The following is a 57,303-nucleotide window of genomic DNA, read 5'->3' as shown; positions in this document are numbered from 1 at the left end:
GCGAGGAGCGGGCGCGCTTCTGGGGCATGAACGGCGCGAGCCGCGAGCTGGTCCAGGAGATCTACGAGGACGTCGACCGCCGCGACACGCACCACGCGTTCCTCGTGCACCGCGAGGGAGCGCCGGTGGCGCTCTTCCAGACCTACGACTGCGCCGCCGACCGGGTCAGCGAGTGCTACGAGGTGCAGGCCGGGGACACCGGCGTGCACCTGCTGATCGGCCCCACCGACGGACCGGCCGAACGCGGCTTCAGCGCGGCCCTGATGACCGCCTTCATGGCGTACGTCTTCGCCGACGGCCGCACGGTCCGTGTCGTCGCGGAGCCGGACGCCCGCAACGAGAAGGCCATCGCGCGCCTGGAGCGGACCGGTTTCGTGCTGGGTCCCGAGGTGGAACTCCCCGAGATCGACCTGCCCGAGGTGTACCTCCCCGCGAAGCCGGCCCGGCTCGCGTTCCTCGCCGCGCCGCGGCCCCGGCCGGGGTCGGCCAACGCACGGGCACGCGCGACGAATTGACCGCTCGCGTCCCGGCGCGGGAAGCTGACCCCCACTCACACAGCTGGGGGGAAATTGACCAGCCGGAACTTGCACATCGGCCCCGACTCCACGCCCGACCGGTACCGGCTGCTCCGGTCCATCGGGCGCGGCGGTGAGGCCGTCCTGTACCTCGCGGAGATAGAGCTGGCGGGCGGGGCCGAACCCGTGGTCGTCAAGGTGCTCGACTCGAAGACGACCCTGACGCCGGACCTCTTCGAGCGGATCAGCCAGAAGTGGAACGAGCAGGCGGAGCTGCTGCGCTTCGTGCACCGGCCGGGGGTGGTCGGGGTCCGCGAGCACTTCCAGGGCCCGCCGATCCACCGGCCCGGGGAGTCGGGGACGCTCACCGGGCGCGCCCTGGTCCTCGTCATGAACCACGTCGACGGGCTGGACCTGCGGGACTGGCGGGCCGAGCGGGCCGTCACCACCCACGCCGAACGGCGCGAGGTGATGCGGACCCTGGAACAGCTCGCGGACGTCCTGGACTGGCTGCACTCGGGGCGGGCCACTCCGTCCGGGCGGACCGTCATCCACGGCGACCTCTCGCCCGGCAACGTGATGGTCGACGAGCACGGGCAGGCCACCCTGGTGGACTTCGGGCTCAGCAAGCTGACCGCCGACCACCAGACGGCCGAGGTCTGGTTCACCCCCGGGTACGCCGCCCCCGAGGTCTTCGACGGCAAGCGGACGCCGGGCACCGACCGGTACGCCTTCGGGGCGATCGCCTACTTCCTGCTCAGCGGGCAGTCCCCGCCCACGACCCCGGAGCAGCTGGCCCGGGCCATGGCGGCGCTGCCGCAGATCGCGGTGCTGGACGAGGAGGCGCGGGCCCGGATCGTCGCGCTGCACTCCGCCGACCCGGGTGAGCGGCCGGTCAGCCTGGCCGGGTGGATGAAGGATCTGCGGCACGCGGTGGTCTCCACGACCACCTCGGTCTCGCGGCCGGTCTCGGTCCAGGACGCGGTGCCGGTGCCGCGGGCTCCGTTCATCCCGCCGCGGCCCGCGACCCCGCCGCCGGTGGCGGCTTCGGTCGGTCCCGGTCCCGTCGAGCAGCCTCCGGTCGCTGCCACCCCGCCCCCGCCCGCGTACACGCCGATGCGGGCCCCGGATCCGCTGCCCGGGTACACCCCGACGCAGGCTCCGGACACCGCCGCCGGGTACACCCCGACGCAGGGCCCCGACACCGCGGCCGGGTACGCCCCGGCGCAGGCCCCGCCCGACGTGGTCACGCACGGCCTGGGCGCCGTCGCGCCCCCGGGCCCGGTGACGCCGGTGCCCGCACCCCCGCCACCCCGCAAGCGCAAGCGGACCGGACGGATCCTGGGGGCGGTGGGCGGGGTGCTCGTCATCGCCGTCCTCGCGGTGATCGGCGTACAACTGCTCGGTGACAAGGACAAGGGCAAGGGGACGGCCGGCCGGGACGGGGGCGCGGCCACGACCGGCGCGTCCGCCGCGGCCGACGGCTCCGCCGCGCAGCCGACGCCCTCGCCCACGCCGAGCGCGTCGCGGACGCCGGACGCCACGGCGCAGCCCACCGGTTCCGCCTCGCTGCCGCCCTCGGGGGTCGCTCCGGGGGTGAACGCGGCCGATCTGACCGTCATGACCCCGGTCGACGGGCTCGGTGGCTTCACCGTCTCGGCGGCGAAGATCAACACCAAGCAGTACGGGGCCGCGTTCGTCGCCGACACGGGGTGCAGCAACGACGTGACCACCGAGTTCGACCTCAACCGGGAGTGGAAGCAGCTGGAGTTCACGGCCGGCATCGACGACGGGTCCACCGTCGAGAAGGGGCGGGTCACCATCTCGCTCGACGGTCAGCCCGCGGCCTTCTCCGAACTGGTGGAACTGGGCAAGCCCGTCGCCCGCACCATCGACGTGACCGGCGCCCTGCGGCTGCGGCTCAAGGTGGACCGCATGTGCGGCGAGGACGTCGTCGTCATCGCCAGCCCGCTGCTCAAGCGGTAACGCGACGGAACACGCCGACGGCCCCGCACCGGAGATCCGGTGCGGGGCCGTCGCGCGCCGCGCGGGGCGCGAGCGCCCGCGGTGACTACTCCGAGACGCCCAGGCGTTCCAGGATCAGTTCCTTGACGCGTGCCGCGTCCGCCTGGCCGCGCGTGGTCTTCATGACCGCGCCGACCAGCGCGCCGACGGCGGCGACCTTGCCGCCGCGGATCTTGTCCGCGATGGCCGCGTTGCCCGCGATGGCCTCGTCGACGGCCGCGCCGAGCGCGCCGTCGTCCGAGACGACCTTGAGGCCGCGCTTCTCGACGACCTCGTCCGGGGTGCCCTCGCCCGCGAGGACGCCCTCGATGACCTGGCGGGCGAGCTTGTCGTTCAGCTCGCCGCCCGCGACGAGCGCCGCGACCCGGGCGACCTGCGCCGGGGTGATCGGCAGTTCGTCGACGACGACGCCCTGCTCGTTGGCGTTGCGGGCCAGCTCGCCCATCCACCACTTGCGCGCGGCGGCCGCGTCGGCGCCCGCCTCCGTGGTGGCGACGATGGCGTCCACCGCGCCGGCGTTGAGGATCGACTGCATGTCGTGCTCGGTGACCCCCCACTCCTCGCGCAGCCGGTTGCGACGCGCGCGGGGCATCTCGGGCAGGCCGGCGCGCAGTTCCTCGACCCAGGCGCGGGCCGGGGCTACGGGTACGAGGTCGGGCTCCGGGAAGTACCGGTAGTCCTCGGCGTTGTCCTTGATGCGGCCGGAGGTGGTGGAGCCGTCCTCCTCGTGGAAGTGACGCGTCTCCTGGAGGATCGAGCCGCCCGACGAGAGCACCGCCGCGTGGCGCTGGATCTCGAAGCGGGCCGCGCGCTCGACGCTGCGCAGCGAGTTGACGTTCTTCGTCTCGCTGCGCGTGCCGAACTCGGACTCGGGGGTGGGGCGCAGCGACAGGTTCACGTCGCAGCGCATCTGGCCCTTGTCCATGCGGGCCTCGGAGACGCCGAGCGCCTTGATGACCTCGCGCAGCTCGGCGACGTACGCCTTGGCGACCTCGGGGGCGCGGGCGCCCGCTCCCTCGATCGGCTTGGTGACGATCTCGATGAGCGGGATGCCGGCGCGGTTGTAGTCCAGCAGGGAGTGGGACGCGCCGTGGATGCGGCCGGTGGCGCCGCCGACGTGCAGCGACTTGCCGGTGTCCTCCTCCATGTGGGCGCGCTCGATCTCCACGCGGAAGATCTCGCCGTCCTCCAGCTGGACGTCGAGGAAGCCGTTGAAGGCGATCGGCTCGTCGTACTGGGAGGTCTGGAAGTTCTTCGGCATGTCCGGATAGAAGTAGTTCTTCCGGGCGAAGCGGCACCACTCGGCGATCTCGCAGTTCAGCGCGAGACCGATCTTGACGGCCGACTCGATGCCGATCGCGTTGACGACCGGGAGCGCGCCGGGCAGGCCGAGGCAGGTGGGGCAGGTCTGCGCGTTGGGCTCGGCGCCCAGCTCGGTGGAGCAGCCGCAGAACATCTTGGTGCGGGTGCCCAGTTCGACGTGGACCTCGAGGCCCATGACGGGGTCGTACGACGCGAGGGCGTCCTCGTACGACAGGAGTTCGGTGACGGTCACGGTGAAACTTTCCCTCTCAGCCGAGCAGGACGTCGTCGTCGCCCAGGCGCTTCAGCTCGCGGTACAGGATCGCGAGACCGGTGATGATGGCGGCGGCGGACACGACGGCGTCGACGAGCTTCAGCGTGTCGTTCTCGGCACGGGCCTTGCGGGCCTGCTTGACCACGCTCAGCGCGCCGAACGCGGTCGTACCGATCGACAGGTAGGTACCGGACTTGGACTTCTTGAAGCCCTTGGCCTTCGTCAGTGCACTCACAGGGACGGAGCCTCCTCAAGCAGCGGGTGACCCCAGCGCGCGACGAAGGCGGCCTCGACGGCCGCACCGACCGTGTAGAGGCGGTCGTCCTTCATGGCGGGGGCGATGATCTGCAGACCGACCGGGAGACCGTCCTCCGGTGCCAGGCCGCAGGGCAGCGACATGGCGGAGTTGCCGGCCAGGTTGGTCGGGATGGTGCACAGGTCCGCGAGGTACATCGCGAGCGGGTCGTCGGTGCGCTCGCCGATCGCGAAGGCGGTGGTGGGCGTGGTCGGGGAGACGATCACGTCCACCTGCTCGAAGGACTTCTCGAAGTCCTGGGTGATGAGCGTGCGGACCTTCTGGGCCGAGCCGTAGTACGCGTCGTAGTAGCCGGAGCTGAGCGCGTACGTACCGAGGATGATGCGGCGCTTGACCTCGTCGCCGAAGCCGGCTTCGCGGGTCAGGGCCGTGACGTCCTCGGCGGAGCGGGTGCCGTCGTCGCCGACGCGCAGGCCGTAGCGCATGGCGTCGAAGCGGGCCAGGTTCGAGGAGGCCTCGGACGGCGCGATCAGGTAGTACGCGGCCATCGCGAGGTCGAAGGACGGGCAGTCCAGCTCCACGATCTGCGCGCCCAGCTCCTTGAGGAGCTCGACGGACTCGTTGAAGCGCTGGACGACACCGGGCTGGTAGCCCTCGCCGGCGAACTGCTTGACCACGCCGACGCGCATGCCGGCGACGGAGCCGTTGCGGGCCGCCTCGACGACCGGCGGGACCGGGGCGTCGATGGAGGTGGAGTCCAGCGGGTCGTGCCCGGCGATGACCTCGTGCAGGAGGGCCGCGTCCAGGACGGTGCGGGCGCAGGGCCCGCCCTGGTCCAGGGACGAGGAGAAGGCCACCATGCCGTAGCGGGAGACCGCGCCGTAGGTGGGCTTGACGCCGACGGTGCCGGTGACGGCGGCGGGCTGGCGGATGGAGCCGCCGGTGTCCGTGCCGATGGCGAGCGGGGCCTCGAAGGCGGCCAGCGCGGCGGCGGAGCCGCCGCCGGAGCCGCCGGGGATGCGGGTGAGGTCCCACGGGTTGCCGGTCGGGCCGTAGGCGCTGTTCTCGGTGGAGGACCCCATGGCGAACTCGTCCATGTTGGTCTTGCCGAGGATGACGACGTCGGCTTCCTTCAGCTTGCGCGTCAGGGTGGCGTCGTAGGGCGGGATCCAGCCTTCGAGGATCTTCGAACCGACGGTGGTCGGGACCCCGACGGTCGTGAAGATGTCCTTGAGGGCGAGCGGTACGCCGGCCAGCGGGCCCAGCGTCTCGCCGCGCTCGCGCTTGGCGTCGACGGCACGGGCCTGGGCGAGGGCGCCCTCGCGGTCGACGTGCAGGAAGGCGTGGACCTTCTCGTCGACGGCGTCGATCCGGGCGAGGTGCGCCTCGGTGACCTGGACGGCCGTGAGCTCGCCGGAGGCGATCTTCTCGGCGGTCTCGGCGGCCGTGAGCCTGATGATGTTGATGTCCGACATGATGATTAGTCCTCCCCCAGGATCTGCGGCACCTTGAAACGCTGCTGCTCCTGAGCGGGGGCGCCGGAGAGCGCCTGCGCGGGGGTGAGCGACGGACGGACCTCGTCCGCGCGCATGACGTTCGTCAGCGGGAGCGGGTGGGAGGTCGGCGGGACGTCTTGGTCGGCGACCTCGGAAACGCGGGCGACCGCGCCGATGATGTCGTCGAGCTGTCCGGCGAAGTGGTCGAGCTCTTCGCTTTTCAGCTCCAGACGTGCCAGCCGAGCGAGGTGGGCGACCTCCTCGCGCGTGATGCCAGGCATGCAGCGATCCTCTGGGGTGGTGTATCGGTTCGGGTATCGCCCCCAATCCTATGGGGCGCGGCCCCGGACCCACGAAACGGTTCCGTCCCCGGGGGGCACATCCAACCCCCGGGGGGGCATACCCAGCCCTGGGGGCAAATCCAGCCCCGCCGGCGTTTGAGGCGCCGCCGGAGGCACCCGGGCGCCGCCCGGACCCGCGCCTCAAGCGCCGGCGGGGCTCAAAGACGCCCTCAAACGCCGGGCGGGCTGGATGTGGCCCCGCATGTCCGCGGCCGCGGGCCGGGGCCCGGGCTCGGGGCCAAGGCCCCGGGGCAGCGGGCCAAGCACGACCCGGGCCTACGGGGTCGGGGATTCCGGGGTGGTGGCTGCGGCGGCGGCCAGTTCCGCGGTGATGTCGGCGGGGCGCCGCCAGCCCCGTTCGCCGCGCGCCAGCAGCCAGGCCGTGGCCTCGGCGGGCGGCATGGCGGCCGCCACGAGCCACCCCTGCACCGCGTCGCAGCCCAGGTCCCGCAGCCGCTCCCACGTCTCGTCGTCCTCGACGCCCTCGGCGACCACCAGCAGGCCGAGCGAGTGCGCGAGGTCGACCGTGCAGCGGACGATCTCCGCGTCCTGCGCGTCGACCGCCAGCCGGGCCACGAAGGACCGGTCGATCTTCAGCTCGCTGACGGGCAGCCGCCGCAGGTGGACCAGGGACGAGTAGCCCGTCCCGAAGTCGTCGAGAGACATCTTCACGCCGTGCCCGGTCAGCCCGGCCATGGTGTCGGCGGCCCGCTGCGGGTCCTCCAGCAGGACGTGTTCCGTTATTTCGAGCTGCAGCCCGCTCGCCGGCACCCCGTGCCGGGCGAGCCGCGCGGCCACGGCCCCGGCGAACCCCGGGGTGTGCACGTCGCGCGGCGAGACGTTGACGGCGACCGGCACCTTCAGCCCCTGGGCCCGCCAGCGCGCCACCTGGGCCAGCGCCGTCTCCAGGACGTACTCCGTCAGGTGCGGCATCAGCCCGGAGGTCTCCGCGATGGCGATGAACTCGTCCGGTGAGACCCGCCCGCGCTCCGGGTGCACCCAGCGCACCAGCGCCTCCAGCCCGGCGACCTGCCCGTCGAAACGGACCTTGGGCTGGTAGTGCAGTTCCACCTCGCCCGCGTCGAGGGCCCGCCGCAGGTCGCCGAGGAGGCCGAGCCGGTCGGGGGTGTTGCTGTCCCGCTTGGACTCGTAGACCTCGACTCCGGTGCGGTCCCGCTTCGCCTGGTACATCGCCACGTCGGCCCGCCGCAGCAGCCCTTCGGCGTCGAGGGCGTGGTCGGGGAAGACGGCGAGGCCCGCGCTGGCCTCCAGGACGAGGGTGAGCCCGTCGAGGTCGAGGGGCGAGCTGAGTTCGGCGACGAGGTGGCGGGCGACCCGCTGGGCGCTGGTGGTGGAGTCGGCGACGGGCAGCAGGACGGCGAACTCGTCACCGCCGAGCCGGGCCGCCTCGGCGTCCCGGGGCAGGGCCTGGCGCAGCCGGTCGGCGATCTGGAGGAGCAGCCGGTCGCCGGCGAGGTGGCCCAGCGTGTCGTTGACGGCGCGGAAGCGGTCGAGGTCGATGAGGACCAGGGCGGAGCGGGTGCCGATACGTTCAGCCTCGTCCAGGGCCCGCCGGGCGCGCTCCAGCAGCCACTGCCGGTTGGGCAGTCCGGTGAGCGGATCGCGCAGCTGTTCCTCGGCGCGGGCCCGGGCGATCCACAGGGTGGAGTCGAGGGCGATCAGCGGCACGGCGAACAGGGGCAGCAGGACGGGCAGGGTGACGGCGACCACGCAGATCAGCGGGGCGATGCCGAGCAGGGCGGCGGCGACTAACGCCTGCCGGATGAGGGCGGCGCGGGCGACGGTGGGCAGCCCGGAGCCGGGCGGGGACAGGGCGAACCACAGCAGGACCCGGGTGACCAGGAGGTACGCGACGGCGACGAGGGTGATCACGGGGATCGCCCCGGGGCCCCAGCCGGTGGGCTGCCAGGGCACTTCGACGCTGGGCGCCTGCCCGAAGGCGGCGAGTACGAGCGCTCCCGCGCCGATGCCGAGGATGTCGGCGCAGCCGTGCAGCAGGCCCTGGCGCCAGCGGTGTCTGCGGGCGGCGCCGACCAGGGAGACCACGGCGAGCGAGACGAGTCCGGCCGGGACCCAGCCGTAGAGGATGAGCACGCCGAGGGTGAGGGCGGCGCCGGAACCGGTGCCGCCCCACCAGCGGTCGCGGCCGAGCGCGACGAGGTGGCCGACGATGATGCCGGTGAGCAGGGCGAGGCCCCAGCCCGCGGCGCCGCCCGGGAAGAGGGCGTGCCGCTCGCTCAGGGCGCGGGCGATCCCGGCGGTGAGGACGCCGAGGGAGAGGCCGACGAGGGCGAACGGCAGCGCCACGCGCCGGCCCCGGTCCCGCGCGCCCGCCACGCCGCCGGGGCCGGCCGCGGCCCCGGTGTCGAGGGGGCGGGCCGGCAGGGTGCGGGTGCTCCGTACGCCGTACCGGGCGGCCTGGACGGGGTGCTCGGGCGGGGCCGGCCACTCCGGGCGCACGGGGCGCTCGGGGCGGGGCGTGCGCTCCGTGCGGGAAGGGCGTCCGTCGCGGCGGGCGTGGCCCGCGCGGTTGCCCCGTGCGGCGGTGCGGGCCGCCCGGTCCGCACGCTCGCCGCGGTCACGCTCCTTGCGGTCCGCCCGCGCGCTGCGGTCCGTCCGGTCCGTCCGGTCGCTCCGGTCCGTCCGCAGCGACGGCAGCTCCCCGCCCGTCCCGCCGAAATCCGGTGGCGGGTCGGCGCTTTCGATGGGTTTCATGCCCGTCCCTCTCACAGCCGGCGATGCCGTTGCCTCGTGATGGCCCCGTTGTCATGCCATCACGGCTGGATTCGCGTCCCGCAACCGTGCACGACAGGCGCACCCCTCAACAGTAGGACGCGAGTGGCTCCGAAGGGCAGCGGTCGGCGGCGGTTGCCCGAATACGACCCAGCCATCCTCATCAGTACGGTATCCGCCGAACGGGTGAGACCGGACCATGACGGACGGGTCACCCTTGCGATGATCCGACAGGTCAACGCCCTGCCGCTAGGCGGGTACCGGCCGTTCGCGACCGTCTCGCGCGCCCGGCGTGCGCCCGCCCGTACGGCCGCACGCCACGCAACCGTTCGGCTTCGCCCCCGACCGCGCTCCCCTCCTCGAACGGCCCCCGCTCCTTCGTTACTCCGATCCGGCGTCGGCGTCCAGGGGGGCGGCGTCCGCGGCGGCGGGCTCCGCCGGCGGCAGGGCTGCCGCGCGGGCCGCCTCGGGCCCCTCGTCCAGCAGTACGGCGAAGCCCGCGTCGTCGAGGACCGGGAGCTTCAACTGGATGGCCTTGTCGTACTTGGAACCGGGGTTGTCGCCGACGACGACGAAGGAGGTCTTCTTCGAGACGGAGCCGGTCACCTTGGCGCCCCTGCTCTGCAGGGCGTCCTTGGCGCCGTCGCGCGTGTGGCTCGCCAGCGTGCCGGTGACGACGACGGTGAGGCCCTCCAGCGGGCGCGGGCCCTGTTCGTCGGCGGAGGCCTCCTCCTCCAGCCGCACCCCGGCGGCCCGCCACTTGCGCAGGATCTCCTGGTGCCAGTCGACGGCGAACCATTCCTTGAGGGCGGCGGCGATGATGGGGCCGACCCCTTCGGTGGCGGCCAGTTCCTCTTCCGTCGCCGCCTCGATGCGGTCGATGGAGCGGAACTCGCGGGCCAGCGTGGCCGCCGCGACGGGTCCCACGTGCCGGATGGAGAGGCCGTTGATGAAGCGGGCCAGCGGCCGGTTCTTGGCCGCCGCCACGTGCTCCAGCAGGGCCAGGGCGTTCTTCTTGGGCTCGCCCTTCTGGTTGGCGAAGACCGTGACGATCTTCTCCTCGCCGGTCTTGGGGTCGCGCTTGGGCAGCCCGCTGTCCGCGTCCAGGACGTACGCCTTGATGGGGAGCAGCTCTTCGATGGTGAGGTCGAAGAGGTCGCCCTCGTCGAGCAGCGGGGCGACGGCCGGTTCGAGCGGTCTGGTGAGCGCGGCGGCGGCGACCTTGCCGAAGTTCTCGATGTCCAGGCACTCCCGGCCCGCGAGGTAGAAGAGCCGCTCGCGCAACTGGGCGGGGCACGTCTGCGCGTTGGGACACCGGACGTCGATGTCGCCTTCCTTCATCGGGCGCAGCGGGGTCCCGCACTCGGGGCAGTCGGCGGGCATCACGAACTCGCGCTCGCTGCCGTCGCGCAGGTCCACCACCGGACCGAGGATCTCGGGGATGACGTCGCCCGCCTTGCGCAGGACCACGGTGTCCCCGATGAGGACGCCCTTGGCCTTGACCACCTGCTGGTTGTGCAGGGTGGCGAACTCGACCTCGGACCCGGCCACGGTGACCGGCTCGACCTGGGCGTAGGGGGTGACCCGGCCGGTCCGGCCGACGCCGACCTTGATGTCGATCAGCTTGCTGTTGACCTCTTCGGGGGCGTACTTCCAGGCGATCGCCCAGCGCGGGGCGCGCGCGGTGGAGCCGAGCCGGCCCTGGAGCGGGATCTCGTCGAGCTTGACGACGACCCCGTCGATCTCGTGGGCGACCGAGTGCCGGTTCGCGCCGAAGTGGGCGATGAACTCCCGCACTTCCGCCAGGGAGGTGACGACCTTGTTGTGCTCCGCGGTGGGCAGGCCCCACTCGCGGAGCAGTTCGTAGGCGTGCGAGAGCCGGTCGATGTCGAAGCCCTCGCGGGCGCCGATGCCGTGGACCACCATGTGGAGCGGGCGGGTCGCGGTGACCTTGGGGTCCTTCTGGCGCAGCGAACCGGCGGCCGCGTTGCGGGGGTTGGCGAAGGGCTTGTCGCCCGCCTCGACGAGGCGGGCGTTCAGCTCCTCGAACTTCTCCATCGGGAAGTAGACCTCGCCGCGGATCTCGACGAGCGACGGGATGCGCTCCCCGGCCAGCCGGTCGGGGATCTCGGCGATGGTGCGGACGTTGGGCGTGATGTCCTCGCCGGTGCGGCCGTCGCCGCGGGTGGCGGCGCGGGTCAGCCGGCCGTTCTCGTAGGTGAGGTTGACGGCGAGGCCGTCCACCTTGAGCTCGCACAGGTAGTGGTAGTCGGAGGTGTTGACGTCCCGGGCCACCCGCTCGGCCCAGGCCGCCAGTTCCTCGTCGTCGAAGGCGTTGTCGAGGGAGAGCAGCCGCTCGCGGTGCTGGACGGAGGCGAAGTCCGTGACGTAGGCCCCCGCCACCTTCTGGGTGGGCGAGTCGGGGGTGCGCAGCTGCGGGTACTGCTCCTCCAGGGCCTCCAGCGAGCGCAGCAGGCGGTCGAACTCGGCGTCGGTGACGACCGGCTGGTCGTTCACGTAGTACCGGAAGCGGTGCTCCTCGATCTGCTCGGCGAGCAGCTGGTGCTGCTCCAGGACCGCCGCCGGAGCGTCGGCCGCCGCCGCCGCGCCCGTGCCGGCCGCCGCCGTGCCGTCACCGTGCTTCTGTTCGGCTGCCATGCCGTGTCCTCCCGTGGGCCCGTCTCTACGTCACTCAGGGTTGTCGGCGAGCGACCTCGCCGCCTTGACGCAGTGCGCCATCGCCGCGCGGGCGTAGGCGGGCGAAGCACCCGCCAGACCGCACGACGGGGTGACCACGACGGACTCCGCGAGGGTCCCCGGAGTCAGCCCCAGCCTGCGCCAAAGCTTCCTGACACCCATGACGCTACCGCCCGGGTCCGACAACGGGCCGTCGGTGCCCGCCACCACTCCGGCGAAGAGTTTCATGCCGTCCTCGACGGCCTCGCCGATGGTGTCGTCCTCGCGCTCGGTGAGCAGAGAGAAATCGAACGACACGCCCGTCACGCCGGCCCGGCGCAGCAGCGCGAAGGGCACGTCGGGCGCGCAGGAGTGCACGATCGTGTCCCCGTCGTGGACGGCGAACAGGTCCCGCAGCGCCCCTTCGGCCACCTGCCGGTCGACGGCGCGGTAGGTGCGGTACTCGCTGGCCGTACGGACGTGCCCGCGCAGGACCGCGGTCAGCGAGGGCTCGTCGACCTGGAGCACGATGTCGGCGCCGGGGATCCGCTTGCGGACGTCCGCCAGGTGCTCGCGCAGCCCTTCGGCGAGCGAACCGGCCAGGTCGCGGCAGGCGCCCGGATCCCGCAGGACTGCCTCGCCGCCGTGCAGTTCCAGCGCCGCGGCGAGCGTCCACGGCCCGACCACCTGCACCTTGAGCTTGCCCTGGTACCCCTGGGTGAACTCCTCCAGTGCGTCGAGGTCCTCGCCGAGCCAGGAGCGGGCCCGCTTGGTGTCGCGGCCGGGCCGGTCGCTGAGCCGCCAGCCGCTGGGCTCGACGTGCGCGTACATGTCGACGAGCAGGCCCAGGGAGCGGCCGGTCATGTCGGCGCCGGGCCCGCGGGCGGGCAACTCGGCGAGGTAGGGGAAGTCCTCGAAGGAGCCGGTGACGGTCTTGGCGGCCTCGCGGGCGTCGCCGCCGGGCAGGGAGCCGACCCCCGTCGCCCCGGGCGCCGTCATCGTCCCGGCCGCACGGAGAGGTCGGTGACCTCGGCGTCGCGCGGGAGGTCTAGGGCCATCACGAGGGTGGTGGCCACCGACTCGGGGTCGATCCAGTCGGCCGCGTCGTAGCTCTCGCCCTCCTGGGAGCGGACCTTGGCCTGCATCGGGGTGGCGGTGCGTCCCGGGTACACGGAGGTGACGCGGACGCCGTTCGGCTTCTCCTCGGCGCGCAGTGCGTCGGCCAGCGCGCGCAGTCCGTGCTTGGAGGCGGCGTACGCGCCCCACTCGGCGTGCGCGGTGAGTCCGGCGCCGGAGTTCACGAAGAGGACGTGCCCGCGGGAGGCGCGCAGCGAGGGCAGCGTGAGGCGGGTCAGCTCGGCGGGGGCGATCAGGTTGAGGTTGAGCTGCTGGTGCCAGGTCTTGGGCCGCAGCTCGCCGACCGGGCCGAGGTCGACGACCCCGGCGATGTGCAGCAGGGAATCCAACCGGTCGGGCAGCGCCTGCTGGCCGAAGGCCCAGGAGATCCGGTCGGGGTCGGCGAGGTCGGCGACGAGCGCGCGGGAGCCGGGGAAGCGCGCGGTCAGCTCCTTGCCGCGGCCGGCGTCGCGGGCGATGAGGACGAGGTCGTCGCCGCGTGCGTGCAGGCGGCGCGCGACGGCGGCGCCGATGCCGGACCCGGCGCCGGTGATCAGGTGAGTAGCCATACCGCCCATGCTCGCACCCCGTGCGCCCCTCCCGGGCCGCCCGCCCCGGCCCGCCCGGGGATGCCCGGCGCGTCCGGTCCGGGCCGCCCGGCGGCGTCCCGTCAGAGGCCGGCGGCCTCGCGCAGCGCCGCGGCGGTCTTCGCGGCATCGTAGCCGGGCGCGACGCCGTCGAGCAGGACGACCTCGCCCGGCATGTGGCGGGTGCGCAGCGGGAGGATCTCCTGGTAGGCGGGCGAGGCGTACCAGGCCCGGGCGCGTTCGACGTCGGGGAAGCCGATGAGGACCACGGCGCCGGGGAAGGGGCCCTCCAAGACCTCCGGGGTGGTGCCGTGGACGAGGAACTCGCCACCGAAGGGGTCCATCGTGGCCTGGATCTCCTCGATGTACCGCAGGATCTCGTCGTTCATCGTCTCGGGGCGTATGTGGGCGATCGCGTAGGCGGTCATGGCGGCCTCTTTTTCCGTGGCGGGAGCGGCTGTCGGCTCCGATCCTGCCCGGCCGGACGCACGCCGTCGATGACCTACGGGGTCATGCCGCGGCGGCGGGCCGGAAGGTGCGCCGGTAGGCGATCGGGGAGACCCCGAGGGCCGTCCGCATGTGCTGGCGCAGGGAGTTGGCCGAGCCGAAGCCGGCCCGGTGGGCCACGAGGTCGACCGGGAGGTCGCTGGACTCCAGCAGCTGGCGGGCCAGTTCGAGGCACTGGGCGGTGAGCCACTGGACGGGCGTGACCCCCACCTCGTCGCGGAAGCGCCGGGTGAAGGTGCGCAGGCTCATGCGCGCGTGCGCGGCCAGTTCGGTCAGCGAGAGGGGGGTGTGGAGCCGTTCCAGCGCCCAGGCGCGGGTCGCTGTGGTGGTCGCGACGGTGGCCTCGGGGACGGGGCGGTCGATGTACTGGGCCTGTCCGCCGTCGCGCCAGGGCGGGACCACGCAGAGCCGGGCGGCCCGGTTGGCGACGGCGCTGCCGTGGTCGCGGCGCACGAGGTGCAGGCAGAGGTCCACCCCGGCGGCGACCCCGGCGGAGGTGAGGACGTCGCCGTCGTCGACGAAGAGCACGTCCTCGTCGAGGAGGATGCGGGGGAAGGCGCGCTGGAACGCGGGGGCGTGCGCCCAGTGGGTGGTGGCGGGCCGGCCGTCGAGCAGCCCGGCCGCGGCCAGGACGTAGGAGCCGGTGCAGATGGACACCAGCCGGGTGCCGGGCCGGATGCCGGCGATGGCCTCGGCGAGGGCGGGCGGCAGGGCCGCTCCCCGGGCCAGGTCGTCCATGGCGTGCGTGGGCGGGACGATCACGGTGTCGGCGGCGACCAGCGCCTCGGGGCCGGCGCCGACGCCGATCGTGAAGCCCGCGTCGCTGGTCACGGGGGCCCCATCGGCGGTGCAGACGGTGACCTCGTAGAGGGGGCGGCCATCGTCGTCGAACGCGTTCCCGAAGACGCGGGAGGGGATGCCCAGCTCGAAGGGGGGCACGCCTTCGAGGGCGAGTACGGCGATACGGTGCATGGCCGGATTCTGTCACATGGTGGCCGAACGGCCAGCACCGCGCGGGGCCCGCGGCCGTCAGGCTGGTGCTGTCAGCGGGTCCGGACACGCCGGGCCCGGCGGATGGAACAGAAGGAGCAGTCATGCGCGCGGTCGTCGTCAAGGAGTGGGGCGGACCCGAGGTCCTCGTCGAAACCGAGGTCGAGCGCCCGGAGCCCGGCCCGGCCGAGATCCTCGTCAAGGTGCACGCGGCCGGGGTGAACCCGGTCGACTGGAAGACCCGCGCCACCGGCGGCCTGATCGCCTGGGACGCGGTCCCGGCGGTCGGCTGGGACGTCTCCGGCACGGTCGCGGCCGTCGGGCCCGGCGTGACCCTCTTCCGCGTGGGCGACGAGGTCTTCGGCATGCCGCGCTTCCCGCGGCAGGCGAGCGCGTACGCCGAGTACGTCACGGCTCCGGCCCGGCACTTCGCCCGCAAGCCCGCGAACGTCGACCACGTGGGCGCGGCAGCGCTGCCGCTGGCGGCCCTGACGGCCTACCAGGCCCTGGTGGACACGGCCGGCGTCCGGGAGGGCCGGCGGGTGCTGATCCACGCCGCGGCGGGCGGCGTGGGCCACCTCGCGGTGCAGATCGCCAAGGCCTACGGGGCGTACGTCATCGGCACCGCCAGCGCGGGCAAGCACGAGCTGCTGCGCTCCCTGGGCGCGGACGAGGTGATCGACTACCACGCGGCCGACTTCGCGGAGGCGGCCGGGGACGTCGACATCGTCCTGGACAGCGTGGGCGGCGACTACGGGCAGCGCTCGCTGGCCGTCCTGAAGCCGGGCGGGCACCTGGTGACCCTGCCCGGCCCCGACGACGTACCGGCGGACGCGCCCGGCGTGCACACGGGCTGGCTGCTGGTCGAGCCGGACCACGCGGGGCTGGCCGCGATCGCCGCGCTGGTGGAGGCGGGCAGTCTGCGCGCGGAGATCGACACGGTGCTGCCGCTGGCCGAGGCCGCGCGCGCCCACGAGATCGGCGAGCGCGGCCGGACCACCGGCAAGATCGTCCTGACGGTGGTCTAGGAGGCGGGCGCGGGGCGGTGCGGCCGCGCGGCCGGGCCTCAGACGGCCGCGGCGGCCTTCTCGGTCGTGGCGATGGTGGCGGAGCCGACGACGCGGGTGCCGTCGTAGAGCACGATCGCCTGGCCCGGGGCCACGCCGCGGACCGGCTCCGCGAAGCGCACGCGCAGTTCGCCGTCCACCACCTCGGCGAAGACCTCGGTCTCGCCGCCGTGGGCGCGCAGCTGGGCGGTGTAGGTGCCCGGGGCGGCGGCCGTGGAGCCGCACCAGCGGGGGCGGATCGCGGTGAGGGCGCCGACGTCGAGGGCCTCGACGGGGCCGACGGTGACCGTGTTGTTCACCGGCGAGATGTCCAGGACGTAGCGCGGCTTGCCGTCGGCCGCCGGGTGGCCGATGCGCAGGCCCTTGCGCTGGCCGATGGTGAAGCCGAAGGCGCCCTCGTGGGTGCCGAGCTTCGCGCCGGACTCGTCCACGATGTCGCCCTCGGCCTTGCCGAGGCGGCCCGCCAGGAAGCCCTGGGTGTCGCCGTCGGCGATGAAGCAGATGTCGTGGCTGTCGGGCTTCTTCGCGACGGCGAGACCGCGCGCCTCGGCCTCGGCCCGGATCTCCTCCTTGGTGGTGAGGGTGTCACCGAGCGGGAAGAGGGCGTGGGCGAGCTGCTTCTCGTCGAGGACGCCGAGGACGTAGGACTGGTCCTTGGCCATGTCGGAGGCGCGGTGCAGCTCGCGGCTGCCGTCCTCGTTCAGCACGACGGTGGCGTAGTGGCCGGTGCAGACGGCGTCGAAGCCGAGGGCGAGGGCCTTGTCGAGCAGCGCCGCGAACTTGATCTTCTCGTTGCAGCGCAGGCACGGGTTGGGGGTGCGCCCGGCCTCGTACTCGGCGATGAAGTCCTCGACGACGTCCTCGCGGAAACGCTCCGCCAGGTCCCACACGTAGAAGGGGATGCCGATGACGTCCGCGGCGCGGCGGGCGTCGCGGGAGTCCTCGATCGTGCAGCAGCCGCGGGCGCCGGTGCGGAAGGACTGCGGGTTCGCGGAGAGCGCGAGGTGGACACCGGTCACCTCGTGCCCGGCTTCGGCCGCGCGGGCGGCGGCGACGGCGGAATCCACGCCGCCGGACATGGCGGCCAGGACGCGAAGGGGGCGGGTGCTCGGCAGGTTCTCAGTCATAGCACCGTCCAGGGTACGGGGAACCGGGCCGGGTGACCGCGCGTTATCGGTGCGGGGGGTGGTTCGGATGGGTTCCAGAGGGCGCCGGGCGGTACTGCTGGGAGGGCTCGGGCTGGTCGCGGCCGGTGCGGTGGCGGGCCGGGAGGAGATCGAGCGGGCCTGGTGGCTGCTCCCGGGTGTGAGCAAGCCGCGCGAGGAGGGTGCGCTGGATCACGCGGGCGCGAGCTGGTCCGCCGCGTCGCCGGCGAACTGGCGCCTCGCCGACCGCCCGGCCGACCACCGCATCGACCGGATCGTGGTCCATGTGACCCAGGGCGGTTTCGCCTCGTCGGTGGAGGCCTTCCAGAACCCGTGGCACAAGGCGTCCGCCCACTACATAGTCCGCCAGGACGGGCACGTGGAGCAGATGGTCCGCGAGCTGGACGTCGCCTTCCACGCGGGCAGCCGCTCCATGAACGAGCGCAGCGTCGGCATCGAGCACGAGGGCTTCGTCACGCGCCCGCAGGACTTCACGGACGCGATGTACGCCGCCTCGGCGCGGCTGGCCGCCGACGTCTGCCGCCGGTACGGGATACCCGCCGACCGCGAGCACGTCCTCGGCCACTCGGAGGTCCCGGGCGCCGACCACACGGACCCCGGGCCGCACTGGGACTGGACCCGCTACCTGCGCCTGGTCGGCGAACTGCTGCGCTGATCCGTCCTCCGCCGGGGCCGGAGCGTCCGCCGCGGGTGAAACCGTCCGGCGCGGCCCTAGCGTCCGGCTCAGCTGAGGCCGGCGGTGCGGGCGCGGTCGACCGCGGGGCCGATGGCGGCCGCGACGGCGGCGACGTCCTCCTTGGTGGAGGTGTGGCCGAGGGAGAAGCGCAGGGTGCCGCGGGCCAGGTCCGGGTCCGTGCCGGTGGCCAGCAGCACGTGGCTCGGCTGGGCCACGCCCGCGGTGCAGGCGGAACCGGTGGAGCACTCGATGCCCTGGGCGTCCAGGAGGAGGAGCAGGGAGTCGCCCTCGCAGCCGGGGAAGCTGAAGTGGGCGTTCGCCGGGAGGCGGTCGTCCGGGTCACCGCCCAGGACGGCGTCCGGTACGGCCGCGCGCACGGCCGCGATCAGCTCGTCGCGCAGGGCTCCGACCTCGCGGGCGAAGGTCTCCCGGCGCTCGGTGGCCAGTACGGCGGCCACCGCGAAGGCGGCGATGGCGGGCACGTCGAGGGTCCCGGAGCGGACGTGGCGCTCCTGGCCGCCGCCGTGCAGGACGGGGACGGGGCTCTGGTCGCGGCCGAGGAGCAGGGCGCCGATGCCGTAGGGGCCGCCGATCTTGTGGCCGCTCACCGCCATGGCGGCGAGGCCGCTGTCGGCGAACCCGACGTCGAGCTGGCCGATGGCCTGGACGGCGTCGGAGTGCAGCGGGACGCCGAACTCGCGCGCGATGGCGGCCAGTTCGGGGACCGGCATGACGGTGCCGATCTCGTTGTTGGCCCACATGACGGTGGCGAGGGCGACGTCGTCCGGGTTGCGGGCGAGGGCCTCGCGGAACGCCTCGGGGTGGACGCGGCCGTGGCCGTCGACCGGGAGGTACTCGACGCGGGCGCCCTCGTGTTCGCCCAGCCAGTGGACGGCGTCCAGGACGGCGTGGTGCTCCACGGGGCTGGCGAGGACGCGGGTGCGGGCGGGGTCGGCGTCGCGGCGGGCCCAGTACAGGCCCTTGACGGCGAGGTTGTCGGCCTCGGTGCCGCCGGCGGTGAAGACCACCTCGCTCGGGCGCGCGCCGAGTGCCTCGGCGAAGGCCTCGCGGGCCTCCTCGACGGTACGGCGGGCCCGGCGGCCGGCGGCGTGCAGGGAGGATGCGTTGCCCGTCGCGGCGAACTGCGCGGTCATCGCCGTGGCGGCCTCCGGCAGCATCGGCGTGGTGGCGGCGTGGTCGAGGTAGGCCATGATTCCCCGATTCTACGAGTCCCCTGGCGCGGTGCGGACCGGGTCGGCGGGCCCGGCCGTGGTCCTCGGTCGGCGGACCGGGCGAAACCGGGCCGACCCGCCCCTGTCGTGGGCCGGGGCCGGTCCTCAATCGCCGGACGGGCTGGATCCGGGCCGGGGGCCCCGCCCCTCGTTCCCCGCCGGCCGGCCGGCCGGGCCTCCGGCGGGTCCTCAAACGCCGGACGGGCTGGGGTGGGCCGCCCGGGCGGGATGGCCGGGCGGGCAGGAGGGGGCCGTCCCGGCGGGATGGGCGGGACGGCCGGGCGGGCAGGATGGCCGGGAGCCTGGGGCGGGCTCGGATGGGCCGGCAGGCCGGAAGGGGCGGCCGGGTGGGTCAGGAAGGGGAGACGCGGGGGGCTCGGGCCAGTTGGCGGGATTGGGCTACCAGGTGGTCCGCGGAGTCCCAGACCTCCGCGTCCTCTTCCAGCATGCCGCCGGCCAGGTTCCGCGTCGTGATCGCGACCCGCAGGGGGCCCGGCGCGGGCAGGCGGCGGACGTGCGTGGTGAGTTCCAGCGTCGGGGTCCAGCCGATGAGGCCGAGGTCGAAGGAGGTCGGCGGGAGCGCGTCCACGACCAGCAGCAGGGACAGCGGGTCGGCGTCCCGGCCGTCCGCCAGCTCGAACCAGGCCCGCATGTCCCCCTTGCCCGACGGCGCGCCGACCGCCCAGCCCGCGGTGGCCGGATCCAGCCGCAGCCGGAGGCGGTCGACGATGGCCGAGCTGCCGGGGATCGGGGCCGGACCGGCCTCCGCGCCCAGGCAGTCGGCGTACGCGGGCATCACCGGCGGCGTGGCCGTCGTACGGACGTCGTCCGGCAGGGCCGCGAGGTCGCCGTAGGAGGCGAGGACGCGGATGCGCTCGACCTCGGCGCCGTTCTCGTCGTACTGGAACAGCGAGGCCTGACCCGTGGAGAGCGTGCGCCCGGCGCGGACGACCTCGGTGCGGATCACGGCGGGGCCGGGGACCGAGGAGGTCAGGTAGTGGGCGGACACCGTGAAGGGGTCCGGGTGCGGCAGGGCGGCCGACAGTGCCCGTCCGACCAGGGCGAGCAGGTAGCCGCCGTTGACGGCGGTGATGATCGTCCAGCCGCCGGAGAGTTCCGCGTCGTACACGCCGGGCTCGCCCGCGCGCTCGGTGACGGCGGTGTCGCGGTCGAACTCGCTCTCGCCGATGGCGGCCAACGCTGATGCTTGAGACATGGAACGAGGGTAACCTCGGACCCTACTAAGCGGTAGCTTTTCTCTCTACGGCTCCTCCGGGACCGAGGAGCGCCGGTTCCACGCCAGCGGCGCCCGCCAGTGGTAGCGCATCGCCAGCAGCCGCAGGACGAAGGTGGTCACGATGGCGATGCCGCTGGTCACGGTGCTGAGCATGCCCAGCGAGATGAAGACGGCCACCATCGCGGCCCCGATGATGGCGGGCACGGCGTACATTTCGCGGTCCCGCAGCAGCGACGGCACCTCGTTGACCAGCACGTCGCGCAGCACGCCCCCGCCGACCGCCGTCGCCAGTCCGAGCGCGGCCGAGGCGGTCAGCCCGAGCCCGTACTCGTAGGCCTTCGTCGTGCCCGATACACAGAACAGACCGAGCCCCGCCGCGTCGAAGACGTTGATGGCCCGGTTGATCCGTTGCACCTCGGGGTGCAGGAAGAAGACCAGGGCGGCGGCGACCAGCGGCGTGACGAAGAAGCTCAGCTCGCCGAAGGCCGCCGGCGGGACGGCGCCGATGACGAGGTCGCGCAGCAGCCCGCCGCCGAGGGCGGTGACGAGGGCGAGGACGGCGATGCCGAAGACGTCGAAGTTCTTGCGTACGGCGAGCAGCGCGCCCGCGGTGGCGAAGACGAAGATGCCCGCGAGGTCCAGGGCATGCTGGACACCGGGCGCGAAGAGATCATGGGGCACGGGGTCATTGTGCCGGGCGCCTGGCGGCGGCCCGCGCCGTCGTGGGCGGGGTCACTGCCGGGGCTCCGCCCCGGACCCCGCTCCTCGAACGCCGGAGGGGCTTGCAATACCCCGGGCGGGGCCGGAGGACCGGCCCCGCCCTGCGGGTCAGACCGCGGCTTCCGCTGCCGCCGGGGTGTCGGCGTTCTCCGGGTGGTGGCAGGCCACCTGGTGGCCGGGCTTCAGGGCGACCAGGGGCGGTTCCTGCTTGCCGCAGATCTCCGTGGCCTTCCAGCACCGCGTGTGGAAGCGGCAGCCGCTGGGCGGGGAGATCGGCGAGGGGACGTCGCCCTTGAGCAGGATGCGGCCGCTCTTGGCGCCCCGGCGGCGCGGGTCCGGGACCGGGACGGCCGACAGGAGCGCCTTGGTGTACGGGTGCATCGGGCTCGCGTACAGGGAGTTGCGGTCGGTCAGCTCGACGATCTTGCCGAGGTACATCACCGCGATCCGGTCCGAGACGTGCCGGATGACCGACAGGTCGTGGGCGATGATCACGTAGGTGAGGCCCATCTCCTCCTGGAGGTCGTCCAGCAGGTTCACCACCTGGGCCTGGATCGAGACGTCCAGCGCCGAGACCGGCTCGTCCGCGACGACCAGCTTCGGCTTGAGCGCCAGGGCGCGCGCGATGCCGATGCGCTGGCGCTGACCGCCGGAGAACTCGTGCGGGTAGCGGTTGTAGTGCTCGGGGTTGAGGCCCACCAGCGACAGCAGCCGCTGGACCTCGGCCTTGAGCCCGCCCTGCGGCTGCACTCCCTGGAGCTTGAAGGGGGCGCCGATGATCGTGCCGACCGTGTGCCGCGGGTTCAGCGAGCCGTACGGGTCCTGGAAGATCATCTGGACGTCGCGGCGCAACGGCCGCATCGCCCCCACGCCCAGGTGGGTGATGTCCCGCCCCTCGAACTCCACCGTGCCGCCGGTGGGTTCGAGCAGCCGGGTGATCAGCCGGCCCATGGTCGACTTGCCGCAGCCGGACTCGCCGACGACGCCGAGGGTCTCACCGCGGCGGACGTCGAAGTCGATGCCGTCGACGGCCTTCACGGCCCCGGACTCGCGGCGCAGCAGCCCCTTGTGGATGGGGAAGTGCTTGACCAGGCCGGTGACCTTGAGCAGCGGCTCCTCGGCCTGCCCGGCGCCGTCCGCCGCCGCGTCCGCCGTCTTCTTCATGTCCGTCGTATCGGTCACAGCTTCGGCGCAATCTCTTCGGTCCAGATCCGGGTCCGGTCCTCCTGCGACATGTGGCAGGCGGACCAGTGTCCGGCACTGGTCAGGGCCAGTTCGGGCCGCTGGGTGCGGGTGATGCCACCCTTGGGTACGTCGGCGAACGGGCAGCGCGGGTGGAAGGCACAGCCGCTGGGGATGTTGATGAGGCTGGGCGGCGAGCCCTTGACCGGGATGAGCCGCTCGGTCTGGTCCCGGTCGATGCGCGGCATGGAACCGAGCAGGCCCCAGGTGTACGGGTGCCGGGGCTCGTAGAACAGCTGGTCCGCGGTGCCGCGCTCGACGCAGCGGCCGCCGTACATCACGAGGATCTCGTCCGCCATCTCGGCGACCACGCCCAGGTCGTGCGTGATCATGATGACGGCCGAGCCGAACTCCTTCTGCAGGTCACGGATCAGGTCGAGGATCTGCGCCTGGACCGTGACGTCGAGGGCGGTCGTCGGCTCGTCAGCGATGAGCAGTTCGGGGTTGTTGACCAGGGCCATCGCGATCATCGCGCGCTGGCGCATGCCGCCGGAGAACTCGTGCGGGTAGGAGTCCACCCGCTGGTCCGGCTCGGGGATGCCGACCCGGTCGAGCATCTCGACGGCGCGCTTGCGGGCCGTCTTCTTGTCGACGTCCTGGTGGGTCCGGTAGGCCTCGATGATCTGCTTGCCGACCGAGTAGTACGGGTGCATCGCGGACAGCGGGTCCTGGAAGACCATCGCCATCTTCTGGCCGCGGAGCTTGCGCACGTCGTCGGCGTCGGCCCGGACCAGGTCCTCGCCGTCCAGCAGCACCTCACCGGAGATGTGCGGGCGGCTGCGGGCGTTGCCGGTGCGGTGCAGGCCCATGATGGCCAGCGAGGTCACCGACTTGCCGGAGCCGGACTCGCCGACGATGCCGAGCGTCTTGCCGCGCTCCAGATCGAAGGAGAGCCCGTCGACGGACTTGACCAGGCCGTCGTCGGTCGGGAAGTGGACCTTGAGGTCGCGGACCGAGAGGAAGGAACGGGCGGGGTCCCGGGGACCGGCCTGTTCGGGTACGAGGGAAGGGGTCTCGGTCACGTCAGCCTCACGCGCGGGTCGATGACGGCGTACAGCATGTCCACGATCAGGTTGGCCATCACCACGAAGAGCGCGGCGAGCAGGGTGATCCCCATGATCACGGGGAGGTCGCCCTGGCCGATGGCGGCGACGGCCGCCGTCCCCAGACCCTGGAAGTTGAAGGTCGTCTCGGTCAGTACCGCGCCGCCGAGGAGTCCGCCGAGGTCGAGGCCGAACATCGTGACGATCGGGGTGAGCGTGGACCGCAGGGCGTGCTTGCGGATGACCACGCTCTCGGTGAGGCCCTTGGCGCGGGCGGTACGGATGTAGTCCTCGCCCATGACCTCCAGCATCGTCGCGCGGGTGATCCGGGCGTAGGTGGCGGCGAAGAGGAAGGCGAGGGTGATCCAGGGCAGGATCATGCTGTTGAGCCAGGCGGCCGGATCCTCGCTCAGCGGACGGTAGTTGGAGACGTCCAGCCAGCCGAGGCCGTAGACAAGGACGGCCGGGGCCACCATGCCGGTGAAGAAGATGGGCAGCGAGACACCGGCCAGCGCGCCGACCATGACCGTTCGGTCGATGGCCGTGCGGCGTTTGAGCGCCGAGACCACGCCGGTGGCCACGCCCGCGAGCACCCAGATGACGGCGGCTCCGGAGGCGAGCGAGAGGGTGACCGGCATGCGGCTGGTCATCAGCTGCCAGACCGGGGCCTCGCTCTTGAAGGAGTAGCCGAAGCAGGGGGCGGGGCAGTGCGTCTGCTCGACGCCGGAGTCGTAGTCGCGACCGGCCACGACTCCCTTGAGGAAGAGCAAGTACTGCTCGGAAATGGGCTTGTCGAAGCCCATCTTCACGCGGATGCCCGCCAAGGCGGTTTCGTTGGTCTCGCGGCCGGCGTACATGAGCGCCGGGTCGGACCCGGTGATCTTCGGCACCGCGAAGAAGATGCCGAAGGTGACCACGGAGACCACCAGCAGCGTGGCGACGACGTTGAAAAGCCGCCTGAGGAGGTAGACGAGCACTGCAGTCGGCCGCTCCGGCGGGTGGCTGCCGTCCCTCGTGGGGACGGCAGCCACCGCCTAACGGCCTTCACCTGCCCTTCGAGCTAGCGCATGTGCGGTGAAGGCACGTGCCGACTGTTACTTGACGACGCCGAGGGTGGCGAGGTCGATGCGGCCCATGGAGTCGTTGAAGTACACGTTCGTCAGGCGCGGGTTGTGGTAGATCAGCGCCTTGTCGAAGTTGATGGGAAGGTAGAGCGCCTTCTCCATGATCTTCTTGTTGATGTCCGTGTAGAACGGGGCGGCTTCCTCCGGCGTCGCGGCGGCCGCGGCCTTCTGGAACAGCCCGTTGACCTCGGGGTCGTTCAGCATCGTGTAGTTGTTGTTGCCGTTCGGCAGGATGAACTTGCCGTCCACCAGCGGCTGGAGGAAGCCCGAGCCGCTGTTGTAGTCGGCGCCCCAGCCCATGATGATGATGCCGTAGCCCTTCTTCTTCACGTTCTCGGGCGAACCGATCGTGGAGGAGGAGAGCTTGCCGTCGTACTGGTCGATGGAGGCTTCGATGTTCACGGCCTTCAGCGCGGCCTGGAGCGACTCGGCGGTCTTGACCTCCGGGGCGCGGTTGTTGCGCACCGCGATGGTGGTCTTGAAGCCCCCGGGCTGGCCACAGGCGGCGAGCGCGGCCTTGGCCTTGTCGATCTGCGGCTTGCCGGCGGTCAGGCCCCACGGGTCGTAGGACTTGTCGGCTCCGGGCACGCCCGGCGGCAGCATGTTCGCGCCGAGGTCACCGCTGGTCGGGCCACCGCGGGCGGTCTGCAGCGACTTCGGGTCGGCCGCGTAGATGACGGCCTTGCGGCACTCGATGTTGTCGAACGGCGCGACCGTCTGCGGGAAGGCCATGTAGCGGATGTAGCCCGTGAAGGGGTTGTCCGCGTTCTTCTTCAGGTCCGGGGACTGGAGGATCTTGTTCTTCGCGGCCTGCTGGACACCGGTGCCGTCGACCGCGAGGTCGATGTCACCCGAGAGCAGGCGCTGGTCCATGTCGTCCGGGTTGGTGGTCACCGTGAAGGAGACCTTGTCCGGCAGCGCGGAGCGGACCTTGTCGGTCTTCGGGTCCCAGTTCGTGTTGCGGACGAGGGTGGCGCCCTTGCCCGAGGTGAAGGACTCGATCTTGTACGGGCCCGTGGAGACGGGCTTGTTGGTGTACTTGGCGCCCTCGTCCTTGGCCACCGGGACCGGCGAGGAGGACGGCATGGCCAGCAGGTAGCTGAAGTCCGAGTTGGCGCTCGCCAGGTTGAAGACGATCGTCTTGTCGTCCGGCGTCTGGACGGACTTGAGACCCATCTTGTTGGGGTCGGTGTCCTTGTACGGGCCGGGGTACTTCTGGCCCTGGTCCAGCAGGTCGATCAGGTACGTCGGACCGCCCGAGAGGACGTCCTGCGCGAAGACGCGCTCGACGCCGTACTTGATGTCCTTCGAGGTGATCGGCGTGCCGTCCTCGAACTTCACGCCGTCCTTGAGCTTCAGCGTGTAGGTCTTGCCGTCGTTGCTCAGCACCGGCAGCGACTCGGCGAGGTCCGGGACCAGCTTGGTGCCGTCCTTGCCCGGCTTGCTGTCGTAGGCCAGCAGCTGGCGGATGTACAGGCGCTGGATGTTCCAGACGAAGCCGTAGTAGGCGCGCGCCGGGTCGAGGTAGTCGACGTCCTGGGGCGACCAGAGCTTCAGCTCGCCGCCCTTCTTGTCGGACGCGTTGACGACACCCTTGGTCGCGGCGTCGAAGGCCGCGCCGTTCGAGGCCTTGTCCTTCGAGCCTTCATCGCCCTTGCCCCCGCACGCGGCGGTCAGCGACAGGGCTGCGACCACGGCGGTGATCGCTATTGCCTGCTTTCTGCGGATCACGTTTGTCCAACCTCCATGAGTGGATGACATGAGTGGATGAGTCGAGGACTCGGATCAGTTGCCCTTGGGGTCGAGTGCGTCGCGCAGACCGTCCCCGAAGAGGTTGAACGCCAGGACGGTGATGAAGATCGTCACCCCGGGGACCACCATGTACATGGGGTCGAACTGGTAGATGGGGACGGCGTCGGAGAGCATCTTTCCCCAGGACGCGGTGGGCGGTTTGACGCCCGCGCCGAGGAAGCTCAGGGCCGCTTCCGTGAGGATGTTGGTCGGGATGATCAGCGTCGAGTAGACGAGGATCGGCGCGACCAGGTTCGGCAGCAGCTCCTTGAACAGGATGTACACCCGTCCGGCGCCGAGGCTGCGGGCTGCCTCCACGTATTCGCGCTCGCGCAGCGAGATCGTCTGACCTCGCACGATGCGGCCGATGTAGGGCCAGCCGAAGAACCCGATCACCATGACCAGCACGCCCATGCGGACGCCCGAACCCTCGAAGCCCCAGAGGGAGTTGGGCACCACGGACACGAGCGCGATGGTGAACAGCAGCTGCGGGAAGGCCAGCAGCAGGTCCATGACGCGGCTGATGACTCCGTCGATCCAGCCGCCGAGGAAGCCCGCCAGCGTGCCCAGCAGGCTGCCGAGGACCACGGAGACGATGGCCGCCAGGAAGGCGACGGTCAGGGAGATGCGGGCGCCGTAGACGATCCGGCTGAACACGTCGCGCCCGTTGGTGGGTTCGACGCCGAGCAGGAAGTCGGAGCTCATTCCGCCGTAGGAGCCGATCGGTGTGCCCAGGTTCGGGTCGATCAGGTCCTCGTGGAAGTCGTTGGGCGGGTGGCCCAGCAGGCTCACGATCTGCGGCGCGAACACCGCCACCAGGATCAGGAGGAGCACGACGATGCCGCCCGTGAGCGCGACTTTGTCGCGCTTGAGCCGCATCCAGGCGATGCGGCCGGGTGAGCGGCCTTCGATGGCCTTGGCTGGGACGTCGGCTACGGACACGGGAGCGGGTGTTTCCGCGCTCGTGTCATGCAGTGGTGCCGTCATCGTGGTGGGGACCCCTCTCGGCCGACGGGTGAGCCGGCCCATGCCCGCCGCTGTGGCGGCGTTGGTGCGGAGTGGCGCTCGGAGAGCGTGGGAGGTGCGGGAAGTGCGGGAGGTGCGTGGGACTGCGTTCGCTTCGGTGCGGTACTTCGGTGGCGCATGCTGCGTGGTGCGTTGAGGTGCAGGAACCGCAGGAAGTGCAAGGTGAAGTGCAGAGTGAAATGCAGATGCCGAGCCGGGTTCAGCAGGACTGACCGGCTCTTGGGTGGGGAGTCTTCATGGGGCCCTCGATCACCCGCCAGACCCGCAGATGAATGGATGCGCAACCGTGATGTGGCGAGCCGTGACCCGCTATCCGGACTGCACTGACTCCTCAGCGGAGCAAGACCGTACGTTCGGTGCGCAAACGGACATGCAGCCCAACTGCCGCTTCCGGTGCGCTATTCGGGCACTGGCGGCTGGACCGGCCGGGGCAGCGCGAAGGCCGCACGGAACGCGGTTCCGTGCGGCCCGGGGGGTGTCCGGTGCGTGTCAGTAGGCCGGGGCCTGGCCCTCGCGGTCGTAGAACGGGCGCGCCTGGGCGCGCAGCCACATCGCGACCGGGTCGTGCTCGTCCGCGAGCGCGACCGTGCACACCGGCACGCCCTCGGGCACGGCCCCCACGGACTGGCGCATCATCTCGCGCACCGACTCCAGCGCGGGCGCGGAGGCGTCGTAGAGGTCCAGGCCGACGGCGAGGTAGGGCGACCCGATCACCGGCTGGACCCAGGCGCGGCGCAGCGAGCGCACGGCGGGCGTGCGGTGGGCGTGCTGGGTGAGCAGTCCGTAGAACTGCGGGAGTTCGATCGAGGGCTCCGACAGCCGCAGCGGCCCCGCCGGCATCCGGTCGAGGCCGGTGGCGATCCGGCGCAGGTCGGCCCAGGGGATGCCGAGGCCGCCGCCCTGGGCGTGCGGGTTCAGCCACAGGCCCCAGCGGTCGGGGTAGAGGGCGCGGGCCACGTCGCGGCCGGTGACCACCTCGTAGCCGCGGTTCCAGCCGCTGGCGGCCAGCTCCTGCGGCGAGGTCACGCACGGCGCGTACCCGAGGCCCTCGACCTCCATGCCGCCGTACTGGGCGTCCGGCGATCCGGGCTGCCCGTGCCACAGCAGCATCCACAGCCTGCCCTCGGCCAGCCCCTGGAGGAGCTGCTCGTAGCTGTCGTAGCGCCCGGGTGTCACCTGGCGCAGCATGTGCTCGACCTGTCCGGCCGCGGCCGTGCCTGACGCACTCACCCGGTACCCCTCCTCGTCCGCCCGTCGTCCCCGCGCACCCCGCCGCGCGTGCGGCCGGGCCATGCGGACAGCTTAAGCGCGACTACGGCAGGTAGAACGGGCGCACGCGCTCACGGATCCAAACGGCCACCGGGTCCTCCACCGCGTCGAGCAGGATCAGCTGCACCGGCCAGGGCGGCCGGACCCGTCCCAGCGCCCGCCCCAGGGCGTCCATCGGGGCGTTGCGGTGCTCCGGTTCCCATCCCGTCAGGCGGACACCGACGTACAGCTGCGGTTCCCCGCCCTCGACGCTCGCCAGGCAGCGGTGGGCGGAGGCGACCACCCCGTCGGCCCGGAACTCCTCGGCCGCGGCGGCCAGGAAGTCCACCGGGTCCTGCTGCCAGTCGGGCTCGTACAGGCGGACCCGGCCGCCGGCGGCCGTGCCGTCCAGGGGGCTGCGCCCGGCGCGGCAGAGCAGGGCCACCGCGGGCGGCGGCAGCGGGACGCCGACGGCGCCCTCGGGGTTCACGGCGATGCCGAGCTGCGGGGGCAGGCCGCGGGCGAACGCGACGGCGGGGGCGACGGCGAAGTCCATGCCGGGGCCGACGCAGGCCCGGAACTGGGCCTCGGAGCTGTAGACGGGCACGTAGGCGGCGCCGCCGATGTCCATGGTGGGCAGGTCCAGGGCCGCCGAGCCGGGGCCGCCGCCCGCGGGGAGCGGTACCCAGACCTCGCTGCGGGCCAGGGTCTCCAGGATCCGCGGCCCGGCTCCCGGGTCGCCCATCGCCGTACCCAGGACCGCTTCCAGTTCGTTGGCCGGCCAGCCGCTGCCCTGCATGCCCGTGTCTCCCCGTGTCCGTGCCGGTCCCGTCACTGCGGGGGACCGGTCACCGCCGAGGCTAGTGCGTCGCGGGGCCCGCGCCGAAGCCGATCCGGGTCACCCGGGCCGCCGCCGCCCGGTCGAGCAGGACGGCGGAGGCGCAGCCCGCCGGGAGCCGGCCCGCTTCGGCCTCGCGCACCAGCCGGGCGACCGCGCCGCGGTGCCGGGCGAAGGCGTACGCCGACACGCCGCGCCCCCGGGCCGCCTGCCCGGCCAGGGCCTCCTCGGCGGTGGCGTCGAGCAGCACCAGGTGCAGGTCGCGGCCGCGGCGGCGGGCGGCCCCGGCGAGCAGCGCCCGGACCCAGGTCTGCGTGCCGCAGTCGTGGACGACGGCGGAGTCCCCCGAGCGCAGCACGCGCCACAGCCCCCAGTAGTGCGCGGCGCGCACCAGGGGCCGGTAGGCGGCGTAGGGCAGCGCGCGGGGCATCCGGTGCTCCCAGCGCTCGCGGGCGTCCTGGGAGTCGATGCCGCCGCCCGCGACGGCGCGCTTGATGAGGGTGCTCTTGCCGCCGCCGGGCAGGCCGGACACGACGACGATGTCGCCCTCGGCGAAGCGGAGGCGGGCCGGGCCGCCGCGGACCGGGCCCCGGCCGCGCAGGTCCCGTACGGCCGCGCGGGCCGCGGGTCCGGGGCCGGCGGTGTCCCGCGGTCGGCGCTCCGGCCGGCCCGCCGCGCCGCCCGCCGCCGCACGCGCTCCCGGCACCCGCGCCGCCACCGCTCCCGCCGCCGTCGTCCCCGCCGCCGCACCGAATCTGCGCACAGTGATCGCCTCCCCCGGATCGGGTCACCAGGACCCTTGCCCCCTGAGTGTAAAGAGACGGTAATGCGGTGGACATGGTTCCGGTCGGGTCGTCGGACCGGGTGCGGGTCCGGCGGCCCGATCCGGGGCCCGCACGCCCATGCGGGCCCCGGCCGTGCAATGATGTGCGCCATCTGGACCCAACTGCATAAAGGCCGCTTGAATCCGCGCGGGAGAGTCCCGGGAGTTGCTGCGCACCCCGGGCGCCGAAGGAGCAAGACCCTCCCTTGAATCTCTCAGGCCCCGTACCGCGTGGATGAGGCAGATCTGAAAAGCGAGTCCGTACCGCCCCCTGGGCGGTACGCGCTCCACCCAAGGTGCAAGTCGGGGAACTTCGGTGCGAATCGAGGAACTCCCGGCGAACCTCTCAGGTTCCGATGACAGATGGGGAGGATCCTCCTCGTCATGTCATGTCGATGCCCTGTCGATGCCCCGGGACCTTGGGAGCCACACCCATGAGCACTGCCCCCCGCCTGACCGCCCTCGATGCGCTGCACCGTTCGCTCGGTGCGACCATGACCGACTTCGCGGGCTGGGACATGCCGCTGCGCTACGGCAGCGAGCGCGACGAGCACAACGCCGTCCGCACCCGGGCCGGCCTGTTCGACCTGTCCCACATGGGCGAGATCACGCTGACCGGCCCCGAGGCCGTCAAGGTCCTGGACCACGCGCTGGTCGGGAACATCTCCACGGTGGGCGTCGGCCGGGCCCGGTACACGCACATCTGCCGCGAGGACGGCGGCATCCTCGACGACCTGATCGTCTACCGCCTCGGTGAGACCGAGTTCATGGTCGTCGCCAACGCCTCCAACGCCCAGGTCGTCCTCGACGCGATCACCGAGCGCGCCGCCGGCTTCGACGCCGAGGTCCGCGACGACCGCGACGCCTACGCGCTGCTCGCGGTCCAGGGACCGCAGTCCCCGGCCATCCTGAAGTCGCTCACCGACGCCGACCTGGACGGGCTGAAGTACTACGCCGGTCTGCCCGGCACGGTCGCCGGGGTGCCCGCGCTGATCGCGCGCACCGGTTACACCGGTGAGGACGGCTTCGAGCTGTTCGTCGCCCCCGAGCACGCCGTGGAGCTGTGGCAGGCGCTGACCAAGGCGGGCGAGGGCGCCGGCCTGATTCCGTGCGGTCTGTCCTGCCGCGACACGCTGCGCCTGGAGGCGGGCATGCCGCTGTACGGGCACGAGCTGACGACCGCGCTGACCCCGTTCGACGCGGGTCTGGGCCGGGTCGTGAAGTTCGAGAAGGAGGGCGACTTCGTCGGCCGCGCCGCCCTGGAGGCCGCCGCCGAGCGCGCCGCCTCCGCCGCCCCGCGCAAGCTGGTCGGCCTGATCGCCGAGGGCCGCCGCGTCCCGCGCGCCGGGTTCCCGGTCGTGGCCGACGGCCAGGTCATCGGCGAGGTCACCTCGGGCGCCCCGTCCCCGACGCTGGGCAAGCCCATCGCGATGGCGTACGTCGACGCGTCGCACGCCGCACCGGGCACCTCCGGCGTCGGAGTGGACATTCGCGGTACGCATGAGCCGTACGAGGTCGTGGCCCTGCCCTTCTACAAGCGTCAGAAGTGACGCTTCCCCCCACCGGGAAGCCCGCAGCGCAGCCCGCGGAACACACGTCGGCGCACGGGGCACCGCACGTCCCACCCCGTGAGACCCCTGTCCATCAGCACTCCCCCGCATCCAGGAGAATCAGGTCATGAGCAACCCCCAGCAGCTGCGTTACAGCAAGGAGCACGAGTGGCTGTCGGACGCCGTGGACGGCGTCGCGACGGTCGGCATCACGGAGTTCGCGGCCAACGCGCTCGGTGACGTCGTCTACGCCCAGCTGCCCGAGGCGGGCGCCCAGGTGACCGCGGGCGAGACCTGCGGCGAGCTGGAGTCGACCAAGTCGGTCAGCGACCTGTACTCCCCCGTCACGGGCGAGATCGTCGAGTTCAACCAGGACGTCGTGGACGACCCTGCGCTGGTCAACACCGCTCCCTTCGAGGGTGGCTGGCTGTTCAAGGTGCGCATCACGGACGAGCCGGCCGACCTGCTCTCCGCCGAGGAGTACGCCGCGCTCACCCACTCCGACAACTGACACCCCAGGGGATCCTGATGTCTGTTCTCAACACCCCGCTGCACGAGCTCGACCCCGACGTCGCCGCCGCCGTCGACGCCGAGCTCGTGCGCCAGCAGTCCACCCTGGAAATGATCGCGTCGGAGAACTTCGCTCCGGTCGCCGTCATGGAGGCCCAGGGCTCGGTCCTGACCAACAAGTACGCCGAGGGCTACCCCGGCCGCCGCTACTACGGCGGCTGCGAGCACGTCGACGTGGTCGAGCAGATCGCGATCGACCGGATCAAGGCGCTGTTCGGCGCCGAGGCCGCGAACGTGCAGCCGCACTCCGGTGCGCAGGCCAACGCGGCCGCGATGTTCGCGCTGCTGAAGCCGGGCGACACGATCATGGGCCTGAACCTGGCCCACGGCGGTCACCTGACCCACGGCATGAAGATCAACTTCTCCGGCAAGCTCTACAACGTGGTCCCGTACCACGTCGACGAGACCGGCCGCGTGGACATGGCCGAGGTCGAGCGCCTCGCCAAGGAGTCCAAGCCGCAGATGATCGTCGCGGGCTGGTCCGCCTACCCGCGCCAGCTGGACTTCGCCGCCTTCCGCCGCATCGCGGACGAGGTCGGCGCGTACCTGATGGTCGACATGGCGCACTTCGCCGGTCTGGTCGCCGCGGGCCTGCACCCCAACCCGGTGCCGCACGCCCACGTCGTCACCACCACCACGCACAAGACCCTCGGCGGTCCGCGCGGCGGCGTGATCCTGTCCACGCAGGAACTGGCCAAGAAGATCAACTCCGCGGTCTTCCCGGGTCAGCAGGGCGGCCCGCTGGAGCACGTGATCGCGGCCAAGGCGGTCTCCTTCAAGGTCGCGGCCTCGCCCGAGTTCAAGGAGCGCCAGGAGCGCACCCTGGAGGGCGCGAAGATCATCGCCGCGCGCCTGGTGCGCGAGGACGTCACCAAGGTCGGCGTCTCGGTGCTGTCCGGCGGTACGGACGTCCACCTGGTCCTGGTCGACCTGCGCGACTCCGAGCTGGACGGCCAGCAGGCCGAGGACCGGCTGCACGAGATCGGCATCACGGTCAACCGGAACGCCATCCCGAACGACCCGCGGCCTCCGATGGTCACCTCGGGCCTGCGGATCGGCACCCCGGCCCTGGCCACGCGCGGTTTCGGCGCCGAGGACTTCACCGAGGTGGCCGAGATCATCGCCGCCGCGCTGAAGCCGGAGTTCGACGCCGAGGACCTCAAGGCGCGCGTGTCCGCGCTCGCCGCGAAGTTCCCGCTGTACCCGTCGCTCTAGGGAGCGCCCACGGAGGGCCCGGGCCTGTTTTCCACAGGACCGGGCCCTCTTGTGCGAACGGGGGGACGGGCGGGCGGGGGCGTGAGCTGTCACACGTCCGCCCGCCCGACCCCCCGGTGACGCGTCCGGCCGCTGAGCCGTTCACCTCACCGCGTTAAGCTCGGCTGTCGGACAAAATCCGAACAATCCGCCTCTCCTGCCCCCTCCACCCCACGAGCAGACAAGGGAGTCCGCCACCGTGGCCATCTCCGTCTTCGACCTTTTCTCCATCGGCATCGGTCCTTCCTCCTCCCACACGGTGGGCCCGATGCGCGCCGCACGCATGTTCGTGAACCGGCTGAAGAAGGACGGTGTCCTCGCCCAGACCTCCTCCGTACGGGCCGAGCTGTTCGGCTCGCTCGGCGCCACCGGGCACGGTCACGGCACCCCCAAGGCGGTCCTGCTGGGCCTGGAGGGCCACTCCCCCCGCTCCGTGAACGTGGAGAGCGCCGACGACGAGGTCGAGCGCATCCGCCGGACCGGACGGCTGCGCCTGCTGGGCGCGGAGATAGGTGACGGCCACGAGATCGCCTTCGACGAGCCGAACCAGCTGATCCTGCACCGCCGCCGGTCGCTGCCGTACCACGCGAACGGCATGACCCTCTTCGCCTACGACGAGTCCGGCACCCCGCTGCTGGAGAAGACCTACTACTCGGTCGGCGGCGGCTTCGTCGTGGACGAGGACGCGGTCGGCGAGGACCGGATCAAGCTCGACGACACCGTGCTGAAGTACCCCTTCCGCTCCGGTGACGAGATGCTGCGCCTCGCCAAGGAGAGCGGCCTGTCGATCTCCTCGATGATGCTGGAGAACGAGAAGGCCTGGCGCACGGAGGAGGAGATCCGCGAGGGCCTCCTGGAGATCTGGCGCGTCATGCAGGCCTGCGTCGCGCGCGGCATGTCCCGCGAGGGCATCCTGCCGGGCGGCCTGCGGGTCAAGCGCCGCGCCGCGGGCACCGCGCGCCAGCTGCGCGCCGAGGGCGACCCGCAGGCGCACGCCATGGAGTGGGCGACGCTGTACGCGATGGCCGTCAACGAGGAGAACGCGGCGGGCGGCCGGGTCGTCACCGCGCCCACCAACGGCGCCGCGGGCATCATCCCGGCGGTCCTGCACTACTACATGAACTTCGTGCCGGGCGCGGACGAGGACGGCGTGGTCCGCTTCCTCCTGTCGGCCGGCGCGATCGGCATGCTGTTCAAGGAGAACGCCTCGATCTCCGGCGCCGAGGTCGGCTGCCAGGGCGAGGTCGGCTCGGCCTGCTCGATGGCGGCGGGCGCCCTCGCCGAGGTGCTGGGCGGCACCCCGGAGCAGGTGGAGAACGCGGCCGAGATCGGCATGGAGCACAACCTCGGGCTGACCTGCGACCCGGTCGGCGGCCTGGTGCAGATCCCCTGCATCGAGCGCAACGGCATGGCGGCCGTCAAGGCGGTCACCGCGGCGAAGATGGCGATGCGCGGCGACGGCACCCACAAGGTCTCCCTGGACAAGGTCATCAAGACCATGAAGGAGACCGGCGCCGACATGAAGGTGAAGTACAAGGAGACCGCGCGCGGCGGTCTCGCGGTCAACGTCATCGAGTGCTGACCGGTCCGGGGAGGGGCGCCGAGCCGGCGCCCCTCCCCGGACGCGCGGCGGATGCAACCGCGAGGCCGTATGGCGTGTCTTCACCAGTGACACTACTGTCCCCACATCCGAAGAATCGGGGGACGTCATGCGCCATCACCTCAACCGCATCCACCACCTCATACGCTCCGTCCGGGGCGGCGCCCGCCCCGGCTCCGCCCACCGGCGGCGGCTCTGCGCCGTCACCGCCGGGGTCCTGCTCACCGCCGGGTTCGGCCTGGCCGTCCCGGCCTCGGCATCCGCCGCGACGACGACGCTCGTGACCAACGCCCGCTGGGGCGGTCACTGCACCTACGACCGGATCGTCATCGACCTCCAGGGCTCCGTCCCCGGGGTCACCGTCACGCCCGTCTCCGAGCTGGTCTACGACGGCTCGGGCAAGCCGGTCCCGCTCGCCGGTTCGTACTTCCTGGCGATCCGGCTGCACCCGGCCGCCGCGCACGACGAGGCCGGGCAGTCCGTCTACACCGGCCCGAAGCTGCAGAAGATCTACCTCCCCAAGCTCAAGGGCCTGGCCTTCACCGGTGACTTCGAGGGGTACGTCTCCCTCGGCGCCGCCTTCGACACCGCGCCGCAGTTCACCACCTCCACGCTGCACTCCCCGGAGCGCTTCGTGGTCGACATCGCCCACCCGAACACCTGCTGAGGGGCGTTCACCTCGGGCGACCGGCAGCGACGTGCGAACCTAGGATGGCCGCATGTCGCTGCCGCATGCCATTCTCACCGCGCTGCTGGAGAAGCCCTCGTCGGGGCTGGAACTGACCCGGCGCTTCGACAAGTCGATCGGGTACTTCTGGTCGGCCACGCACCAGCAGATTTACCGGGAGCTGGGGCGGCTGGAGGAGACGGGGCTGATCCGGGCGCTGCCCGGCGAGCAGCCCGTACGCGGCCGGCGCAAGGAGTACGAGGTCATGGCCGCCGGGAGCGCCGAGCTGGCGCGCTGGGTCGGGGAGAGCCAGGATCCCAAGCCCATCCGGGATCCCCTGCTGCTGCGGGTCCGGGCGGCCGGGGTCGTCGGGGTGTGCGGGCTGGGGCCGGAGCTGCGGCGCCACCTGGAACTGCACCGGCGGCAGCTGGCGGAGTACGAGGCCATCGAGCAGCGGGACTTCCCGCCGGGCCGGGACGCCGACGAGGACCGGCTGCGGCGGCTGGTGCTGCACGGCGGGCTCGGCCTGGAGACGTTCTGGCTGCGCTGGCTGGAGGAGGCCGTGGCCGAGGTCGACCGGCTGGCCGACCCGCCGCGGGAGGCGCCGGACGGCGGCTGAGGGGTGCTGGGCCGCCGGGACGGGTCCCTGCCGCGGCTGACGCGCCTCCGCCCCGGCAGTGGGGCGGAGGCGGGTGCGGGACTACTTGTTCAGGGAGGCCCAGAACTCGTCGAAGCTCAGCAGGCCGTCCTTGTTGGCGTCCTTGCTCGCGACGATCGCGTCAGCGACCGCACCGGTGACGTACGCGTCACCCATCGCCTTCATGGCCGCGCTGTACTCGTCGGCCGTGACGAAGCCGTCGCCGTCCGCGTCGAAGCGGCCGAACGTCGCCCGCGCGCTCTCGATGTCCGCCATGGGTCCACCCCTTCTTGGTGCTTGTTGACCGGCTCAGGGTAGCGGCCCCGGGAGCGGTCTCCCGCCGGGGGGCCCGATCGAGCGGTCGATAGAAATGCGATTACCCCGGAGTACGGCGGAAGCAATAATTCCGGCCAAGAAATCAAGCCCCCACTTGTCACGCTCCGGGATCACGGCATAACGTACCGGCATTGCCGCCACACCAGGAGCGCAGGGCTCCCAGGGACAAGCGGCACAAGGGCGATCACACAGGTGACGATCACAGTTGACGCATCATTCGAAGTTCTGCCCTTCACCCGTACGTGCCGCCACATCTGGGAAGACGGCGACCATGTGCTGATCGGCGTGAGTCCTGGTAACAGCTACTTCACCGCCGAGCGCATCAGCAGCCTCTCCCGATGGGCCACGACCCGCTTCGCGCAGGTCGACTTCGTCTACGCGGACCTCCACGTGGACCGGATGTTCGCCGCCTTCGGCTACACCGCGGAGCACGCGGGCAAGCGTGCCGCCAAGGAGATCAAGGCGGTCCGGCGACGGATCCTGAAAGGCGTCGCGGAATCCGGCCCCCAGGACGCCGAGATCCGGGTGAGGGCACTCTCCGAATTCCAGGGCAACCCGGTATACGAGCTGCTGCACCGACGCGTGCTGCATTTTCTTGAAACGGATGATGAATTCCGCAAGGGGTGCGAGGAAATGGCACTCCACTTCGTCGGCTCGAAGCTCGCCGAGGGCGAATCCATCACCGATGAGCAGTTGCGGGTCTGTTTCGACTACATGGCCGCGGAACTGCCGTTCTTCCTCGACACCCCGAGCATTCTCGGAGTGCCGTCCTCCGTCGCGGCCTACCACGTCAAGATGCCGCTGACCGATGTCCTCTACGCACGCGGCGGGGGCCTGCGGGCGACCCGCAACCAGGCCTGCGCCGTCGTGCGGCCCGAGGCCGTCCCGAGCACCACGCACAGCGCACACACCGCACCGACCGAAGGGACCGTCGATGAGCGTCGAGCAGCTTGAGGGCACGCAGGACGCGGCGGTCCTCGACTTCCCCCTCTCCCGGCGCGGGGACGTGCTGCCCGAGGAGTGCGGATGGCTGCGCGAGAAGGCCCCGGTCGCCCGGGTCCGTACCCTCACGGGCGACCCGGCCTGGCTGGTGAGCAGCTACGCCCTGGCCAAGCAGGTCCTGGAGGACGAGCGCTTCAGCCTCAAGGACACCGCGAACGCCGGGGCGCCCCGCCAATACGCGTTGACGATCCCCCCCGAGGTCGTCGACAACATGGGCAACATCAACAGCGCAGGGCTGCGCAACGCCGTCATGAAGGCGCTCAACCCGCGCCAGAAGGGACTCCAGGACTGGCTGGCCGCCACCGCCGACGAGCTGATCGACCGGCTCGTCGCCGAAGGCGGTCCGGCCGACCTCCGGGCGGGGTTCGCCGACCCCTTCTCGGCGGCGCTGCACTGCCAGGTGCTGGGCGTGCCCTTTGCGGACCGGCGGCGGCTGATGTCGGGGCTGGACGTCGCGTTCATGACCGCGCGCGAACCCTTCGCCGACTCGGCCCTCAACTGGTACAAGGACGTCGGGTACTTCGCCGACGCACTGCGCGCGCAGCTCGCGCTGCCCGCCGAGGAGCGTACGGGGCTCCTCGGCCGGTTCGCGGAGCTGAGGGAGGCCGACCCGGAGTCGGCGCACCTGAGCGACGACATGTTCGCGACGGTGGCCGTCTCGCTCTTCGGCGCGGGCGCGGTCTCCACCTCGGCCTTCCTGGTGCTCGCGGTCCTCGCGCTGCTCCAGCGGCCCGAACTGATCGGCTATCTGCGCGCCCACCCGGAGCGCATGGGCAAGGCGGTGGACGAGCTGCTGCGCTGGAACCTGTCGGTCGGGGACGGTCTGCCGCGGATCGCCCTGGCGGACGTGCGGCTGGGGGACGTGCTGGTCAGGGAGGGCGAGCTGGTCCTCGTCCTGCTGGAGGGCGCGAACTTCGACCCGGAGGCCTTCGAGCGCCCCGAGGAGCTGGACCTGGAGCGGGACTCGCCCAACGCCCACCTGGCCTTCGGCGCGGGGCGGCACTTCTGCCCGGCCTCCGCGCTGGGCCGCGCCCATGCCGAGATCGCGCTGTCGGTGCTGGTCGACCGCCTGCCGACGCTGCGCCTCGCGGTGCCGGCCGAGAACCTGGTGTGGCGCACGGGCTTCATCAAGCGGCTTCCGGAGCGGCTGCCGGTCGCCTGGTAGCCGCTGCGGGACGTGACGGTGCCCCGGGGATCGGCGGATCCCCGGGGCACCGTCATGCCGCACCGCCGCCCCGCCCGGTCCTGCCGGGCGGCGCCGGATCAGCGGAAGATGCCGGTGTGCCCGAGCGAGTAGCGGCCGGGCTGCGGGTAGACGGCCAGGCCGTGCGGGCCGCTGCCGACCGGGATGCGGGCGAGCTGGTGGCCGTCGGCCGTGTCGATCGCGTAGACCTCGGAGTTGTAGCGGCCCGAGAGCCACAGCACCTTGCCGTCGGCGGAGACGCCGCCCATGTCGGGGCTGCCGCCGTCGGGTAGGTCCCACTTCTTGGTCAGCCGGTTCTGCTTGAAGTCGAAGACCGAGATGCTGCCCTCGCCGCGGTTGGAGATGTACATCTCCCTGGAGTCACGGCTCACGTACAGGCCGTGGCAGCCCTTTCCGGTGGGCAGCAGCTTGGGGGTGTCGAAGGCGTCGCCGCCGAGGACCCACACGCCGTGCGCCATCATGTCCGCGACGTAGAAGGTCTTTCCGTCCGGGGAGACCTTGACGTCCTGCGGCATCGCGCCCTCGAAAGGCAGTTTCTGCTGGCCGATGACCTCCATCTTCTCGGTGTCGACCTTGAGGAGTTCACCGGAGAACTCGCAGGAGACGATGAAGTACCGGCCGTCCGCCGAGAAGTCGGCGTGATTGACCCCGAAGCAGGTCACCGGGACGGTTTTGACGCGGTCCATGGTGTGCGGATCGCGGAAGACCAGCTCCTTGTCCATCGAGGCCATGACGATGGCGTACTTGCCGTTCGGCGTGAAGTAGAGGTTGTACGGGTCGTGCACCTCGACGGGCTTGCCCGCCTCCCCGGTGGCGGGGTCGATCGGGGTGAGCGTGTGGCCCCGGTTGTTGTTCACCCACAGGGTCTTCAGGTCCCAGGAGGGCACGACGTGCTGCGGCTGGGCGCCGACCGGGATGGTCTCGATCACCTTGTACGTCGCCGGGTCGATGACGGACACCGTGTTGGAGCTGGTGTTCGGCACGTAGACGCGGGAGGGGAAGTTCTTGACGACGGGCGAGAGCTGGTTCGGCCGATCGGCCGCGTAGACGTCGTCGGGCGCGAGGAGCGGCGGCATTCCGGCCAGTCCGGGCGGGGCGGCCGGAACGGCCTTCACGGGGCGGGCCGGCCCGCGGGAGCCGAGCGCCTCGGGCTCGCCCTTGTCGGCCGCTCCGCAGCCCGCCAGGGCGGTGAGGGCCAGTGCGGCGAGCAGCACGGTGGCTTTCCGGGGAAGGCGGTGGGTCGTCATGAGGTCAGCAGCTCCGTGGTGGTCACCGCGCGCAGTTTGCGGCGCGCGAGGTCTTCGAGGAGGGGTGGCAGCGCGTCGACCGTGTCCGCGTAGCCGAAGTGCAGGCTCACCACCGATCCGCCGAGGATCGGCCCGGTGACGTTGCGGATGACGGCCGCGGCGCCGGGTGAGGTGAAGTCGAGGGAGTCCACGTCGTAGGAGAGGACGTGCGGGTATCCCGCCCGCTGGGCCAGGGTGCGCACCAGGGGGCTGGCGTACTGGGTCTGGGAGGGGCGGAACCAGGTGCCGATGGACCCGGTGAGCCGCTTGAGCCGCTGCGCGCACCCGGTGATCTCGGCGTACGCCTCCGCCTCGGGCAGGGCGTTGATCGCGAGGTGGCGCTGGGTGTGGTTGCCGAGTTCGTGCCCTCCGTCCAGGATCCGGCGGGCCAGCTCCGGGTGGGCGTCGAGCCAGCTGCCGATGGCGAGTACGGTCACCCGCGCCCCGGCCTTCTCCGCCTCCGCGAGGACCGCGCGGGCGATGGCGGGCTCGCCGTTCCCGTGGAAGGTGAGCGCCACCGCCGGGCTGTCCCGGGCCCCGTGGACGATCTCGACGGGCTGCCCGGGGAACCGGCGGGGGGCGGGGGCCGGGGCGTGCGCGGCGGCCGGTCGGGTGGCGGGGGGCGGGGCCGCGGGCGGGGCGGCCGGGCGGCCCGTCCCGCAGGCGGCGGTGAGGGCCCCGGCGGCGACCGCCGCTCCGGCGCGCAGGGCCGTACGACGGTCTGGGTAACAGAGCACCTGCCCATTTAAGGGGTGATTGGCCGGATAGGTAATGATTGACCCAATTCGGGATGGTGACCGAAGCGGGCCCGACGGGGGACTGTCCGCTATGTGATCAACGATTCACGCGGAGCGGTCGATATTTATTCACTGATTACGAGGCGAGTGGCCCACCTCACCTAGGATTTAGATAGAAAGTCTTAGGATATACACACTTATGTCCGAGTTGGGGGTTTTGGCGTTCGGCCCCTCGTCTGCCATAGTCGGAACCACGGCTTCCCCATTGACCCGAGCGAAGTCGCAGCCGAGGATCACACCCCCTTCGATCCTCGGCTCACCCATGAAGCCCCCGAAGCGCCGCACTACGGCGACAGGGGGCTTCTGCGTTGCCGGGAGCGGTTCGCGGCCTCAGCGGTCGAGGACGCGCATCTCGAACCAGGTGGTCTTGCCCCGCGGTAAGAGGTCGGCGCCCCAGCGGTCCGAGAGCTTGTCGACCAGGAAGAGCCCGCGGCCCGTGGTGTCCAGCTCGTGCACGGGCATCAGGCAGGGCAGCCCGCGCGAGGGGTCGCGCACCTCGATCCGGATCCAGCCGCGGCGGCGCAGCATCCGCAGACCGAAGGAGCGGGCGCCGGTGTGCCGGACCGCGTTGCCCACGAGTTCGGAGACGAGCAGCACGGCGTGCTCGGCCGTCTGCGGGGACAGTGCCCAGAGCCGGGACGCCACATGCTGGGTGAGCCGGCGGGCGAGGGCCGCGGACTCCGGGAGCGAGGGCAGGGTCACCTCCCCGTCGGCCGGGCTGCCGTACAACTCCACTGCTTTCAGGCCCTGTTCGTCCTCCAGAGCCGCCGTCGGTCGTACGGCGGGAGCGCTGCTGCGCTGCCGCGGCTGTTCCACACCCTCCAGGCCCGCCATGCGTCCATCATGAAGGGCCGAGCCCTCCCCCGGTGGGGTTCCGCGCGAAAACGCCCCCTCGGAATGCTTCATTCCGGAGGGCGTCCCGTCATATGCCGACGGCAAGCGGAGCGTGGTTACACGCTCCCCACCTGCGATGACTTACCGCTGCGAGATCATCACCCAGAGTCGATCTCCACAGGTTCTTAAGGTTCCCTTAAGGCCTGGCTAATCCACCCGCAGGGAGGACGCCGTACCGGGCGCCCCCCACCGCGGCCCGCGTGCTCAGCGGAACGTGGCCTTGCCCGGGCCCTCCTCGACGAAGCTGCGCATGCCGCGCTCGCGGTCCTCGGTCGCGAACAGCCCCGCGAACCAGTTGCGTTCGATGGTCAGGCCGGTGTCGATGTCCGCCTCCAGGCCGGCGTCCACGCACTCCTTGGCGGCGCGCAGGGCGATCGCCGGACCCTGGGCGAGCTTGGCGGCCCAGGCGTGCGCCTGCTCGTACACCTCGGCGGCGGGCACCACGCGGTCCACCAGGCCCAGCACCAGGGCCTCTTCGGCCTTCACCATCCGCCCGGTGAAGATCAGGTCCTTGGCCTTGGAGGGGCCGATCAGCCGGGACAGCCGCTGGGTGCCGCCCGCGCCCGGGATCAGGCCGAGCAGGATCTCGGGCTGGCCGAGCTTGGCGTTGTCGGCGGCGATCCGGTAGTCCGCGCACAGCGCCAGCTCGCAGCCGCCGCCCAGGGCGTAGCCGGTGACGGCCGCGACGACGGGCTTGGGGATCCGCGCGACGGCGGTGAAGGAGTCCTGCAGGGCGCGGGACCGGGCGATCATCGCCGCGTGGTCCATCACCTGCATCTCCTTGATGTCGGCGCCCGCGGCGAACACCTTCTCGCCGCCGTAGAGGATCACCGCGCGCACGTCCGCGCGGTCCGTCGCCTCGGCCGCCAGCTCGCGCAGGCGGTCCTGGGTGGCGATGTCCAGGGCGTTCATGGGCGGACGGTCCAGGCGGATGGTGCCGACGCCTGCCGAGACTTCGAGAGTGAGGGTCATACGGCGAAGGTTAGCGGGGGTTAACGGGGAGTGGCCCGGTGCCGTGGATCACAGCACCGGGCCACTCCTCACTCCGTACGCGCTACTTGATCCACTCCGCCCAGTTCATGTTCCAGCCGTTGAGGCCGTTGTCCGGGGCGATCTGCTTGTCCTTGGAGTTCTTCACGATCACCACGTCGCCGATCAGCGACTCGTTGAAGAACCACGCGGCCGGCATGTCGTCGTCACCGGCACCGCGGGCGTCGCGCAGGCCCACGCAGCCGTGGCTCACGTTCTCCGAGCCGAAGGTGTCCGAGGAGGCCCAGTAGTTGCCGTGCACGAAGGTGCCGGAGTTCGACAGGCGCATCGCGTGCGGGACGTCGGAGATGTCGTACTCGCCGCCGAAGCCGACGGTGGCGCCGTTCATCCGCGTCACCTTGTACTTCTCGCTGATGACCATCTGCCCGTTGTACGTGGTCGTCGCCGGGGCGCCCGCGGTGATCGGGACGTCCTTGAGGACCACGTTGTCCCGCACGACCTGCATCTGGTGGGCGCTCGCGTCGACCGTGGTGACCTGGGAGCGGCCGACCTTGAAGGAGACGGTGCGGGTCTGCTTGCCGTAGACGCCGGGGCGGCCCTCGACGCCGTCCAGGGCGATCTTGACGGTGACCTTGGTGCCCGCCGCCCAGTACTTCTCGGGGCGGAAGTCGAGCCGGTCGTTGCCGAACCAGTGGCCCTCGACCGGCACCGGCGGCTCGGCGGTCACGGTGATGGCCTTCTCCACGGCGTCCGGATTGGTGATCCCGCGGCTGAAGTTGATCGAGACCGGCATGCCCACGCCGACGGTGTCGCCGTCCTCGGGCAGGTAGTGGCCGACGAAGGTGTTCGTCGGGGTGAGCGTCGTGAAGGCGATGTCCTTCGCGGACTCGCGCCCGGCGCCGTCCTTGGCGACCGCGTGCACCTTGTACTCGGTGGCCGAGCCGAGGTTGCGGGCGGGCTCCCAACTGGCGCCGTCCGGGGCCATCTTGCCCTCGACCGCGTTGCCCTTCGTATCGGCGACCGTCACCGTGGTGAGCTTGCCGCCGGTGCTGGTTATCTTCAGGACGCCGCTGGTCGCGACCTCCTTGGCACCGTCGTCCGGCTTTATGGTGACCGTCGCCTGCGAGGCCTCGGTACCCGTCCTGCCGTTCGCGCCGCCGCCCTTGCCGTTGTCCCCGCCGCCGCCTCCGGTGGTGTCGCCCGCGCCGCTGCACCCGGTGGTGAGCAGCAGGGCCGCCCCGAGCAGCAGGGCCGGCAGGCCGGTGCGGAAGCGGCCGCGAATCGGCTGCAGGTTCACTCTTGTTCTCCCCCATGTCCCCGACGCGCGGACAGTCGCGCGCTGGGCGAAATGGAATCACACGGCGGGACGGGATGAGGAAACGGATGTGTCACCGTTCCGTCCCAAACGCCTGTGAACAGGGAAAAGGAGCGGTCAGTCCTCGGTGCCGGGCTTGGTGCCCCAGACGTAGACGGCGTCGCCCTCGGTCAGCAGGTCCCACAGGCGGGCCGCGTCGGGGACGGTGAGGTTCACGCAGCCCGCCGAGCCGCTGTAGTTGTAGAGGTTCCCGCGGTGGCCGTGGATGGCCTGCCCCTCGTCGAAGAACTGGGCGTACGGCATGGGGGCGTTGTCGTACAGGGTGGAGTGGTGGTCCTCGCTGCGCCAGTACACCTCGTGCCAGCCGGGCCGCGTCTCCTCGCTGTCGCGGCCGGTGCGGATCGGGACGGGCGCGAAGACGACCTCGGTGTCGCGCTGCACCCACAGCAGCTGGCGGTCCATGTCCACGCAGGTGACGCGGTGCGGGCGGACCGGGCAGCGGCCCTGCGCGTTGGGGTCGGGCCGGGCCTGGACGGCGACCATCGTGCGGTAGGTCCCGAGGTCCGGGTAGCCGTCGGCGGGCCGCAGCCGCTGGGCCCGCTGGAAGGTGCGGATGGCGGCGCAGTCCGCCGGGCTCTGGACGCCGTCGACCGGCCGGTGCAGGTACGCCTCCAGCTCGCGCTGGTAGGGGCCGGTGCGGGCGGTGCAGGGAGCCTCGGGCGCGCCCTGCGCGACCGCGAAGGCGGCCGCCGCCTCCGGGGGGTGCTCCGTGACCGGGGGCCGGGCCGGGCCGGCCAGGGCCAGCACCGCGGCCAGTGCGGCCGCCCCGCGTATCGCGCCTGTCGCCATGCCGCCTCCTGACCCCGTCGGCCCGCGGGCCGGGCTCGCGGTGCCAGCCAACCCCGGCGGGCCCGTCCCGGCGCGCGCGGATGCGCCGATGCGGTGACGGGGTCACCCCACCGGCGCATCCGGGAGCCGTCCGGCCGCCCGCTCCGGTTCAGCCGCGCGGGCTCCGGCGGTCCGGGCCGCGGCCCTTGCCGCCGTCGCCCTTGCCGTGGTGGTCGCGCGCGTTGGTGAGCCGCTGGACGTACACGTGGTCCGGGGTCCGCCCGTCCAGGTGGAGCGGGCCGGTCACCCGGTTCCGGGGCACCTTGTACCCCTCGGGGACGTCCGTCTCCACGAGGTAGTAGTAGCCGTCGGAGAGCCGCGGGAAGGTGCAGATCCCGTCGCGGTCGGTGGCGCAGCCTTCGGTGACCCGCCGGTCGGCGTTGATGCCGCGGTGCTGGAGGCCCTTGGTGCCGTTGGTCTCCTTCCAGACCTCGAACACCGCGCCGCGCAGCGGCCGCCCGGTCTTCTCGTCCAGCTTCACGACCTTGATCGTGCCGGTGTGCGGATCGGGCACCCTGCGGTTCGGGACGTTGACGACGAGGCCGTCCTTGACGTCCCCCTCGTCCGGGGTGAAGGCGGTGACCGGCTCGGCGGGCCGCTCGTAGCCTTCGGGCGTCCCGGTCTCGCGCCAGTAGTAGGTGGCGCCGACGGGCAGCTCGACGGTGCAGCCGCCCTGGGCGTCGGTGACGCACTCACCCGGCAGCCTGGTGTCGGGGCCGGTGCCCTGGGCCGTGGTCTGGAGGTCCCGGCGTCCGTTGGTCTCCTTCCACAGCTCGAACCGCGCGCCGCGCAGGGGCGCGCCGCCGTCCTCGTCGGTCTTCCGCAGCACCACCTTGACGGTGGCGGGCGGTACCGCTTCCTTCTCGTTGACCGCGGTGACCCGGACGCCGTCCTGCGCGTTCTGCGGGGTCAGCCGGACCGTGTGGACCGAGTTCGCGGGCAGCAGGTAGCCGGCGGGCGCGGCCGTCTCGCGCCAGTAGTACGTGCCCAGCGGGCCGGTGTGCTCGCACAGCCCGGTGCTCGTGGTCACGCAGTCCTCGACCTTGGTGTCGGCGTCCGGGCCGGTGAACTGGGCGCCCGGGCGGCCGTTGGTCTCGTGCCACAGCTCGAACGCCGCGTCGGCCAGGGGCTTGCCGCCGGCGTCCTGCTTGAGGACGGAGGTCGCGCCGCGCACCACCGGGGGCGCGCAGTCGGGCAGGTCGCCGTCGAAGGGGTAGGCGTGGAACTCCTGACCGCCGCCCCCGCCCCGGATCCCGGTGTGCGTGAGGTCGCCGGTGGTGAAGAACCGGCCGTTCATGCCGGGCAGGGTGACCTCGGTGGCCGAGGCCTGCGCGCCGACCAGCACGCTGCCCTGGAACTGGCCGCTGCCGTTCAGGTGCACGGCGGTGGCGTCGGGGAAGTTCCACAGCAGCCGGGTGCGCAGCGCGTTCCACGCGTCGGCGCCCGGGCCGGTGTCGTTGATGCTGCCGCTGAAGGTGCTGATGGTCCGGGTCGTGCCGTACACGTTGACGAGCACGGTGGCGCCCGCCGGGATCCGCGCGAAGCGGACGCCGATCGCGCCGTTGTTGCGCCCGACCAGATCGGCGTCGACCTCGAAGACCTGGAGGGCCGAGGTGTCGTCGCCGGTGAAGACGAAGGTGCCGTCCTGGTTGCGGACGGTGCCGGTGGCGGGACGGCGCTGCCCGCCGGGGTGCGCGTAACAGGTGCTGGCGGCGGTGAGCCGGTCGCGCAGCGGGGCGTACGGGGTCGCGGCGGCCGGGTCCTGGACCGTCGGGCCGGTGATGGTGCCGGGGCCGGGCGCGGCGCCCGCGTGCCGCACCACGCCGCCGTCCGAGATCAGCCGCTCGCCCGCGGCGATGTGCACGTCCCGGCCGGTGGTGAGGAAGTCGGCGCCGACCGGCGGCGGGACGAGGGAACCGGCCCCGACGACGCCGATGTTGTAGGCGCTGCTCGCCCCGGCCGCCTTGTCCTGGTCGAAGGTGCCGAGGACGACGACCCGGCCCTCCGCCTCGGCGGCGCGCTCACGGACCAGGAAGTCGCCGCCGACGAAGATGTTGACGCCGTTGTCGCGGCCCTTGGGGACGCCGTCGACACCGATGGGCGGGTACGGGTCCGGACAGTCGCCCGGTACGCACGGACCCAGCCCGCCCGGCAGTGGTGCCCGCACGGCGGCCGCCGGGCGCTCGCCCGCGGCGCCGCCGGAGCCCCCGGAACCGCCGGGGCCGGCCGCCAGGGCCGTGGGCGCCCCGGCGGCCAGTACGGCCCCGATCGCGAGCCCGAGGGTCCACTTCCTTGCTGACATGACGCTCCGTCCGTTGCCTGCCGCTGTCGGCGCTGTGTGCGCTGACAGGCTGGACGCGGGGTCCGGCGAGCCGCGCGGACCGACACTCCCGGCCAGGGCCATCCCGGTCGGACAATCACTCGATCGGTCCGCGCTCAGCCGAGGGCGGAGCCCGCGACCCAGTGCGGCCAGGAGAGGTTCCAGCCGCTCAGGCCGTTGTCCGGAGCGACCGTCTTGTCCTGGGAGTTCACGATCTCGACGACGTCCCCGACCAGGGTCCGGTCGAAGAACCAGCCCGCCGGGGTGTCCGAGCCGCCGCCCTTGTCGTCCCGCAGGCCGATGCAGCCGTGGCTGGTGTTGCTGGCGCCGAAGGTGTCGGGGCTGGCCCAGTAGTTCCCGTGCAGGAAGGTGCCGGAGGCGGTGAGCCGCATGGCGTGCGGGACGTCGGGGATGTCGTACTCCCCGCCGAAACCGACGGTCTGGCCGTTCATCCGGGTCACGTCGAACATCTCGCTGACCACCATCTTGCCGTTGTAGGTGGTGTTCTTCGGCGCCCCGGCGCTGATCGGCAGGGTGGAGAGCAGCCGGCCGTCGCGGCGGACCTCCATGGTGTGGGCGGCCGCGTCGACGGTGGAGATCTGCCGGCGGCCGACGGTGAAGCTCACGCGCTTGCTCTGGACCCCGTACGAGCCGGGGGCGCCCTCGACGTCGCGGAGCTTCATGTCCACGGTGACCTCGGTGCCTGGCTTCCAGTACTCCTTGGGCCTGAAGTCGATCCGCTCGTCGCCGAACCAGTGGCCGGTGACCTCCACGGCGGGGTCGGCGGTGATGGTGATGGCCCGTTCGACCTCGGCGCGGTTCTTGATGGGCCGGTTGAAGGTGAAGGAGACGATCATGCCGGTGCCGACGGTGGAGCGGTTCTCGGGCTTGAAGTAGCCGATGAACCGCTCCTCGGGGACGTAGGTGGTGAAGCTGGTGTGCCGGGCCTGGCGGCGGTTGTGGCCGTCGACCGCGACGGCGTCCACCGTGTACTTGGCGGCGAGCGCGAGCCGTCCGGCGCCCGCGTCGGGGTGCCAGCCGAGGCCGTCGGGATCGATCGATCCGGGTACCTGTTCCTCCTGCGCGTCCTCCACCTTGGTGACCACGACCCGCTCCAGGCGCCCCTCGGGCACGTGCACCGTCAGCGGCCCTTCGGCGGGCACGCCCTTGGCGTTGTCCTCCGGGGTGACCCGGATGGCTTCCTGCGGCGATCTGGCCTTCCCCGGGAGCTGGATCTCCACCGGGGAGCCGCCCCCCTCGGTGCATCCGCCGACTCCGCCCATCAGGCCCGCCCATGCCGCCACGGCGGCCATCCCGGCCCGCGCCCGCCTCTTCACAAGTCTCACGGTGCGTCCAACGACCGTCCCGTCCAGGGGAAACGTGAGTGCCGCCCAGGTTCCGGGCAGAACAGTGGGGAGGACCGGACGGGGGTGGGCTGCGGCCGGGACGCCGCAGCCCCCTTCCCTCCCCCCGCAGGTACCGAGGAGCCGTGGAGGCGGGCAGTGACGAGCGCAGCCGAGGACGAGGCGGTGGAATCCGTTCCGCACGCCCCCGAAAGGACCGACGGGCACATGGACGGCCGGGGCGACGGATACGCCGACGGGCAGGTGTCCGTGCAGGTGGGCGCCCAGGTCGCCAAGGCGGTCGCGGGCCGGGTACGGGCCCGCCCGCTCCCCGGGCCGACCGTGTGGCCCGGCTCCTCGCACCCCCTGGGAGCCCGCTACCGGACCGGCCCCGACGGGGTCGCGGGCACCAACTTCGCGCTGTGGGCGCAGGGGGCGGAGTCCGTGGAGCTGTGCCTGTTCGACGAGGGCGGCGCCGAGACCCGGTGCGCGCTGGCGGAACTGACGCACGAGATCTGGCACGGTTTCGTGCCGGGCGTACGCCCGGGGCAGCGGTACGGCTTCCGGGTGCACGGCCGGTGGGATCCCTGGACGGGAGCCCGCTACAACCCGGCGAAGCTGCTGCTGGATCCGTACGCCCGCGCGGTGGACGGGGACTTCACGCTGCCCCCGGAGGTGTACGGGCACGTGCGGGACTGGCCGCAGCAGTACATCGCGGACACCGTGCGCGACGACCGGGACTCGGCGCCCTTCGTCCCGAAGGGGGTGGTCGTCCACGACGACGACGACTGGGCGGACGACGTGCGCCCCAAGACGCCGTGGGCGGACTCCGTCATCTACGAGCTGCACGTGCGCGGCTTCACCATGCGCCACCCGGGGATCCCGGAGGAGCTGCGCGGCACGTACGCCGGACTGGCCCATCCGGCGGCGCTCGCGCACCTGACCGAGCTGGGGGTGACGGCGGTGGAGCTGCTGCCGGTGCACCAGTTCGGTCACGAGGACCACCTGCTGCGCCGGGGGCTGCGCAACTACTGGGGCTACAACTCGGTCGGCTACTTCGCCCCGCACGCGGGCTACTGCGCCTCGGGCACCACCGGGCAGCAGGTCGGCGAGTTCAAGCGGATGGTGAAGGCGCTGCACGCGGCCGGGATCGAGGTGATCCTCGACGTGGTCTACAACCACACCGCGGAGGCGGGCGAGCTGGGCCCGACCCTGTCGCTGCGCGGGATCGACAACCGGGGCTACTACCGGCTGCAGAACGACCAGCGGCGCTATGCCGACTACACGGGCTGCGGCAACACCCTGCACGCCGGGCGCCCCCACGTGCTGCGGCTGATCACCGACTCGCTGCGGTACTGGGTGACGGAGATGGGGGTGGACGGCTTCCGCTTCGACCTGGCGGCCGCGCTGGCGCGCTCCATGCACGACGTGGACATGCTGTCGCCGTTCCTGGCGGTGATCGCGCAGGACCCGGTGCTGCGGCGGGTGAAGCTGATCGCGGAGCCGTGGGACGTGGGGTCGGGGGGTTACCAGGTGGGCGCCTTCCCCCCGCTGTGGACCGAGTGGAACGACCGGTACCGGGACGCGGTCCGCGACTTCTGGCGGGGCGCGCTGCCCGACGTGCGGGACCTGGGCTACCGGCTGTCGGGGTCCAGCGACCTGTACGCGTGGGGCGGCCGGCGCCCGTACGCCTCGGTGAACTTCGTGACCGCGCACGACGGTTTCACCCTGCGCGACCTGGTCTCCTACGAGCGCAAGCACAACGAGGCCAACGGCGAGGACGGCCGCGACGGGACCAACGACAACCGGTCCTGGAACGGCGGGGTCGAGGGGGAACCGCCCGAGGGCACCGACCCGCGGATCGCGGCGCTGCGCAGGCGCCAGCTGCGCAACCTGCTGACCACGCTGCTGCTGTCGACGGGGGTGCCGATGCTGGTGGCGGGCGACGAGTTCGGCCGGACCCAGGGCGGCAACAACAACGCGTACTGCCAGGACAACGAGACGGGGTGGGTGGACTGGTCCCTGCTGGAGGACCCGGCCTGGCGGGAGCTGTTCGCGCTGACCGCGCGGCTGGTGCGGCTGCGCCGGGAGCACCCGGTGCTGCGGCGGCGGGCGTTCTTCTCGGGGCGGCCCCAGGGCGCGGACGGGCTGCGGGACCTGGCGTGGTTCACCCCGGACGGCGCGGAGATGACCGAGCGGGACTGGTACGCGCCCGCGGCCGCGCTGGGCCTGTACCTGTCGGGGCGGGACATCCCCGGGCGGGACGAGCGGGGGCGCCCGGTGACGGACGACAGTTTCCTGGCCCTGCTGCACGCCGGGGACCGGCCGGTGGCGTGGACGCTGCCGGGGGCGCCGTGGGCGGCGGAGTACGAGGTGGTGCTGGACACCTCGCGGGAGGACCAGGAGGCGGCCCCGGGCGTGCGGTACCGGGGCGGGCGGACGATGACGGTTCCGGCGCGGTCGGTGGTGCTGCTGCGGGTGGTGTCCTGAGGGGGCGTCGGGTGGCGAGGGCGTGGCGGCGGGGCGGCGGCCCGGGAGCGGTCCGGTGGCGGCTTTCCGGCCGCGGCGGCGGCCGCCGCGGCGCGCCCTGCGATGATGTGCCGTCGTACACGCGTGCGCTTGCGCGCGTGGCAACGGGGTCGTCGAAGGGGCTGTGCGGATGGCCAGTGTCAAGGCCGCGCTCGGGGAGTTGCGCGGGGCGCAGAAGTCGGCGAAGGGGGTATCGCTGTACTCGCGCTTCGTGAACCGGCCCGCCGGGCGGTACCTGGCCGCCGGCTCGTACGCGCTGGGGCTCAGCCCGAACCAGGTGACGCTGGTCAGCGCCGCCTTCAGCTTCGCCGCCGTGGGCGCCGTGGCGCTGGCCGGGCCCTCGTGGGGGCTCGGATTCGCGGTGTGGGCGGCGCTCGCCGTCGGCTTCGCCTTCGACTCGGCGGACGGGCAGCTCGCCCGGCTGCGGGGCGGCGGCAGCGCGGCGGGCGAGTGGCTCGACCACGTCGTGGACTGCGCCAAGCTGACCGCGCTGCACACCTGCGTGCTGATCGCCTTCTACCGCTTCCCGGAGGCCTACGGGACCACCGGGGACGGCTGGCTGCTGGTGCCGCTGGGCTTCCAGTTCGCGGCGGTGGTGACCTTCTTCGGCGGACTGCTGACGGAGAAGCTCAAGCCGCGGCCCGCTCCGGGGAGCGCGGCCGCCGCGCCCTCCACCCTGCGCGCGGTGGCGCTGCTGCCCGTGGACTACGGGGTGTTCAGCCTGGTGTTCCTGCTGCTCGGCGGCGGGGAGCTGTTCCGCTGGGCCTATGCCGGGTTCGGCGCGGTGGCCGCGCTGTTCCTGCTGGCGTTCCTCGCCAAGTGGTTCCGCGAACTCAGCGCAGTTCGGCGCTGAGCGGGCCCGGCGCGGGAGCGGCGAGCGCGTCCAGGGCCCGGCGCAGCTGGGTGCTGGACGTGTGCACGGTATAGGGGAAGTAGACGACGTCGACGCCGACGGTGGCGAAGTCCTCTTCCAGCCGTTGGCCCTTGGGCGTGCCGCGCCAGTCGTCGCCCTTGAAGATCACGTCGAAACGGACCTGCTTCCAGGTCTCCAGTTTGTCGGGGACCGTCTCGACGAAAGCGGCGTCGACGTACTTTACGCTCCGGACGATTTCCAGCCGCTCGACGAGCGGAATCATCGGGCGGCGCCCCTTGGCGCGTTCCGCCATCTCGTCGGAGACCACCCCGGCCACCAGGTAGTCGCACCGACTCCGGGCGTGCCGGAGGATGTTGAGGTGCCCGATGTGGAAGAGGTCGTAGGCGCCCGGCGCGTAGCCGACCCGGTACGGCCTGCGTGCGGGCGCGCCCCCTGCGGACGTGTCCTGCTCGGTCATGTGTTACCCCCCAGAAGCCGCGCCCCCCGGCGCGGCGGATCAGCAGACAATAGCGTGCGCGTTCCACCTCGTGCGGGTGAACGATTAGGGTGTGCAGCGCATCGACCTGGGGGGAAGGGGACGTTCAGTGTCCATATCCGGTCACCGGCGCCTGCTGCTGGTATCCACCAATTACGCTCCCGAGCACGCGGGCATCGGCCCGTACGCCACACAAATCGCGGAGCACTGGGCGAATATCGGCCACGATACCCATGTCCTCGCGGGTATGCCCCACTATCCCTCCTGGTCGCTCGAACCGGAGTACAAGGGGGCGCTCCGGCGCACGGAGAAGCGCGCGGGGGTGACCGTGCACCGGCGTGCGCACACCGTCCCGGCGCGGCAGACCGCCGTCAAGCGGGCCCTTTTTGAAGGATCGATTCTGCTGCACGGCGCGGTGGCCCCGCCCCGGATGCCGAAGCCGGACGCGGTCCTCGCCCAGATGCCCAGCCTGGCGGGCGGCGTGCTCGCGGCGCGGCTCGCGGCCCGGTGGAAGGTCCCCTTCGTCCCGGTCGTCCAGGACCTGATGGGCGCCGCCGCCGCGCAGAGCGGGATCAGCGGCGGCGACCGGGCGGCCGTGATCGCCGCCCGCGCCGAGGCCTACGCCCTCAAGCGCGCCACCCTGGTCGGCGTCATCCACGAGACCTTCGTGGACCGGGTCGTGGGCATGGGCGTGGACCCGGAGCGGATCCGCCTGGTCCCCAACTGGTCGCACGTGCCCGCCCCCGCCAAGCCGCGCGACGAGACCCGCCGCCACCTGGGCTGGGCCCCCGGCCAGACGGTGGTCCTGCACTCCGGGAACATGGGCCTCAAGCAGGGCCTCGACGTCCTCGTCGACGCGGCCCGCCTCGACCCCGGCGTCCGCTTCGTCCTCATGGGCGACGGCAGCCAGCGCGGGGCCCTGGCCGACCTGTCGGCCGACGTGCCCAACCTGGACATCATCCCCCCTGCCGCCGACGGCGAGTTCCCCGATATCCTCGCGGCGGCGGACGTGCTCGCGGTCACCCAGCACGCGGGCGTGCTCGACATGAGCGTGCCGTCCAAGCTCACCTCCTACTTCGCGGCGGGCCGGCCGGTCGTCGCCTCGGTGGCGGCCGGGGGCGGTACCGCCCAGGAGGTGGAGCGTTCGGGAGCCGGTGTGCTCGTCACGCCGGAGGATCCGGGCGCGCTGCTGAAGGCCGTACGCGCGCTGGCCGACGATCCGTGGGAGGCCGACGCGCTCGGCGCGGCCGGTCCGCGCCACGTGGCGGCTCACCTGAGCCGTGCGGCGGGCCTCGCCCGCATCGACGCACTGATGGACGAAGCACTTGGGGGTCCCCGGCCGTGATCGAGACGAACCGCCCGGCAGCGGTCCCCGCCGAGGACGAACCCGATCTCCTCAGGGACCAGTTCCGCCAGCTGACGCGCTACCGCAGGCTCATCGGCGCGGGCATCGGGATCGGTCTGCTGGGCGGTGTGTACCTGGGCGTCTCGACCGCCGACACCTACGTCGCCACCGCCGACGTGGTCCTGCGCACGCCCACCGACGACCCCTTCAACCCGAGCATCGCGCCCGACAAGGCGATCAACATCGGCTCCGAGCGGCAGGTCGCGCTCAGCAGTTCCATCGCGGCCGAGGCCGCGAAGAAGCTCGGCGTCCCCGATACCGGTCTCGCCGCGCTGCGTTCGGGGCTCCAGGTCACCAACCCGCCGCAGACCATGGTGCTGCGGTTCACCTACACCTCCGCGTCCCCCGCGCAGGCCGCCAAGCGCGCCAACGCGATGACCGAGGCGTACCTGCTCAAGCGGCGCGACGCCCTCGACGTCACCCGGGACGCGATGGTCAAGAGCTACAAGGACCAGCGCGACCCGGTCGCCAAGCAGCTCGACGACCTGGTCAAGCAGATAGCCAACATGCCCGCGGGCAGCGCGCGCGACGCCGCCTACTCCTCCCGCACCGACCTGCAGAGCAAGGTCGGCCAGCTCAACGGCAACATCGCCAAGCTCGACGCGCTCGACATGACCCCCGGCCGGGTCACCAGCGCCGCCACCCCGCCCACCCGGCCCGACGGCCCGGGCATCGTCATGTCGCTCGCGCTCGGCGCGGCCGTCGGTCTGGCCCTCGGCCTGCTCGCCGCCTGGGTCCGGCTGGTCTTCGACCCGGCGCCGCGTTCCGACGGCGACGTCTCGCGGGCCCTGCGCGCCCCCGTGCTCGGGAACCTGCCCCGCGACAAGACCGGCGGCGGACCGCTGCTCGCCGCCGGCGAGGCCGATCCGCGGCTCGCGGAGGAGTACCGGTCCGTGGCCTTCCGGCTCGCCTACGACTCCCGGTTCGCCGACCGCCGGCGCCTGCTCGTGGTCGCCCCGCGCGGCAGCAGCGAGACCGCCGCCGCGGTGGCCGTGAACCTCGCCGCGTCCTTCGCCGAGACCGGCAAGGACGTCCTGCTCATCGAGGCGGACCTGCGGACGCCGCTGCTCGCCAGCCAGCTGCCCACCGACGCGGGCGGGCGGCCCCGCTGGAGCCAGCCGCCGGGCGGGACCGGCGGACCCGCCGAGCCGGAATGGCCCGACGGGCGCCAGCTCGTCGTGGACGCCGGCGAGTCCGGCGCCTTCGACCTGATCCCCGGCGAGCGGGTGCGCAACGTCGCCCGCGCGCTGACCACGCCGCGCGCGACCCGGCTGATCTCGGAAGCCGACTCCCCGAACTCCACCGTGGTCGTGCTCGCGCCGCCCGTCCTTTCCTACGCCGACGCGCTCGCGCTGGTCGACCGGGTCGACGGCGTCCTGGTGGTCTGCGACCCGCGCGCCGTGCACCGCACCGACCTGACCCGGATCCGCGAGCTGATCAGCGGCGCGGGCGGCACCGTGCTGGGCGCCGTCCTGCACGGGCCGCTGCCCGGCGAGAAGCGCGGCTGGTCCGGCCGCCGGTCCGCGTCCGCGTCCCGGACCGCGCCGGCGTCGGCGTCGGCGGTCCCGGCCGCCGCGGCCGCGCCCGCCGCCCCGGCCCGCGGCGAACTGCCCGAGCCGGACCAGCAGATCCCCGGTGACGGCAGCGACACGGTCGCCCTGCGCACGGTCCGCACGGGCCGCAGATGAGCCGGCGCGGTCTCGCCGCCCTCTCCTCGGTCCTGGACCAGGCGGCGTCCAGTGCCACGAACATCCTGGTGCTGGTGCTGGCCGCGCGCCTGTCCTCGGCCGCCGGTTTCGCCGCTTTCTCCATGGTCTACGTGACCTTCAGCGTGCTGCTCGGGCTGAACATGGCGTACGTCGGCCAGAGCGTGGTCCTGGAGCGCGGGGAGCGGCGGGCGGTGGTCTGCCGCTCCGCGGTGGCCTTCACCGGCTCTGCCTCGGTGCTCGTGGGCGGCGCGCTCGCCGTCGTTGGCCTCCTCCTGTCCGGTCCGGCGGCGGGGGCGTTCCTCGCGCTGGGCGCGGTGCTGCCGCTGGTCCTGGTCCAGGACGGGCTGCGGTACTGCTTCTCGGCGCTGCGCACGCCCGAACGGGCGCTGGCCGCCGACGCCTTGCGGCTGGTGTGTGTGGTGGGCGCCCTGCTGCTCCAGCCGTCGGGGGCCTCGCCGGGCCGGCTGGTGCTCGTGTGGGGGGTCTCGGCGCTCCCGGCGCTGGCGCTCGGGCTGTGGCTGCTGCGGCCGTACGTGCGCGGGGCGCGGGCCGACCTGCGGCCGTACCTGCGCCGGGGGCACCTCGGGCAGCGGTTCGTGGTCGAGTTCGCGGTGGGCAACGGCTCCAGCCAGCTCGCGGTGCTCGGGCTCGGTGTCTTCGCGACCCCGCTCGCCGTGGGCGCGCTGCGCGGTGCGAGCACCCTCTTCGGTCCGCTCAACGTCCTGTTCAACTCGGCCAACGCCTTCGGGCCGCCGATGCTGGGGCGGCGCGGGGGCAAGCGTGCGGTGGTCCGTACGACGGGGGCGCTCGGGCTGGTCCTGGCGACGCTGGGCGCGGCGTGGGCGGCGGTGCTGTACCTGCTTCCGGACCGGCTGGGGCGGCAGCTGCTCGGCGAGACCTGGTCCTCGGCGGCCGCCCTGCTCCCGGCGACCGGGGCGCAGTACGCGGCGATGGGGCTGGGCACCTGCGCCCTGCTGACCCTGCGGGTGCTGGCGCCGAAGGCGACGCTCTCCGTGCAGGTGGTCTTCTCGGTGCTGTCGGTGGTGCTGATGCTCGGCGGGTACGGGGTGGGGGGTGCGCAGGGCGCCGCGTGGGGCCTGGCGGCCGGCTCGGCCCTCAAAGCCCTGGCCGCCTGGACCCGCGCCACCCGCCTCCCGGCCCCGACCCCGGAGCCCGCCCCCCCGACCCTCGGGCCCGCCACACCCAGCCCGCCCGCCCAGACGCCTGGGCCCGCCACATCCAGCCCGCCCGCCCAGACGCCTGGGCCCGCCACATCCAGCCCGCCCGGCGATTGAGGGCCCGCCGGAGGCCCCACCGGCAGAGGCCGGGAAATCACCGGTCCGACGCCGGGCACATGCCGTGGACCCTCCGGGGGCGCCTCAAACGCCGGCGAGGCTGGGGTGGCACATCCAGCCCGCCCGGCGATTGAGGGCCCGCCGGAGGCCCCACCGGCGGAGGCCGGAGAACCAGCGGTCCGACGCCGGGCGCACGCCGTGGACCCTCCGGGGGCGCCTCAAACGCCGGCGAGGCTGGGGTGGCACATCCAGCCCGCCCGGCGATTGAGGGCCCGCCGGAGGCCCCACCGG

49 protein-coding genes and 1 riboswitch (1 of these 50 only partly in view) are annotated in these 57,303 nt (G+C 72.5%); of the genes, 17 read left to right on the top strand and 32 right to left on the bottom strand.

The features are described 5' to 3' along the window. Together AC0693_RS26990 and AC0693_RS26985 are read left to right on the top strand one after the other, a co-directional pair. On the top strand, window positions 1–515 hold the 3' portion of the coding sequence (locus AC0693_RS26990; protein ID WP_468464516.1) for a GNAT family N-acetyltransferase. 124 nt of this gene lie to the left of the window's left edge; only the last 515 of its 639 coding nucleotides appear in the window; the start codon falls outside the window, past its left edge; its stop codon occupies window positions 513–515. A 54-nt stretch (window positions 516–569) separates the two neighbouring features. Further along, window positions 570–2,501: a protein kinase domain-containing protein gene (locus AC0693_RS26985; protein WP_478803109.1), complete on the top strand. Its 1,932-nt coding sequence runs from the start codon at window positions 570–572 to the stop codon at window positions 2,499–2,501. 85 nt (window positions 2,502–2,586) lie between these two features. Here AC0693_RS26985 and gatB read toward each other — a convergent pair whose 3' ends face one another. The 10 genes from gatB to AC0693_RS26935 all read right to left on the bottom strand — a co-directional run bounded on the left by gatB (window position 2,587) and on the right by AC0693_RS26935 (window position 14,821). Further along, window positions 2,587–4,095 (bottom strand): Asp-tRNA(Asn)/Glu-tRNA(Gln) amidotransferase subunit GatB, encoded by a 1,509-nt coding sequence (gatB, locus tag AC0693_RS26980; RefSeq protein WP_356412663.1) that lies wholly within the window; start codon window positions 4,093–4,095, stop codon window positions 2,587–2,589. Window positions 4,096–4,111: 16 nt separating this feature from the next. After that, entirely contained in the window at window positions 4,112–4,351 is a 240-nt protein-coding gene (locus AC0693_RS26975) for a hypothetical protein (RefSeq protein WP_356412665.1), read from the bottom strand. After that, window positions 4,348–5,847: an Asp-tRNA(Asn)/Glu-tRNA(Gln) amidotransferase subunit GatA gene (gene gatA, locus AC0693_RS26970; protein WP_478803108.1), complete on the bottom strand. Its 1,500-nt coding sequence runs from the start codon at window positions 5,845–5,847 to the stop codon at window positions 4,348–4,350. Before gatA ends, AC0693_RS26975 begins: the two co-directional genes overlap by 4 nt. Window positions 5,848–5,852: 5 nt before the next feature. Beyond that, a complete protein-coding gene (gatC, locus tag AC0693_RS26965) occupies window positions 5,853–6,149 on the bottom strand; it encodes an Asp-tRNA(Asn)/Glu-tRNA(Gln) amidotransferase subunit GatC (RefSeq protein ID WP_073772988.1) in 297 nt (98 codons plus the stop codon). Window positions 6,150–6,485: 336 nt separating this feature from the next. Next, window positions 6,486–8,945, bottom strand: coding sequence for a putative bifunctional diguanylate cyclase/phosphodiesterase (locus AC0693_RS26960; protein ID WP_469332532.1), 2,460 nt, complete (start codon window positions 8,943–8,945; stop codon window positions 6,486–6,488). Between the two features lie 399 nt (window positions 8,946–9,344). Continuing rightward, complete coding sequence (gene ligA, locus AC0693_RS26955) at window positions 9,345–11,621, bottom strand: NAD-dependent DNA ligase LigA (RefSeq protein WP_478803107.1); 2,277 nt, start codon at window positions 11,619–11,621, stop codon at window positions 9,345–9,347. Window positions 11,622–11,651: 30 nt separating this feature from the next. Further along, window positions 11,652–12,638: a methionine synthase gene (locus AC0693_RS26950; protein WP_469317939.1), complete on the bottom strand. Its 987-nt coding sequence runs from the start codon at window positions 12,636–12,638 to the stop codon at window positions 11,652–11,654. Beyond that, entirely contained in the window at window positions 12,635–13,324 is a 690-nt protein-coding gene (locus AC0693_RS26945; RefSeq protein WP_356414486.1) for an SDR family oxidoreductase, read from the bottom strand. Before AC0693_RS26945 ends, AC0693_RS26950 begins: the two co-directional genes overlap by 4 nt. Window positions 13,325–13,425: 101 nt before the next feature. Next, a complete protein-coding gene (locus AC0693_RS26940) occupies window positions 13,426–13,770 on the bottom strand; it encodes a DUF1330 domain-containing protein (protein ID WP_469317938.1) in 345 nt (114 codons plus the stop codon). Between the two features lie 82 nt (window positions 13,771–13,852). Then, window positions 13,853–14,821: a GlxA family transcriptional regulator gene (locus tag AC0693_RS26935; RefSeq protein ID WP_478803106.1), complete on the bottom strand. Its 969-nt coding sequence runs from the start codon at window positions 14,819–14,821 to the stop codon at window positions 13,853–13,855. A gap of 122 nt (window positions 14,822–14,943) precedes the next feature. Here AC0693_RS26935 and AC0693_RS26930 point away from each other — a divergent pair, with 122 nt between their 5' ends. Continuing rightward, a complete protein-coding gene (locus AC0693_RS26930; RefSeq protein WP_478737061.1) occupies window positions 14,944–15,867 on the top strand; it encodes an NADP-dependent oxidoreductase in 924 nt (307 codons plus the stop codon). A 38-nt stretch (window positions 15,868–15,905) separates the two neighbouring features. Here the strand turns inward: AC0693_RS26930 and mnmA are convergent, their stop codons facing one another. Then, window positions 15,906–17,033 carry a tRNA 2-thiouridine(34) synthase MnmA gene (gene mnmA, locus AC0693_RS26925; RefSeq protein ID WP_468464535.1) on the bottom strand — a complete coding sequence of 376 codons (1,128 nt, stop codon included), beginning with the start codon at window positions 17,031–17,033 and terminating at the stop codon, window positions 15,906–15,908. Window positions 17,034–17,100: 67 nt separating this feature from the next. Between mnmA and AC0693_RS26920 the strand changes: the two genes are divergently transcribed. After that, window positions 17,101–17,727: an N-acetylmuramoyl-L-alanine amidase gene (locus AC0693_RS26920; protein WP_469317935.1), complete on the top strand. Its 627-nt coding sequence runs from the start codon at window positions 17,101–17,103 to the stop codon at window positions 17,725–17,727. A 68-nt stretch (window positions 17,728–17,795) separates the two neighbouring features. Here AC0693_RS26920 and AC0693_RS26915 read toward each other — a convergent pair whose 3' ends face one another. From AC0693_RS26915 to AC0693_RS26865, 11 genes are all read right to left on the bottom strand, one after another. Then, window positions 17,796–18,959 (bottom strand): cysteine desulfurase family protein, encoded by a 1,164-nt coding sequence (locus AC0693_RS26915; protein WP_469317934.1) that lies wholly within the window; start codon window positions 18,957–18,959, stop codon window positions 17,796–17,798. A 373-nt stretch (window positions 18,960–19,332) separates the two neighbouring features. Then, window positions 19,333–20,196: a thioesterase family protein gene (locus AC0693_RS26910; protein ID WP_478737056.1), complete on the bottom strand. Its 864-nt coding sequence runs from the start codon at window positions 20,194–20,196 to the stop codon at window positions 19,333–19,335. Window positions 20,197–20,241: 45 nt separating this feature from the next. Further along, window positions 20,242–20,898: a trimeric intracellular cation channel family protein gene (locus AC0693_RS26905; RefSeq protein ID WP_356414509.1), complete on the bottom strand. Its 657-nt coding sequence runs from the start codon at window positions 20,896–20,898 to the stop codon at window positions 20,242–20,244. Window positions 20,899–21,045: 147 nt separating this feature from the next. Then, entirely contained in the window at window positions 21,046–22,101 is a 1,056-nt protein-coding gene (locus AC0693_RS26900) for an ABC transporter ATP-binding protein (RefSeq protein ID WP_356414590.1), read from the bottom strand. Between the two features lie 14 nt (window positions 22,102–22,115). Continuing rightward, entirely contained in the window at window positions 22,116–23,201 is a 1,086-nt protein-coding gene (locus AC0693_RS26895; RefSeq protein ID WP_356414512.1) for an ABC transporter ATP-binding protein, read from the bottom strand. Next, complete coding sequence (locus AC0693_RS26890; RefSeq protein WP_356414593.1) at window positions 23,198–24,199, bottom strand: ABC transporter permease; 1,002 nt, start codon at window positions 24,197–24,199, stop codon at window positions 23,198–23,200. The genes AC0693_RS26895 and AC0693_RS26890 overlap by 4 nt, the downstream gene beginning before the upstream one ends. Before the next feature lie 117 nt (window positions 24,200–24,316). Further along, window positions 24,317–26,107: an ABC transporter substrate-binding protein gene (locus AC0693_RS26885; RefSeq protein WP_356414515.1), complete on the bottom strand. Its 1,791-nt coding sequence runs from the start codon at window positions 26,105–26,107 to the stop codon at window positions 24,317–24,319. Between the two features lie 24 nt (window positions 26,108–26,131). Further along, entirely contained in the window at window positions 26,132–27,124 is a 993-nt protein-coding gene (locus tag AC0693_RS26880) for an ABC transporter permease (protein ID WP_356414518.1), read from the bottom strand. Window positions 27,125–27,652: 528 nt separating this feature from the next. After that, the gene (locus AC0693_RS26875) at window positions 27,653–28,393 is read right to left on the bottom strand and encodes an enhanced serine sensitivity protein SseB C-terminal domain-containing protein (protein ID WP_356414521.1); all 741 of its coding nucleotides are present in this window, start codon (window positions 28,391–28,393) and stop codon (window positions 27,653–27,655) included. Between the two features lie 82 nt (window positions 28,394–28,475). After that, a complete protein-coding gene (locus AC0693_RS26870) occupies window positions 28,476–29,210 on the bottom strand; it encodes an enhanced serine sensitivity protein SseB (protein ID WP_356414524.1) in 735 nt (244 codons plus the stop codon). Between the two features lie 61 nt (window positions 29,211–29,271). After that, on the bottom strand, window positions 29,272–29,967 hold the full coding sequence (locus tag AC0693_RS26865; protein WP_478803187.1) for an AAA family ATPase: 696 nt from the start codon (window positions 29,965–29,967) through the stop codon (window positions 29,272–29,274). Between the two features lie 244 nt (window positions 29,968–30,211). Then, window positions 30,212–30,312: riboswitch (glycine riboswitch) on the top strand. Window positions 30,313–30,506: 194 nt separating this feature from the next. Here AC0693_RS26865 and gcvT point away from each other — a divergent pair. From gcvT to AC0693_RS26835, 6 genes are all read left to right on the top strand, one after another. Next, window positions 30,507–31,622, top strand: a complete 1,116-nt coding sequence (gene gcvT, locus AC0693_RS26860; protein ID WP_478803105.1) for a glycine cleavage system aminomethyltransferase GcvT — start codon at window positions 30,507–30,509, stop codon at window positions 31,620–31,622. A gap of 127 nt (window positions 31,623–31,749) precedes the next feature. Continuing rightward, the gene (gcvH, locus tag AC0693_RS26855) at window positions 31,750–32,133 is read left to right on the top strand and encodes a glycine cleavage system protein GcvH (RefSeq protein ID WP_356414531.1); all 384 of its coding nucleotides are present in this window, start codon (window positions 31,750–31,752) and stop codon (window positions 32,131–32,133) included. A 17-nt stretch (window positions 32,134–32,150) separates the two neighbouring features. Next, window positions 32,151–33,407 (top strand): serine hydroxymethyltransferase, encoded by a 1,257-nt coding sequence (gene glyA, locus AC0693_RS26850; protein WP_478803104.1) that lies wholly within the window; start codon window positions 32,151–32,153, stop codon window positions 33,405–33,407. 238 nt (window positions 33,408–33,645) lie between these two features. Next, entirely contained in the window at window positions 33,646–35,028 is a 1,383-nt protein-coding gene (locus AC0693_RS26845) for an L-serine ammonia-lyase (RefSeq protein ID WP_356414537.1), read from the top strand. A 127-nt stretch (window positions 35,029–35,155) separates the two neighbouring features. Continuing rightward, entirely contained in the window at window positions 35,156–35,713 is a 558-nt protein-coding gene (locus AC0693_RS26840) for an AMIN-like domain-containing (lipo)protein (RefSeq protein ID WP_478803103.1), read from the top strand. Window positions 35,714–35,765: 52 nt separating this feature from the next. Next, window positions 35,766–36,332, top strand: a complete 567-nt coding sequence (locus tag AC0693_RS26835; RefSeq protein ID WP_478803102.1) for a PadR family transcriptional regulator — start codon at window positions 35,766–35,768, stop codon at window positions 36,330–36,332. Between the two features lie 81 nt (window positions 36,333–36,413). Here the strand turns inward: AC0693_RS26835 and AC0693_RS26830 are convergent, their stop codons facing one another. Beyond that, complete coding sequence (locus AC0693_RS26830; protein ID WP_356414545.1) at window positions 36,414–36,626, bottom strand: EF-hand domain-containing protein; 213 nt, start codon at window positions 36,624–36,626, stop codon at window positions 36,414–36,416. 252 nt (window positions 36,627–36,878) lie between these two features. On the opposite strand from AC0693_RS26830, the gene AC0693_RS26825 reads away from it, so the two are divergent. Together AC0693_RS26825 and AC0693_RS26820 are read left to right on the top strand one after the other, a co-directional pair. Then, a complete protein-coding gene (locus AC0693_RS26825; protein ID WP_356414548.1) occupies window positions 36,879–37,640 on the top strand; it encodes a tRNA-dependent cyclodipeptide synthase in 762 nt (253 codons plus the stop codon). After that, entirely contained in the window at window positions 37,621–38,853 is a 1,233-nt protein-coding gene (locus AC0693_RS26820) for a cytochrome P450 (protein WP_469332516.1), read from the top strand. The genes AC0693_RS26825 and AC0693_RS26820 overlap by 20 nt, the downstream gene beginning before the upstream one ends. Before the next feature lie 98 nt (window positions 38,854–38,951). Here AC0693_RS26820 and AC0693_RS26815 read toward each other — a convergent pair whose 3' ends face one another. The 8 genes from AC0693_RS26815 to AC0693_RS26780 form a co-directional block, all read right to left on the bottom strand. Further along, entirely contained in the window at window positions 38,952–40,139 is a 1,188-nt protein-coding gene (locus tag AC0693_RS26815; RefSeq protein WP_469317927.1) for a YncE family protein, read from the bottom strand. Then, a complete protein-coding gene (locus AC0693_RS26810) occupies window positions 40,136–40,915 on the bottom strand; it encodes a polysaccharide deacetylase family protein (RefSeq protein WP_356414557.1) in 780 nt (259 codons plus the stop codon). The genes AC0693_RS26815 and AC0693_RS26810 overlap by 4 nt, the downstream gene beginning before the upstream one ends. 390 nt (window positions 40,916–41,305) lie before the next feature. Beyond that, complete coding sequence (locus tag AC0693_RS26805; RefSeq protein WP_356414560.1) at window positions 41,306–41,809, bottom strand: ATP-binding protein; 504 nt, start codon at window positions 41,807–41,809, stop codon at window positions 41,306–41,308. Between the two features lie 264 nt (window positions 41,810–42,073). Next, complete coding sequence (locus tag AC0693_RS26800) at window positions 42,074–42,841, bottom strand: enoyl-CoA hydratase/isomerase family protein (RefSeq protein WP_469317926.1); 768 nt, start codon at window positions 42,839–42,841, stop codon at window positions 42,074–42,076. Window positions 42,842–42,923: 82 nt separating this feature from the next. After that, complete coding sequence (locus AC0693_RS26795; protein WP_469317956.1) at window positions 42,924–44,150, bottom strand: L,D-transpeptidase; 1,227 nt, start codon at window positions 44,148–44,150, stop codon at window positions 42,924–42,926. Window positions 44,151–44,291: 141 nt separating this feature from the next. Further along, entirely contained in the window at window positions 44,292–45,023 is a 732-nt protein-coding gene (locus AC0693_RS26790; protein ID WP_469332510.1) for a L,D-transpeptidase family protein, read from the bottom strand. Between the two features lie 148 nt (window positions 45,024–45,171). Continuing rightward, entirely contained in the window at window positions 45,172–47,364 is a 2,193-nt protein-coding gene (locus AC0693_RS26785) for a choice-of-anchor A family protein (protein ID WP_478803101.1), read from the bottom strand. Between the two features lie 134 nt (window positions 47,365–47,498). Beyond that, a complete protein-coding gene (locus AC0693_RS26780; RefSeq protein ID WP_478803186.1) occupies window positions 47,499–48,695 on the bottom strand; it encodes a L,D-transpeptidase in 1,197 nt (398 codons plus the stop codon). A 189-nt stretch (window positions 48,696–48,884) separates the two neighbouring features. Here AC0693_RS26780 and glgX point away from each other — a divergent pair, with 189 nt between their 5' ends. Then, window positions 48,885–51,215, top strand: a complete 2,331-nt coding sequence (gene glgX, locus AC0693_RS26775) for a glycogen debranching protein GlgX (RefSeq protein ID WP_478803100.1) — start codon at window positions 48,885–48,887, stop codon at window positions 51,213–51,215. A gap of 169 nt (window positions 51,216–51,384) precedes the next feature. Then, window positions 51,385–52,107 (top strand): CDP-alcohol phosphatidyltransferase family protein, encoded by a 723-nt coding sequence (locus AC0693_RS26770; RefSeq protein ID WP_356414578.1) that lies wholly within the window; start codon window positions 51,385–51,387, stop codon window positions 52,105–52,107. On the opposite strand, the gene AC0693_RS26765 is transcribed toward AC0693_RS26770, so the two are convergent. Then, window positions 52,088–52,585: an FAD synthase family protein gene (locus AC0693_RS26765; RefSeq protein WP_356414581.1), complete on the bottom strand. Its 498-nt coding sequence runs from the start codon at window positions 52,583–52,585 to the stop codon at window positions 52,088–52,090. The genes AC0693_RS26770 and AC0693_RS26765 overlap by 20 nt on opposite strands. Window positions 52,586–52,742: 157 nt before the next feature. On the opposite strand from AC0693_RS26765, the gene AC0693_RS26760 reads away from it, so the two are divergent. Genes AC0693_RS26760 through AC0693_RS26750 form a run of 3 tightly spaced genes read left to right on the top strand, consistent with a single transcriptional unit; the run spans window position 52,743 to window position 57,012 of the window. Then, complete coding sequence (locus tag AC0693_RS26760) at window positions 52,743–53,948, top strand: glycosyltransferase family 4 protein (RefSeq protein WP_356414599.1); 1,206 nt, start codon at window positions 52,743–52,745, stop codon at window positions 53,946–53,948. Continuing rightward, the gene (locus AC0693_RS26755; RefSeq protein WP_478803099.1) at window positions 53,945–55,696 is read left to right on the top strand and encodes a lipopolysaccharide biosynthesis protein; all 1,752 of its coding nucleotides are present in this window, start codon (window positions 53,945–53,947) and stop codon (window positions 55,694–55,696) included. Before AC0693_RS26760 ends, AC0693_RS26755 begins: the two co-directional genes overlap by 4 nt. Further along, window positions 55,693–57,012, top strand: coding sequence for an MATE family efflux transporter (locus AC0693_RS26750; protein WP_478803098.1), 1,320 nt, complete (start codon window positions 55,693–55,695; stop codon window positions 57,010–57,012). Before AC0693_RS26755 ends, AC0693_RS26750 begins: the two co-directional genes overlap by 4 nt. The last annotated feature ends 291 nt before the right edge of the window (window positions 57,013–57,303 follow it).

This window comes from Streptomyces sp. NPDC043876 (assembly GCF_056435825.1).
This window is presented reverse-complemented; position numbering and strand designations above follow the sequence as displayed.

Coding starts and splice junctions, on each gene's coding strand:
- ligA (WP_478803107.1), bottom strand. CDS start 11,621: ATGGCAGCCGAACAGAAGCACGGTGACGGCACGGCGGCGGCCGGCACG.
- AC0693_RS26935 (WP_478803106.1), bottom strand. CDS start 14,821: ATGCACCGTATCGCCGTACTCGCCCTCGAAGGCGTGCCCCCCTTCGAG.
- AC0693_RS26880 (WP_356414518.1), bottom strand. CDS start 27,124: ATGACGGCACCACTGCATGACACGAGCGCGGAAACACCCGCTCCCGTG.
- gatA (WP_478803108.1), bottom strand. CDS start 5,847: ATGTCGGACATCAACATCATCAGGCTCACGGCCGCCGAGACCGCCGAG.
- AC0693_RS26790 (WP_469332510.1), bottom strand. CDS start 45,023: ATGGCGACAGGCGCGATACGCGGGGCGGCCGCACTGGCCGCGGTGCTG.
- gcvT (WP_478803105.1), top strand. CDS start 30,507: ATGAGCACTGCCCCCCGCCTGACCGCCCTCGATGCGCTGCACCGTTCG.
- gcvH (WP_356414531.1), top strand. CDS start 31,750: ATGAGCAACCCCCAGCAGCTGCGTTACAGCAAGGAGCACGAGTGGCTG.
- AC0693_RS26800 (WP_469317926.1), bottom strand. CDS start 42,841: ATGACCCTCACTCTCGAAGTCTCGGCAGGCGTCGGCACCATCCGCCTG.
- glyA (WP_478803104.1), top strand. CDS start 32,151: ATGTCTGTTCTCAACACCCCGCTGCACGAGCTCGACCCCGACGTCGCC.
- AC0693_RS26940 (WP_469317938.1), bottom strand. CDS start 13,770: ATGACCGCCTACGCGATCGCCCACATACGCCCCGAGACGATGAACGAC.
- AC0693_RS26885 (WP_356414515.1), bottom strand. CDS start 26,107: ATGTCATCCACTCATGGAGGTTGGACAAACGTGATCCGCAGAAAGCAG.
- mnmA (WP_468464535.1), bottom strand. CDS start 17,033: ATGACTGAGAACCTGCCGAGCACCCGCCCCCTTCGCGTCCTGGCCGCC.
- AC0693_RS26835 (WP_478803102.1), top strand. CDS start 35,766: ATGTCGCTGCCGCATGCCATTCTCACCGCGCTGCTGGAGAAGCCCTCG.
- AC0693_RS26770 (WP_356414578.1), top strand. CDS start 51,385: ATGGCCAGTGTCAAGGCCGCGCTCGGGGAGTTGCGCGGGGCGCAGAAG.
- AC0693_RS26815 (WP_469317927.1), bottom strand. CDS start 40,139: ATGACGACCCACCGCCTTCCCCGGAAAGCCACCGTGCTGCTCGCCGCA.
- AC0693_RS26920 (WP_469317935.1), top strand. CDS start 17,101: ATGGGTTCCAGAGGGCGCCGGGCGGTACTGCTGGGAGGGCTCGGGCTG.
- AC0693_RS26820 (WP_469332516.1), top strand. CDS start 37,621: ATGAGCGTCGAGCAGCTTGAGGGCACGCAGGACGCGGCGGTCCTCGAC.
- gatC (WP_073772988.1), bottom strand. CDS start 6,149: ATGCCTGGCATCACGCGCGAGGAGGTCGCCCACCTCGCTCGGCTGGCA.
- AC0693_RS26840 (WP_478803103.1), top strand. CDS start 35,156: ATGCGCCATCACCTCAACCGCATCCACCACCTCATACGCTCCGTCCGG.
- AC0693_RS26915 (WP_469317934.1), bottom strand. CDS start 18,959: ATGGCCTACCTCGACCACGCCGCCACCACGCCGATGCTGCCGGAGGCC.
- AC0693_RS26750 (WP_478803098.1), top strand. CDS start 55,693: ATGAGCCGGCGCGGTCTCGCCGCCCTCTCCTCGGTCCTGGACCAGGCG.
- AC0693_RS26960 (WP_469332532.1), bottom strand. CDS start 8,945: ATGAAACCCATCGAAAGCGCCGACCCGCCACCGGATTTCGGCGGGACG.
- AC0693_RS26830 (WP_356414545.1), bottom strand. CDS start 36,626: ATGGCGGACATCGAGAGCGCGCGGGCGACGTTCGGCCGCTTCGACGCG.
- AC0693_RS26765 (WP_356414581.1), bottom strand. CDS start 52,585: ATGACCGAGCAGGACACGTCCGCAGGGGGCGCGCCCGCACGCAGGCCG.
- AC0693_RS26785 (WP_478803101.1), bottom strand. CDS start 47,364: ATGTCAGCAAGGAAGTGGACCCTCGGGCTCGCGATCGGGGCCGTACTG.
- AC0693_RS26805 (WP_356414560.1), bottom strand. CDS start 41,809: ATGGCGGGCCTGGAGGGTGTGGAACAGCCGCGGCAGCGCAGCAGCGCT.
- AC0693_RS26780 (WP_478803186.1), bottom strand. CDS start 48,695: ATGGCCGCCGTGGCGGCATGGGCGGGCCTGATGGGCGGAGTCGGCGGA.
- AC0693_RS26870 (WP_356414524.1), bottom strand. CDS start 29,210: ATGCAGGGCAGCGGCTGGCCGGCCAACGAACTGGAAGCGGTCCTGGGT.
- AC0693_RS26930 (WP_478737061.1), top strand. CDS start 14,944: ATGCGCGCGGTCGTCGTCAAGGAGTGGGGCGGACCCGAGGTCCTCGTC.
- AC0693_RS26910 (WP_478737056.1), bottom strand. CDS start 20,196: ATGTCTCAAGCATCAGCGTTGGCCGCCATCGGCGAGAGCGAGTTCGAC.
- AC0693_RS26950 (WP_469317939.1), bottom strand. CDS start 12,638: ATGACGGCGCCCGGGGCGACGGGGGTCGGCTCCCTGCCCGGCGGCGAC.
- AC0693_RS26945 (WP_356414486.1), bottom strand. CDS start 13,324: ATGGCTACTCACCTGATCACCGGCGCCGGGTCCGGCATCGGCGCCGCC.
- AC0693_RS26900 (WP_356414590.1), bottom strand. CDS start 22,101: ATGAAGAAGACGGCGGACGCGGCGGCGGACGGCGCCGGGCAGGCCGAG.